General features: G+C 48.2%; 43 protein-coding genes, 1 pseudogene and 1 other annotated feature. Of the genes and pseudogenes, 35 read left to right on the top strand and 9 right to left on the bottom strand.

Features of this window, described 5'->3' with window-relative positions; genetic code table 11:
* The first annotated feature begins 199 nt into the window (after positions 1-199).
* From OCV62_RS15510 to OCV62_RS15540, 7 genes are all read left to right on the top strand, one after another.
* Positions 200-1,813 (top strand): response regulator, encoded by a 1,614-nt coding sequence (locus OCV62_RS15510; RefSeq protein ID WP_262587828.1) that lies wholly within the window; start codon positions 200-202, stop codon positions 1,811-1,813.
* Positions 1,814-1,859: 46 nt separating this feature from the next.
* Entirely contained in the window at positions 1,860-3,632 is a 1,773-nt protein-coding gene (locus OCV62_RS15515; RefSeq protein ID WP_262587830.1) for a cache domain-containing sensor histidine kinase, read from the top strand.
* A complete protein-coding gene (locus tag OCV62_RS15520) occupies positions 3,613-4,563 on the top strand; it encodes a substrate-binding domain-containing protein (RefSeq protein ID WP_262587832.1) in 951 nt (316 codons plus the stop codon). Before OCV62_RS15515 ends, OCV62_RS15520 begins: the two co-directional genes overlap by 20 nt.
* Before the next feature lie 106 nt (positions 4,564-4,669).
* Positions 4,670-5,635: a galactose ABC transporter substrate-binding protein gene (locus OCV62_RS15525; RefSeq protein ID WP_262587833.1), complete on the top strand. Its 966-nt coding sequence runs from the start codon at positions 4,670-4,672 to the stop codon at positions 5,633-5,635.
* A complete protein-coding gene (locus OCV62_RS15530; protein ID WP_262587835.1) occupies positions 5,613-6,182 on the top strand; it encodes a DUF6553 family protein in 570 nt (189 codons plus the stop codon). Before OCV62_RS15525 ends, OCV62_RS15530 begins: the two co-directional genes overlap by 23 nt.
* A gap of 41 nt (positions 6,183-6,223) precedes the next feature.
* Positions 6,224-6,379, top strand: coding sequence for a hypothetical protein (locus OCV62_RS15535; RefSeq protein ID WP_262587878.1), 156 nt, complete (start codon positions 6,224-6,226; stop codon positions 6,377-6,379).
* An 81-nt stretch (positions 6,380-6,460) separates the two neighbouring features.
* Complete coding sequence (locus OCV62_RS15540; protein WP_330667423.1) at positions 6,461-8,509, top strand: glycoside hydrolase family 127 protein; 2,049 nt, start codon at positions 6,461-6,463, stop codon at positions 8,507-8,509.
* Between the two features lie 75 nt (positions 8,510-8,584).
* Here OCV62_RS15540 and OCV62_RS15545 read toward each other — a convergent pair whose 3' ends face one another.
* From OCV62_RS15545 to OCV62_RS15570, 5 genes and pseudogenes are all read right to left on the bottom strand, one after another.
* Positions 8,585-9,490, bottom strand: coding sequence for an RluA family pseudouridine synthase (locus OCV62_RS15545; protein WP_262587837.1), 906 nt, complete (start codon positions 9,488-9,490; stop codon positions 8,585-8,587).
* A 3-nt stretch (positions 9,491-9,493) separates the two neighbouring features.
* A pseudogene (locus OCV62_RS18730) lies at positions 9,494-11,468 on the bottom strand (extracellular solute-binding protein).
* Positions 11,465-12,322, bottom strand: a complete 858-nt coding sequence (locus OCV62_RS15560; RefSeq protein ID WP_262587839.1) for an ABC transporter permease — start codon at positions 12,320-12,322, stop codon at positions 11,465-11,467. The pseudogene OCV62_RS18730 and the gene OCV62_RS15560 overlap by 4 nt, the downstream one beginning before the upstream one ends.
* Positions 12,315-13,388 carry a spermidine/putrescine ABC transporter ATP-binding protein gene (potA, locus tag OCV62_RS15565; protein WP_021914657.1) on the bottom strand — a complete coding sequence of 358 codons (1,074 nt, stop codon included), beginning with the start codon at positions 13,386-13,388 and terminating at the stop codon, positions 12,315-12,317. The genes OCV62_RS15560 and potA overlap by 8 nt, the downstream gene beginning before the upstream one ends.
* Positions 13,389-13,509: 121 nt before the next feature.
* Entirely contained in the window at positions 13,510-14,049 is a 540-nt protein-coding gene (locus tag OCV62_RS15570; protein WP_021914656.1) for a helix-turn-helix domain-containing protein, read from the bottom strand.
* Positions 14,050-14,328: 279 nt separating this feature from the next.
* Here OCV62_RS15570 and OCV62_RS15575 point away from each other — a divergent pair, with 279 nt between their 5' ends.
* Positions 14,329-15,390 carry a lactonase family protein gene (locus tag OCV62_RS15575; protein ID WP_021914655.1) on the top strand — a complete coding sequence of 354 codons (1,062 nt, stop codon included), beginning with the start codon at positions 14,329-14,331 and terminating at the stop codon, positions 15,388-15,390.
* 134 nt (positions 15,391-15,524) lie between these two features.
* Here the strand turns inward: OCV62_RS15575 and aroC are convergent, their stop codons facing one another.
* Entirely contained in the window at positions 15,525-16,625 is a 1,101-nt protein-coding gene (aroC, locus tag OCV62_RS15580; protein WP_262587842.1) for a chorismate synthase, read from the bottom strand.
* 139 nt (positions 16,626-16,764) lie between these two features.
* On the opposite strand from aroC, the gene OCV62_RS15585 reads away from it, so the two are divergent.
* The 12 genes from OCV62_RS15585 to asnB all read left to right on the top strand — a co-directional run bounded on the left by OCV62_RS15585 (position 16,765) and on the right by asnB (position 30,102).
* Entirely contained in the window at positions 16,765-17,883 is a 1,119-nt protein-coding gene (locus tag OCV62_RS15585) for an acyltransferase (protein ID WP_262587844.1), read from the top strand.
* Complete coding sequence (gene tgt, locus OCV62_RS15590; protein WP_330667427.1) at positions 17,873-19,042, top strand: tRNA guanosine(34) transglycosylase Tgt; 1,170 nt, start codon at positions 17,873-17,875, stop codon at positions 19,040-19,042. Before OCV62_RS15585 ends, tgt begins: the two co-directional genes overlap by 11 nt.
* Before the next feature lie 76 nt (positions 19,043-19,118).
* Positions 19,119-19,460, top strand: coding sequence for a preprotein translocase subunit YajC (yajC, locus tag OCV62_RS15595; protein WP_021914651.1), 342 nt, complete (start codon positions 19,119-19,121; stop codon positions 19,458-19,460).
* A 192-nt stretch (positions 19,461-19,652) separates the two neighbouring features.
* On the top strand, positions 19,653-20,633 hold the full coding sequence (locus OCV62_RS15600) for a dipeptidase (RefSeq protein ID WP_021914650.1): 981 nt from the start codon (positions 19,653-19,655) through the stop codon (positions 20,631-20,633).
* A gap of 99 nt (positions 20,634-20,732) precedes the next feature.
* Positions 20,733-21,710 carry a LacI family DNA-binding transcriptional regulator gene (locus OCV62_RS15605; protein ID WP_021914649.1) on the top strand — a complete coding sequence of 326 codons (978 nt, stop codon included), beginning with the start codon at positions 20,733-20,735 and terminating at the stop codon, positions 21,708-21,710.
* Between the two features lie 115 nt (positions 21,711-21,825).
* The gene (locus tag OCV62_RS15610; RefSeq protein WP_021914648.1) at positions 21,826-22,389 is read left to right on the top strand and encodes a hypothetical protein; all 564 of its coding nucleotides are present in this window, start codon (positions 21,826-21,828) and stop codon (positions 22,387-22,389) included.
* Entirely contained in the window at positions 22,379-23,413 is a 1,035-nt protein-coding gene (locus OCV62_RS15615) for a DUF4097 domain-containing protein (RefSeq protein WP_262587846.1), read from the top strand. The genes OCV62_RS15610 and OCV62_RS15615 overlap by 11 nt, the downstream gene beginning before the upstream one ends.
* Positions 23,414-23,564: 151 nt before the next feature.
* Positions 23,565-24,965, top strand: coding sequence for a PTS transporter subunit EIIC (locus OCV62_RS15620; RefSeq protein ID WP_317258855.1), 1,401 nt, complete (start codon positions 23,565-23,567; stop codon positions 24,963-24,965).
* Between the two features lie 171 nt (positions 24,966-25,136).
* Positions 25,137-26,219, top strand: a complete 1,083-nt coding sequence (leuB, locus tag OCV62_RS15625; protein WP_021914644.1) for a 3-isopropylmalate dehydrogenase — start codon at positions 25,137-25,139, stop codon at positions 26,217-26,219.
* Positions 26,220-26,395: 176 nt separating this feature from the next.
* On the top strand, positions 26,396-26,851 hold the full coding sequence (tnpA, locus tag OCV62_RS15630; protein WP_262585668.1) for an IS200/IS605 family transposase: 456 nt from the start codon (positions 26,396-26,398) through the stop codon (positions 26,849-26,851).
* Positions 26,852-27,094: 243 nt separating this feature from the next.
* Entirely contained in the window at positions 27,095-28,030 is a 936-nt protein-coding gene (cysK, locus tag OCV62_RS15635) for a cysteine synthase A (RefSeq protein ID WP_117962232.1), read from the top strand.
* A 91-nt stretch (positions 28,031-28,121) separates the two neighbouring features.
* Positions 28,122-28,373: a binding site (T-box leader), on the top strand.
* Positions 28,374-28,518: 145 nt separating this feature from the next.
* Positions 28,519-30,102, top strand: a complete 1,584-nt coding sequence (gene asnB, locus OCV62_RS15640; RefSeq protein ID WP_262587848.1) for an asparagine synthase B — start codon at positions 28,519-28,521, stop codon at positions 30,100-30,102.
* A gap of 161 nt (positions 30,103-30,263) precedes the next feature.
* Here the strand turns inward: asnB and OCV62_RS15645 are convergent, their stop codons facing one another.
* Positions 30,264-30,887 (bottom strand): hypothetical protein, encoded by a 624-nt coding sequence (locus tag OCV62_RS15645; protein WP_021916243.1) that lies wholly within the window; start codon positions 30,885-30,887, stop codon positions 30,264-30,266.
* A gap of 277 nt (positions 30,888-31,164) precedes the next feature.
* On the opposite strand from OCV62_RS15645, the gene OCV62_RS15650 reads away from it, so the two are divergent.
* The 7 genes from OCV62_RS15650 (at position 31,165) to OCV62_RS15680 (ending at position 39,197) form a co-directional block, all read left to right on the top strand.
* Positions 31,165-32,853, top strand: a complete 1,689-nt coding sequence (locus OCV62_RS15650) for an ABC transporter substrate-binding protein (protein ID WP_416822297.1) — start codon at positions 31,165-31,167, stop codon at positions 32,851-32,853.
* Between the two features lie 199 nt (positions 32,854-33,052).
* A complete protein-coding gene (locus OCV62_RS15655) occupies positions 33,053-34,027 on the top strand; it encodes an ABC transporter ATP-binding protein (RefSeq protein ID WP_118763178.1) in 975 nt (324 codons plus the stop codon).
* Between the two features lie 2 nt (positions 34,028-34,029).
* A complete protein-coding gene (locus OCV62_RS15660; protein WP_330667430.1) occupies positions 34,030-35,106 on the top strand; it encodes an ABC transporter ATP-binding protein in 1,077 nt (358 codons plus the stop codon).
* Between the two features lie 7 nt (positions 35,107-35,113).
* Positions 35,114-36,061 carry an ABC transporter permease gene (locus OCV62_RS15665; protein ID WP_021916247.1) on the top strand — a complete coding sequence of 316 codons (948 nt, stop codon included), beginning with the start codon at positions 35,114-35,116 and terminating at the stop codon, positions 36,059-36,061.
* 11 nt (positions 36,062-36,072) lie between these two features.
* The gene (locus OCV62_RS15670) at positions 36,073-36,954 is read left to right on the top strand and encodes an ABC transporter permease (RefSeq protein ID WP_117962228.1); all 882 of its coding nucleotides are present in this window, start codon (positions 36,073-36,075) and stop codon (positions 36,952-36,954) included.
* A 69-nt stretch (positions 36,955-37,023) separates the two neighbouring features.
* Positions 37,024-38,154, top strand: coding sequence for an amidohydrolase (locus OCV62_RS15675; RefSeq protein ID WP_262587855.1), 1,131 nt, complete (start codon positions 37,024-37,026; stop codon positions 38,152-38,154).
* 77 nt (positions 38,155-38,231) lie between these two features.
* On the top strand, positions 38,232-39,197 hold the full coding sequence (locus tag OCV62_RS15680) for a Gfo/Idh/MocA family protein (RefSeq protein WP_262587857.1): 966 nt from the start codon (positions 38,232-38,234) through the stop codon (positions 39,195-39,197).
* A gap of 112 nt (positions 39,198-39,309) precedes the next feature.
* On the opposite strand, the gene OCV62_RS15685 is transcribed toward OCV62_RS15680, so the two are convergent.
* Positions 39,310-40,554: a GNAT family N-acetyltransferase gene (locus OCV62_RS15685; RefSeq protein WP_262587859.1), complete on the bottom strand. Its 1,245-nt coding sequence runs from the start codon at positions 40,552-40,554 to the stop codon at positions 39,310-39,312.
* 179 nt (positions 40,555-40,733) lie between these two features.
* Between OCV62_RS15685 and OCV62_RS15690 the strand changes: the two genes are divergently transcribed.
* From OCV62_RS15690 to carB, 4 genes are all read left to right on the top strand, one after another.
* Positions 40,734-41,363, top strand: coding sequence for a DUF1653 domain-containing protein (locus tag OCV62_RS15690; protein WP_262587861.1), 630 nt, complete (start codon positions 40,734-40,736; stop codon positions 41,361-41,363).
* 28 nt (positions 41,364-41,391) lie between these two features.
* Positions 41,392-42,525 carry an A/G-specific adenine glycosylase gene (gene mutY, locus OCV62_RS15695; protein WP_262587864.1) on the top strand — a complete coding sequence of 378 codons (1,134 nt, stop codon included), beginning with the start codon at positions 41,392-41,394 and terminating at the stop codon, positions 42,523-42,525.
* Positions 42,522-43,547, top strand: a complete 1,026-nt coding sequence (locus OCV62_RS15700) for a glycosyltransferase family 2 protein (protein WP_262587865.1) — start codon at positions 42,522-42,524, stop codon at positions 43,545-43,547. The genes mutY and OCV62_RS15700 overlap by 4 nt, the downstream gene beginning before the upstream one ends.
* 95 nt (positions 43,548-43,642) lie before the next feature.
* Positions 43,643-46,867, top strand: a complete 3,225-nt coding sequence (gene carB, locus OCV62_RS15705) for a carbamoyl-phosphate synthase large subunit (RefSeq protein ID WP_262587867.1) — start codon at positions 43,643-43,645, stop codon at positions 46,865-46,867.
* Positions 46,868-47,231: 364 nt separating this feature from the next.
* Here carB and gpmA read toward each other — a convergent pair whose 3' ends face one another.
* Positions 47,232-47,981 carry a 2,3-diphosphoglycerate-dependent phosphoglycerate mutase gene (gpmA, locus tag OCV62_RS15710; RefSeq protein ID WP_021916105.1) on the bottom strand — a complete coding sequence of 250 codons (750 nt, stop codon included), beginning with the start codon at positions 47,979-47,981 and terminating at the stop codon, positions 47,232-47,234.
* Positions 47,982-48,392: 411 nt separating this feature from the next.
* Between gpmA and OCV62_RS15715 the strand changes: the two genes are divergently transcribed.
* From OCV62_RS15715 to OCV62_RS15730, 4 genes are all read left to right on the top strand, one after another.
* On the top strand, positions 48,393-49,736 hold the full coding sequence (locus OCV62_RS15715) for an MATE family efflux transporter (protein WP_262587869.1): 1,344 nt from the start codon (positions 48,393-48,395) through the stop codon (positions 49,734-49,736).
* Between the two features lie 202 nt (positions 49,737-49,938).
* Positions 49,939-51,267, top strand: coding sequence for a substrate-binding domain-containing protein (locus OCV62_RS15720; protein WP_021916103.1), 1,329 nt, complete (start codon positions 49,939-49,941; stop codon positions 51,265-51,267).
* An 87-nt stretch (positions 51,268-51,354) separates the two neighbouring features.
* Positions 51,355-52,863: a sugar ABC transporter ATP-binding protein gene (locus OCV62_RS15725; RefSeq protein WP_262587872.1), complete on the top strand. Its 1,509-nt coding sequence runs from the start codon at positions 51,355-51,357 to the stop codon at positions 52,861-52,863.
* Positions 52,864-52,880: 17 nt separating this feature from the next.
* Positions 52,881-54,533: a galactose/methyl galactoside ABC transporter permease MglC gene (locus tag OCV62_RS15730; RefSeq protein WP_262587873.1), complete on the top strand. Its 1,653-nt coding sequence runs from the start codon at positions 52,881-52,883 to the stop codon at positions 54,531-54,533.
* Positions 54,534-54,739 lie beyond the last annotated feature (206 nt).

Consider the following 54,739-nt stretch of genomic DNA (forward strand, 5'->3'; position numbering starts at 1 on the left):
ATAAAAACGCTCCGCGAGGATGCGCACTCGGCGCAAGGGTAGATGGTTGCTAAAGCAACCGCGCCTCGGCGCGAGAATGTGCCAAGGCACATTCTTATTTACTCTTTTGGTAAATTTTTTATATATTCCTTCAGAAGAAAGCAAATTCTGCTATAATAAGAAAGGGATAAAAAGAAGGGATAAAAAGAAGGGGATAAGCATGGAACAATATAAAGTGATTCTCGTCGATGATGAGGTGGAGGTCATCGATATCATGAAACAGAAGATCCGCTGGAATGATCTGGGCTTTGATGTGGTAGGCAGTGCCACCAATGGCGTGAAGGCCCTGGAGCTGGTGGAAAAGCTTCAGCCGGACGTGGTGCTGACGGATATTAAGATGCCTTACATGGATGGGCTGGAGCTGGCCAGAAAGCTGAACCAGGACTATCCGAATATTTACATTATGCTTTGTACAGGCTTTGACGAATTTGAATATGCAAAAGAAGCGGTTCATCTGGAAATCAAAGAATATATGCTGAAACCCATCAGCGCCACGGAGCTGTCAGACAGTCTGGTGAAGCTGAAAAATACCCTGGACAAGGAACGGGAAGAAAAATTAAATGTAAAAAAACTGGAGGATTATTTTCAGGAAGTGCTGCCAAAGCTGCAGTCCAATTTCTTTATTTCCCTGATCGAGGGAAGAGTTGGCGAAGAGGACTATGAACGATTTCTTCAGAACTATCGGGTAGATATGAAGGGACCTTTGTTTTGCTGCATTATCTTTCATACTTCGGAAAATGATGTGCCGGATGGCATGAATCCCTTATTGTTATCCATGTCCGTGGAACGAGAAGTGAAACAGCGGCTGACAGAGAACTGTAATTGTCAGGAATTTATCTATATGGGCAACACAATTTTGATCATGGAGCTTCATTCAGAAGAGGAGATGGCCCAATTGACGGATAGCTGTGACCGATTCTGTCGCTGGGCATGGAGAATTATGGGGGCGGCGGTTACTGCAGGAATCGGAACCGTATGCAATAGTCTGCATGATATCAGCATCTCTTACGAGGGAGCCAGAGAGGCAGTGTCCTACCGTGTCTTATATGGAACCAAACGAGCGATCAATATTGCAGAGATAGTACCGAAAGAGTCCAAAAAGACGGTTCCCCTGGAAGAAACAAGAATGCAGGATCTGTTCCGTGCCATTCACGTGGGAGATCAGGAGGAGATCCGGAAAGAAGCGATCAAGGAGATAGAAAAACTCCATAAGAATGCAGATACCATCAGTCAGTATAATCTGGCTACCATGGAGATTGTCAGCGGATTTTTCAAGTTTTGTGCCAATAATTCTATGGATTTTAATGATATCTCCGGAAATGTACAAAACCTTTACGAAAGAGTCACCCAGTTAGACGAAACCTCCATGACAAACTGGATCATCAATATGTCTGCAGCCATCAGCGAAAAACTGAAAAGTACCAGAAACAGTACCTCCAGACGTATGATCACTGACGCACAGAATATTGTAAAGCAAAGATATATGGAGCCTGACATTTCACTGGATGAGGTATGTGCAGATCTTGGGGTATCCAATTCCTACTTTTCTTCTATTTTTAAGAAGGAAACAGGGCAGCCCTTTGTCACTTATCTTACGGATTACCGAATGGACAGAGCAGAAGAACTGGTACTCAATACCGATGAAAAAAGCTATAAGATAGCAGAAAAAGTAGGATATCAGGATGCAAATTACTTCAGTTATGTGTTTAAAAAGAAATTCGGCGTTTCCCCATCCAAATACAGAGCCTCCGGGAAAAAAGAAAACGAAAAGTAAAAAAAGTACCGTATTTAACATACAGACGATCATTCTATCTGTCCTTATGGCAATCTCATTGGTCACGATCATTGTCATGGGACTGTTGCTGTACCATCGCTTCAAGCTGGCATTGGAAAAAACAGCAGTGGACAACACGGAAGCAACCGTGGAGGGAACTGTAGACCGGTTAAATGCAGATCTGCTGGATATTCGCCAGATCTTTAATGGAGCAAACTATAACGTGGTTCAGCAGTTTGATATATCCAGCCGGGAATTTGTGGAGCAATTCAGTCTTCTTTATGAGACCAACTCCGATAAGGTTCAGAGTGTGGCATTGTATGACCATGAAGGAAAACTGATCGCATCGGAGCCGGTGGCGTTAGAAAAGAAAAATGTGCAGGTGCAGACTCAGGAGTGGTATAAAAATGCAGAAAATGCAATTGAAAATGTACATTTTTCCACACCCCATATCCAGGAATTGTTTGAAGACGGAGCCTATCGGTACCAGTGGGTGGTTTCTCTGAGCAGCTATGTGGATGTCAATAAAGGAGAAATACCGGAAACCGGCGTTCTTTTACTGGATATGAAATATTCTGTGATCCGGGATGTCATGAAACAGATCAACGATTCTTCCGATGGGATCTATTATTATCTGAGCAGCCAGAGTGGAGAGATGATCTATCATCCCCGGGAAACGGAATTAAACCGCGGATTATTTAAAGAAAACAGTCTGGAAGCTACAAAGTATGAGAATGGAACCTACGAGATCCGTGCCGATGGTCAGAACGAGACCGTGATTGTCAGAAGTGTGGCTTATACCGGCTGGAAGATGATCGGTGTTGTGCCAGAGAGCGTGCAGAAGTCAAACTTTAAAAATTTCCGTTACTATGTATTTGCCACTATTTTAGTCCTGCTGGTCATGCTTTTGGAGGGAAACCAGCTGGTATCCCGGAAGATATCCAAACCGATCCGGGAGCTGGATGCTTCTGTTAAGACCTATGAAGCAGGAGGAAAGCCGGATATTTATATTGGAGGCTCCTCTGAGATCCGTCATCTGGGACATTCGGTACAGAAGTCTTATGAGCAGATCGAAGAACTGATGGATGAGATCATCCGACAGCAAAATGAACGGAGAAAAAGTGAACTGGATGCCCTGCAAAGCCAGATCAATCCTCATTTCCTGTATAATACACTGGAATCTATCACCTGGATGGTGGAAGCCCAGGAAAATGAAGGAGCAGTTCGTATGATCTCTGAACTGGCAAAACTGCTTCGTGTCAGCCTGTCCAGAGGAAAGACCATTATCTCTATCAAAGACGAGCTGCAGCACAGCAGAAGCTACATGAATATCCAGCTGGCACGGTACAAAGAACGATTTAAAACAGAATTCCGGATCGAGAAAGAGATCGAAAACTACTGCATCGTAAAGCTGGTGATCCAGCCCATTCTGGAAAATGCCATTTATTATGGTGTTGGAAATATGGATGAGGATGAGGACGGCAGGATTATCGTCAGTGGAGAAAAGAAAGAGGAGGACATCCTGATTACCATTGAAGACAACGGTATGGGTATGCCGGAAGAGGTTCTGGGAAAAATCCTGACGGACAACAGCAAAGTTCCGAAGCACGGCTCCGGCGTTGGGGTGATCAATGTGCATTCCAGAATCCGGCTGATGTTTGGAGAAAAATATGGTCTGTCTATAGAAAGTGAACCGGATGAAGGAACGAGGGTCACGATCCGTATTCCGGCAATTCCATATACACCGGAAAATGCAGAAAGACTGGAATCACAAAAATATATCCAGAGGAGATCGGCAGATGAAAAAGAATCGGATTAAATTTCTTATAATTGAGCTTTTTTTGCTGATGCTGGCGGTCTTCTTTGTATGGAAGATTTTTGATCAGAACGTTGCAGAGACCAGGATTGCCGTAGTCCTTCCGGAGTCCGGCGATAAGCGCTGGGATGCCCTGATCAAGGGGATGAAACAGTTTGCAGCAGAGAACAATGTCCACATGATCATCTGTAACACCGATGAGATCGACGGACCGGAGGCGGAAAGAGAATTTATCAGAGAACAGAAGGACAATGATATCGATGGCTTTATCCTGTATCCCGCACCCGGACGCGAGACCGAAAATATGCTGAAAAAAGAGTGTGGAAATAAACCCTATTTGCTGATGGCAGACAGCCTGGCGGTAAAAGAAGGAGAAGCTGCCAGTCCTGCGATCCAGCCGGATTATCGGGAGATCGGAAGAAGTCTGGGAGAACAGCTGAGAACGAAAGAGCGAAAGATTGGAATTATTGCCGACTGGAAGATGTCTGAGGCGGTACAGTCAGAGATCAGCGGATTGAATGAGGCACTGGAAGGCAGCGGTAGTGAGATCCGCTGGTGTATCTATCGGAGAAAAGAACAGAACATCGTGGAACGGATAGGGGCAGAAAAAAGGGCAGATACCCTTGTGGTGTTGGATGCCGGAGTTCTGGAAGAACTTGGAGAACAGGCAGAAAATGGAAAATACAGGGGCGCAGAGCTCTATGGTGTGGGCTACAGTCTGAGGACGATCGCACTTTTGGATCAGGGAAATATCCAGGGACTTATTGTGCCGGATGGATATGAAATCGGTTATAGAAGTGTGGAAGAGATGGTCAGAAGGATAGAGCATAAGTTCTATAAAATGCAGGGATATACAACAGAATATAAGGTGTTTCAGAAAGATAGTTTTTCTATGGACGATGATTTAGAAAGGTTTTTATATTCCTATGAATAAAAAGAAAAGAAGAATGGCAATAGTATTATCTGCTATAATAGGGAGTTTGGTCCTTGCGCTGTCCGGGTGTTCCGATCAGTCAGGCCAGACAGAGAAAACTCTGCGTGTGGGAGTAATCACCTACAGTCAGGATGACCCCTTTATCAACGCACTGACGGATGAATTGAAGGTGCATCTGAAAACCATGGAAAGCGAAGAACGGCGGATCATCGTATCGATAAAAAGCGGAAACGACGATCAGCAGGAACAGAACGAAAAGGTAGAGGAAATGATTGATGCGGGCTGTGATGTGCTCTGCGTCAATCTTGTAGACCGGACAGCACCGTACCGGATCATCCGGATGGCAAGAAACGAAAATATTCCGGTGATCTTCTTTAACAGGGAGCCGGTAAAGGAAGATCTGATGCAGTGGGATAAGCTGTATTATGTGGGCTGTGATGCGGAACAGTCCGGGATCATGCAGGGAGAGATCGCAGCAGAATATATCAACAGCCATCCGGAAGTGGACAAAAATGAGGATGGAAAGATCCAGTATGTACTTCTGGAAGGGGAAGCAGGACATCAGGATGCCATCAGCAGAACAGAGTATTCGGTAAAAACACTGATGAAGAACAATGTTTCACTGGAAAAATTAAGTTATCAGTTTGCGGACTGGAACCGGGGGCAGGCGGAGAATCGTATGAACCGTCTGATCAGCCAATATGGAACAGAGATCGAACTGGTCCTATCCAATAACGATGAGATGGCACTGGGGGCTGTGGAAGCCTACCGGAAAGTAGGCTATATCCGCAAAGACTGGCCGGTGATCTTTGGGATCGATGGCCTGGAAGACGCGCTGGAGGCCGTAAAGGTCGGAGAAATGCAGGGCAGCATTTACAATGACAGAGTGGACCAGGCAAAGGAAATGGCAAAAATGGCAGTGACGCTGTTTGAGGGAAAGGACCTCGACCAGGAAAGTCTGAAAGATGGACGGTACTATTTTTCGGAATACAAGAAGGTAGACGGCAGCAATATAGAGGAATATTTAAACGCAGAAGAGGAAGAAGCAGATGGAAAAAACATGGAGCCATGATTTTTACCGGGAGACAGATCCGGCAAAACGGCAGCAGATCTTAAAAGCGCATGCAGGAGAGGAAGAAGACTGGGCGGAAGAATACAGAAACCGGCTCTGGACAGCCCGATACGGAAAATACAGACTACAGAAGGATGAATTTGTCAAATGCCTGATGGAACTGAAATACCTGGCGGAAGGAAGCACTCTGGACCTTGGGGGAGACAGAAGAAGGATGGGAGCTCGGATTCTTTCTGCATTATGCCTGGCAGAAGCGATGCAGTCAGAGGAGTGTTATCAACAGATCCTTCTGGAGGAATTGTATAATGTATTTCTGAAGTTCATTCAGGTCAGCCGAGGGGGCAGAGGCTTCACCTCCATGGTATTTGGCATGGGACAATTATCAGAAGAAGGAATTGCAAAAAAAATCGCCGAACAGATCAGCGCAATTGCCTTTCAGGCGCCCCGCCTGCTGCGCATGGAAAAAGAATTTTCGCTGCTGCAGGAAGCCGCCCTCTGGGCATATCGCCAGGAGTATCCGAATAGGGAGCATTTTTTGAATAAATAGAAAAATGAACAGAAAGGAGTCTACAATGAACAAGAACAAGTTTGCCGCAACACCGCCGATGGGCTGGAACAGCTACGATTAAGAAGACGGTTTTGACGCTGTGGACATTTTTCCGTTCCCCGCTGATGGTCGGTGCAGAGCTGACAAAGCTGGATGACTGGACTCTGTCCATGCTTCAGAATAAGGGACTGGATTGAAAAATAAAATTTTTCAATCGCGAGATTTGTGTCTGCGCGCACTGGACACAAACTCGGCATGTGCAAAAAGCGTGCGCAGAAATGAGGAGAAACATGGATAAACACAATTATTCCGCACCCGTTTCGCTGAAAAACATTCAGGTGACGGACACCTTTTGGAAAGGGGAAATGGAGCTCGTACGCAAGGAGGTGATCCCGTATCAGTGGGATGCCTTAAACGACCGCGTGGAGGGCGCGGCACCGAGCTTCTGTATGCACAATTTCAAGGCTGCAGGAAAGCTGAACCGGGAAAAGAAAGAAAAAGGAAACACATTTATTGCGCCGAAGTATACCTTTCGCGGCTTTGAGGTGCTGCCGGAGGATCCGAAACAGTTAAAAGATGACGAATTTTACGGGTTTGTGTTCCAGGACAGCGATTTTTCGAAATGGATCGAGGCGGTTGGTTATTCTTTAACGCAGCATCCAGATCCGGAGCTGGAAAAAATCGCGGATGGCGCGATCGATATCGTCTGCGCCGCACAGCAGGACGACGGATATCTGGACACCTACTATATTTTAAGTGGTCGTGACGCGACCTTTACGAATCTGAAGGACCATCACGAGTTGTACTGCTTCGGACACCTGATTGAAGGGGCTGTGGCATATTTTCAGGCGACTGGCAAGGACAAGCTGTTGAAGGCGGCGGAACGATTTGCAGACTATGTGGCGGCAAATTTCGGTACGGAAGAGGGAAAGCTTCACGGTTATCCGGGACATGAAATCGCAGAGATGGCCCTTGTGCGGCTTTATGAACTGACCGGGAAGGAAAAATACTTAAACCTTGCCCGGTATTTCGTGGACGAGCGCGGAAAGCGTCCCTACTACTTTGATCAAGAGCATCCCGAAGAAGTAAAAAAGGGGCATGAGGACGAACTTCGTTATTTCTATAATCAGGCGCATCTGCCGGTGAGGGAGCAGGACGAGGCGTTCGGACATTCCGTGCGTGCGGTTTATCTATATTCCGGCATGGCGGATGTGGCGAGGCTGACAGGGGATGAAACGCTGTATGGGGCGTGCCGGAGGCTCTGGGACAACATCACGGAGAAAAAAATGTACGTTACAGGCGGAATCGGCAGCACCCATCTGGGCGAGGCGTTCACCTATGCCTACGATCTGCCGAACGACACGGCGTATGCGGAAACCTGTGCGTCGATCGGTCTTGTCTTTTTTGCGCGGAGAATGCTGGAAATCGCGCCGGAGGCAAGGTATGCAAACGTTATGGAACGCGCACTTTATAATGGCGTGCTCAGCGGCATGGCGCTGGATGGAAAGAGCTTTTTCTATGTCAATCCGCTGGAGGTACTGCCGGAGGCATGTCATAAGGATGAACGAAAATTTCATGTCAAGCCGGTTCGCCAGAAATGGTTCGGCTGCGCATGCTGCCCGCCAAACCTGGCGCGTCTGCTCAGCTCGATCGGTTCCTATGCATATACGGAAAACGAGGATACGCTGTTTTTACATCTTTATATGGGAAGCACCCTGGAAAAGAAGATCGGCGAAAAGACAGCAGATATCCGTGTGGAATCCAACTTCCCTTGGGAGGGGGATGTGAAAATCACAATCCGCGCAAAGGATACCGGATTAAAGCTTGCACTGCGGATACCGGACTGGTGCAGCAGATATGAGCTGGATGGTTTTACCGGTGGTACGGAAGAAAAGGACGGCTACCTGTATCTGCAAAAGGATTGGGGAGAGGAAGAAGAATTTACGCTTCATTTCCCGATGGAGGTTCGAATGATTGCGGCAAAGGAAGCCGTGCGAGAGGATATAGGGAAAGTGGCCGTGATGAGAGGGCCGGTTGTCTATTGTCTGGAAGAGACAGACAACGGAAAAGATCTGCAGAAGCTGCTGATTGACCCGGAGTTAAACGTAACGGTGTCGGACGGAAATATTTGCGGAACGCCGGTCAAAAAGCTGACTGCAGCAGGGTTTCGGCAGCTTGATACGCATATAGAAAAAGAAAGCGAAGCGCTGTATCATGTCTGGAAGAAGCCGGAGTTTGAAAAAGCGGAACTTTCGTATATTCCGTATTATACCTGGGCAAACCGCGGTGAAAACGAAATGCAGGTTTGGACGCGGGTCAGAGATTGACAGAAATAGACATAAGTGCTGCACTATAGTACGCTCAGTTGAAAGCAGAGGTATGTCGAAAGCAAAAGGAGGGCATCAGGCATCGGGCCGGATGCCCTCCAGTACGTTTTGCATGTCCTGCGGGAGTGGAACATGAAATTCCAGAGGTTCTTTGGTGATAGGATGATGAAAACGCAGACGGGTTGCGTGCAGCGCCTGTCTGGAAATCCATTCCATATCAGGATTATAGAGGGAATCTCCGATCAGCGGATAGCCCAGATATTTCATATGGATCCGAATCTGGTGAGTACGACCGGTTTCCAGTGTCAGGCGGATCAGGCTGTGCCCGTTTTTTTCTTCCAGCACTTCATAGTGAGTAATGGCAGATTCGCCATGTTCAAAGTCGATGGTACGCTCGATGATGGAGCCGTCCTTTCGTCCCAGTGGAGCGGTGATGGTTCCGGAGGAGGGAGTGACCCTGCCGCGAGAGATCCCGAGGTATTCCCGGTGGATTTCCCGGTTCCGGACCATGGTTGCGAGAATACTGCCGCTGACCAAATGCTTTGCGATGATTGTCAGACCGGAGGTGTTATGATCGAGCCGGTTGATACAGCGAAAGACGAAGGGACAGTCTTTCTGAGCAAAATACCAGGCGAGCCCGTTTGCAAGGGAATGGGTGTAGTTGCGCATCGACGGATGGATCGGAAGATCGGCTGGTTTGTTGATCACCATGAGGTCTTCATCCTCGTAAACGATGTCCAGAGGATGATAAACGGGGGGTATTTTTTCTGAGACCGCAGTTTCCTGAATATGTACGGTTAAGCGGTCGCCTCCCTGCAGGTGGCGGATCATATAGGAGGGAGTACCGTTTATGAGGATGCTTTCCGGCATCTTTTTTAAATCTGTTAAGTTGGCGGAGGAATACCCCTGCCGTTTTAAAAAGCAAGCGACGGTAGGAGAATCGTCGCTTGCTTTGATTTCATAATGTAAAATGCGTTCCATAAGTTAGTTGGATTTAACTTCCTTCCACATGTCATTATAGAGGGAATCCCCGTCTTCACCGAGATAGGTATAGGTTTCCAGACCGGAATACTGGCTTAAATCCGGGAAAGCAATTTTGGAATTTTTCAGGTCTTCGTCCTCGATCAGGTCGCGGGCTGCATCGTTGGGGGTGGAGTAGGTAATGTACTCGAAATTCTTTAAAGCAACGTCACCGCGGCACATAAAGTCAATGAACTTTTCTGCATTTTCCTTATTGGGAGCGTTCTTGGGAATTACCCAGGAATCGATCCAGACATTGGTACCCTCCTTCGGGATGACATATTCCAGATCCGGGTTTTCACGCTGAGTGAAAATCGCTTCGCCGGAGTAGATAACGCCGAGTGCTGCTTCGCCGCCGATCATCTTGTCACGCACCTGGTCGATAACGTATGCCTGTACAAGAGGCTTCTGTTTGATCAGCAGATCCCGTGCAGCTGCGAGCTCGGTTTCGTCAAGCGTATTCATGGAATTGCCGTTTAATTTGAGTGCAACCATAAATGCATCGCGTACGGAGTCCTGCATCAGAATGCTGTCGGCATATTTTTCATCCCAGAGGATCGACCAGCTGTCAACCGGCTCCTCTACCATGGTTTTGTTGTACAGAATGCCGACGGTTCCCCAGCAGTAAGGAACGGAATATTTGTTTTCCGGATCAAAGCCCTTGGACTGCTCCCAATACTGTTCGCCGATGTTTGCCTTGGCATTGGGCATGTTATCGAAGTTCAGCTCGGAGAGCAGATCGTTTTCAATCATCTTGCTGATCATGTAGTCGGAAGGACAGATGACATCATATTCGGAAGCACCGGTTTCTACCTTGGGATACATGATTTCGTTGGTTTCAAATTCATCATAAACCACCTTTATGCCGGTTTCTTCTTCAAACATGGTAATCGTATCGGGATCGATGTATTCCCCCCAGTTGTAGACGATGACCTGTCCGTTTTCGTCAGAAGCAGAGGAAGCGCTGCCGCAGCCGGTTGTCATGCCTGCAATCAGACCGGTGCACAGGGCAGCAGTAAGGAGCTTTGCAATGGTGTTCTTTTTCATGAATGGATTCCTTTCTGTAAGTAAAATAGTTTAGGAAGACAGTTGGCTGTCTGTGTATCACGGGAGAATCCCGGAGTGTTATTCATGACAATAAAATGCTCGCAGAGCGTGCATTCTATTGTTTTTCCTTTGGTTTCGGAGCCTTGTTGACAAGGATCAGAAGAACCAGAACGGTCATAAAAATAAGTGTGGAAAGTGCATACATTTCCGGCTTAATGCCCTTTTTAACCTCGGTGTAGATTTTTGTGGAAAGGGTATCTACGCCGGGTCCCTTCGTAAAGTGCGTGATGATAAAGTCATCCAGGGACATCGTAAAGGCCATTAAAAATCCGGACATGACACCGGGCAGCAGATCAGGAAATACGACCTTGAAAAATGCCTGCCAGGGGGATGCGCCCAGATCGAGAGCAGCTTCGTAAACACTTGGGTTTAATTGCTTTAAGCGCGGCATAACGCTCAGGATCACATAGGGAATATTGAAGGTTATGTGGGAGAGCAGGATGGTGATAAAACCAAAACGCGCTTTAAAGGTTAAAAACAGAAGCATCAGGGAAATACCGGTTACGATCTCGGCATTCAACATCGGGATATTGGTGATGCTCATCAACACAGCACGGCTCTTTTTTTTCATGCCCTGAATGGATAGCGCAGCAATGGTGCCGATCAGCGTTGCAAAAACAGCAGATAACAGCGCAATCAGGAGCGTGTTGTAAAGTGCCTGCATGATTTCTGAGTTGGAAAACAGCTGAGTGTACCATTTCGTTGTAAAGCCGCCCCATTTTGCCCGGGTTTTGCTGGCGTTAAAGGAAAGAACGACCAGCGTTGCGATGGGGGCATACATGAAGATAAAAATCAGGGCGATATAAATTTTGTGGGCAGTTGTTTTTATCATAAGGAAGTTCCCTCCCCGTTTTTATCAAAAATTGCAGTCATCAGCATGTTGATCAGGATAAATACCATCAAAACAATGGAAAGACCGCTGCCTAAATGCCAGTTGCTTGCCTGAGTGAATTCCTGCTCAATAACGTTTCCGATCAGCAGGATCTTGCTGCCACCCAGCAGATTCGAAATCACGAAGGTTGTCAGAGCAGGTACGAACACCATTGTGATGCCGCTGATGACACCAGGGAGGCTCAGCGGGAAAATAACGCGTAAAAAGGTCTGGAACCAGTTGGCACCGAGATCATGGGCGGCATTGATGACATTCGGGTCAATCTTTGTCAGCGCATTATACAGGGGCAATACCATAAACGGCAGGAAGTTATATACCATGCCGAGGATAATCGCGCCGGGGGTATTGATGATATTTAAAGTCGGCAGCCCGAAAAAGGACAGTACCGAGTTGATGACGCCTGTTTTTTCAAGGAGTGTCTGCCATGCAAGGGTGCGCAGAAGAAAGTTCATCCACATGGGAAGGATGAAAATCAGGACGATAAAGCTCTGCTGGCTGACATGCCTGCCTGCCAGGATCATGGCAAGGGGGTAGGCAAGCGCAAGACAGACAACTGTGCTGATTAAGGAAAGCACGAGTGCAGTAATCAGTGCCTTCATATGCTCCGGCGAGGAGATGGCAGCAACATTTTCAAAGGTAAATGCACCGCTTCTGTCTGTGAGCCCGTAGTAAAAGATCATGCACAGCGGGATGATGATAAATGCGGCAGACCAGAGCAGATATGGCGCAGCCATGAGCCTGTTGTGGGGCCACGGCGCCTTTGGCATCGTATTTTTTTTCACTGATTTACTCATCGATGGATACCGCCTCCTCATCTTCCGAAGCAGGCTTGTTCATGATCTGGATATCGAAGGGATCAACGCGGATGCCGACCTCTGTGCCCACCGGGAACATATCGGTGGAGTGTACCAGCCATTCAAAGCCGTTTGCGGTTACTTCCATTTCATAATGAACGCCCTTAAAGATCAGATGTGTTACCGTTCCGGTCAGCGTTCCTTCTTCCGGCTTGACCAGATCCACGTCTTCCGGACGGATTACAACATCGACGGGCTTGTTTGTGCCAAAGCCCTTATCCACGCAGGGAAACTTCTGTCCGAAGATGGAAACAAGCTCATCGCGGATCATGATGCCGTCGATGATGTTGGAGTCTCCGATGAAGTCTGCAACGAAAGCATTCTCCGGCTCATTGTAGATCTTTTCCGGCGTGCCGATCTGCTGAATGTAGCCCTGGTTCATAACAACGATGGTATCGGACATGGTCAGAGCTTCTTCCTGGTCATGGGTGACATAGATGAAGGTGATGCCGAGCTCATTTTTCAGACGGATCAGCTCATACTGCATGTCCTGGCGCAGCTTTAAGTCCAGGGCACCGAGGGGCTCATCGAGAAGCAGGAGCTTCGGCTCATTTACGATCGCCCGTGCAATGGCAATACGCTGCTGCTGACCGCCGCTTAGAGAATCAGGCATACGGTTTTCGTAGCCGTCAAGGTTGACCAGCTTGAGGGCATAACGGATTTTGTCCTGAATATAGCTTTTGGTCTTTCCTTTGATCTTTAAGCCGAAGGCGATATTTTCTGCGATCGTCATATGGGGAAAGAGGGCATATTTCTGGAAAACGGTGTTTAACTGACGTTTGTTGGGCGGCATGTTTGTGATGTCCTTGCCGTTGAATAAAACGCAGCCATTATCCGGCTTTTCAAAACCGCCGATAATGCGCAGAGTTGTTGTTTTTCCGCAGCCACTGGGGCCAAGGAGGGTTAAAAACTCGTTCTCCCGGATGTAGAGGTTCAGATCATCCAGTACGGTGTTGTCATCGTAAATTTTAGTGATGTGCTGTAAATCGATCAGCCGGTTGCTCATTGGTACTTCTCCCATGCGGTATCCGACAGCGGATACTGTCCCTTCCTTCAAATAATGAAATGTCAGCGCAAAAGACGACTTTTCCTGACGGTGTGTTTATCGCTTGCGTCAGCTTCAAGCATTAGAAGCTTGGCGGACTGGAAACCCAGATCAGGCTTGCTCCCGTCTTTTTACTTGCCGAAATATAATGTGTCGACTTAGGCGTAAAATAAAAGGATTCGCCCTTTTTGGCGCGGTAGCTCTTTTTGCCGATATGGATCGTGATGCTGCCGCTTAATATATAGCCGAACTCTTCCCCTTCGTGGGGGTTGTCTGGATAGGTGCTGCCGCCCGGTGCAAGCGTCAGGCGGATGGGCTCCATAATGTTTTTCTGGGCGTTTGGAATGATCCATTCGGTTTTGTTGCCGTATTCTTCGTCCAGCTTTTCAAAGTAGTCGCTTTCTTTAAAAACGATCTGCTCTTCCGGTTCTTCATTAAAGAAATCCTTTAAATCTGTTCCCAGTGCCTGCAGGATGTCCATCAGGGTTGCAATGGAAGGAGAGGTCAGATCTCGCTCCAGCTGAGAGATAAAGCCTTTGGAAAGCTCTGTCCGGTCAGCCAGCTCCTCCTGTGTCAGTCCCTTTTGCACTCGCAGTTCCTTTACCTTTGCTCCGATTTTCATGTCTGATCCTTCATAGTTATTTTAAACAAAAAGTTTAATGATACTAAACAAACGCACTGAGCTTTATTATACGTTTTTTGACGGGTCTGTCAATGGGGAAAATAATATTTTACATAGTTTTTTCGCGGGACCACCCCAAGGCGCCAAAAAACGGTTTTGGAGGGTTCGTTGTGAATGCAAGGATGGAACTGGAACGAAAAGTGAAAAAGGGATTAACAAAAACGGGACAGGTATGGTAAAATAAATGAGCAGAACATTTTTGCCGCAGGAGGTTTGAACATGACAAATCAGAAAAAGTACGTTGCCTATGTCTCTACCTATACAATGGGAGACAATCATGGTATTACGATTTATGATGTAGATGTAGAAAATGGAAGATTTACATTAAAGGATCGTGTCGAGATTACGAACTCATCCTATCTGACAATTTCGCACAACCGTAAATGGCTGTATTCCATTACAGACTTTGGTGTGGAATCCTATGAAATTTTAAAGGATGGACATTTAAAACCGATCAACATGGCGGGCATTAATGGCATGCGCGGCTGCTATCTTTCCACAGATTATGAAGATCGTTTCCTGTTCGTGGCAGGCTGGCATGACGGCAAGATCACAGCGCTGCGTTTAAAGGAGGATGGCAGCGTCGGAGAGATTACGGATGAGATTTTCCATCGTGGACTGGGCAGTATTGCAGAGCGGAATTTCCGTCCCCACGTCAGCTGTGTGAAGATGACGAGAGACAATCACTATCTGTGTGCAGCAGATCTTGGCATGGATCATGTCAAGGTATACCGCCTCGACCATCAGACCGGTAAGCTGACACTGGCAGATGTTATCCGCAGTGAAATGGAATCTGCACCCCGTCATATCAAATTCAGCAGGGACGGAAGGATTCTTTACATCGTCCATGAGCTGAAAAATATCATTGATGTTTATACCTATGAAGAAAAAAAGGGCAATCCGTTCTTTGAAAAGATACAGACGATCTCCACAGTCAACGATTATCATGCGAGTAATTCCGCAGCGAGTGCGCTGAATCTTTCGGAGGATTTCCAGTATCTGATCAGTTCCAATGCGGGGGATAACAGCGTTGTGATGTACAAGATTGATCAGGAGACCGGACTTTTGACGAAACTGTTCTGTCTGCCCATCAGTGGAGAATATCCGAAGGATGCGATGCTGTTCCCGGATAATAGACATCTGGTTTCCTTAAATCACGAATCGAATACAATGACGTTTTTTACAGTGCACCCGGATACCGGATTGATCGTTATGAACGGGCCGGAGATCAAGGTGGATCAGCCTAACTGCGTTATTTTCCACAGACTGGAAGAAGAATAGAATCAGAAAATTCCCCATCGGCAAAGGCCGGTGGGGAATTTTTATGGGTGCGCCTTGAAACGTGTGTTGATAGGAAAGAAAAATCATTGGCGTTGCAGCTGGTGCAGAGCTTCTGCCAAAGAAAACAAAAGTGCTTATTTCGTATAGATTTTTTCAAGATGATCCATTCGTGCCCCCATATTGGACAGCATCAGGTCCAGTATGGTCAGGGCTGTCATGCTTTCTACAACCACGACTGCGCGGGGAACGATGACGGGATCGTGGCGTCCCTTGATCTGCAGCATACGTTCAACATGGTCACGGCCGATGGTTTGCTGTGGCTGAAAGATGGATGGAGTTGGCTTGATATGAGCGCGCAGAAGGACGGGAGAGCCGTCGCTGATGCCGCCTAAAATACCGCCGGCGTGGTTGGTTTTCTTGGAAACCTGTCCATCCTTTATGCAAAAGGCATCGTTGTTTTCGGAGCCTTTGCGGGAAGAAACCTCGATGCCGTCACCGATTTCAACAGCTTTGACTGCACCGATGGACATGATCGCTGAAGCAAGCCTTGCATCAAGCTTGTCAAAGACCGGATCGCCGATCCCGGCAGGAAGACCGGTCACACAGCATTCGATCACGCCGCCGGAGGAATCCTGATTTTTGATACAGGTTTCGAGAAAGGCTTCTGCGCCGGCGGAAGCTTTTTTATCCGGCATACCAGTAGCGGTCTGAGTGATTGCTTCCCGGTCAAAGGTATCCGGATGAATGGAAACAGGACCGATCGAACGGGTATAGGCGCAGACATCGATACCGAGCCGGTTTAAGATCTTTATGGCGATTGCACCGGCGGCAACACGTCCGGTCGTTTCTCTTCCGGAGGAACGGCCGCCGCCGCGATAGTCACGAAAGCCGTATTTTTCATCAAAGGTGTAGTCTGCATGTCCGGGACGGTAGTTCTGGGCGATTTCCGTATAATCGGAGGATCGCTGAGAGGTATTATAGACGAGCAGAGAAATCGGAGTTCCTGTTGTTTTTCCGTCGAAAATGCCGGAGAGGATCTGAACCTCGTCAGCCTCCTTTCGTTGAGTGACATATTTGCCGGAGCCGGGCTTTCTCCTGTCGAGATAAGGCTGGATATCAGCCTCGCATAAGGGAAGGCCTGCCGGACAGCCATCTATGACAGCGCCGATCGCCTTGCCATGGGATTCTCCCCATGTGGAAACGCGGAAAATGGTGCCAAAAACAGAACCGGACATGAAACACACTCCTTTCGATAAGGGATTTTTCCCTATAGTATAAAACATTTTTTTGACGGATACAAGGGAATCTGTTATACTAATTTTTATCTATGCATGGTGAAAACGATTTTCTAGAGAAACGGGGTATATCTTATTTATGAAAAAAACGAGACAGGCGAATCTGGAGCTTCTCAGGCTTCTCGCCATGGTATTTGTTGTGACGGCACACCTGATGAACCATGGAAATCTGATCGGAGCTGCGAAGATGGGGACTGCTTCTTATTATCTGGTTTGGACGTTGTTTGGCGTTTCTTTTACCTGTATCAATCTGTATCTGTTGATCAGCAGCTACTTTCTGACGGAATCGAGATTCAGCCTTTGGAAGCTTGTAAAAATGGCAGTTCAGGTATTGTTTTATGCCTTGGGAATTACGGCGATTTTCTGGATTTTTACAGATGTACCCCATGACTTGGAATATCTGGTCTATTCGATTTTGCCGATTTCGTCGGATTTTTACTGGTTTGTTTCCATGTATGTAGGCATGTATGTGCTGGCACCGGTGATGAATAAGCTGATTCTGGCACTGACGAAGCGTCAGCTTGCCTGTGCGTGTGCCCTGGCGCTGGCTTTGGTGTCTGTGTGGCCAAATATTTTTTATTTTTCTTCGGCCCTCAATACCGCCGGCGGTGTGAGTATATCGTGGTTTCTGACGATTTATCTGTGCGGAGCCTATATCCGTCTGTATTATCAGCCGGATGGAAAATTCCTGAAATGGTTCCTGCCTGCAGTTGGAACATCTCTGTTGATTCCCCTCAGCCGGTTTGTGATCGAGGCACTGCTTTCCACTCCGTTTGGCGCGATCAGCTTTCTGGACGATCTGATGTGGGGGTATAGTGTGTTTTATGCCTATAGCTCGATTCTGGTGACGGCTGCATCGATTTTTTTATTTCTTGCATTTCTGAATCTGAGGATTGCGCCGGGAAGAGGCGCAGGCCTGATCAATCGGATTGCAGGTGCGTCCTTTGGCGTTTATCTGATCCATGATCACTACTATATCCGGGAGAGTCTCTGGACGAAAATCGACGGCGCTGCCTGGCTTGGACACTGGTATCTGCCCTTTGCCTGTATTGGGGTGATAGCAGCGATCTATCTGGTATGTACAGCGATCGAGCTGCTTCGGCAAAAACTGTTTGCACCCTTTGAAACAAGTATGGCGATCGCAGGCTTTTTCCAAAAAGCGGATGATAAATTAAAGAAAATCTGGAATGGAGATTAAGATGAGTGAAAAGATGACCTACAAGGTATTGAAACAGGAGGGACGTGCAAAACGTGCGGTAATGGAAACTGTGCATGGTACGATCCAGACACCGGTTTTTATGAATGTCGGAACTGTTGCAGCGATTAAGGGTGCGGTTTCTACGGAGGATCTGGAAGGGCTGGGCACACAGGTGGAGCTTTCCAACACCTATCATTTGCATGTGCGTCCCGGTGATGAAAAGATCAAGGCGATGGGCGGACTGCATCGCTTTATGAGCTGGAATAAGCCGATTTTGACTGATTCCGGCGGATTTCAGGTGTTTTCACTGGCTGGTCTGCGGAAGATCAAAGAGGAGGGGGTAACCTTCCGCTGCCATATCGACGGGCATAAGATCTTTATGGGACCGGAAGAGAGTATGCGGATTCAGTCAAACCTCGCATCTACCATCGCAATGGCATTCGATGAGTGTGCGCCTGCAAAAGCGGAGAGAAGCTACGTGCAGCCTTCCGTAGACCGGACAACAAGATGGCTGGAACGCTGCAAAAAAGAGATGGCTCACCTGAACAGCCTGGACGATACGATCAATAAGCAGCAGCTTTTGTTCGGCATTAACCAGGGTGCAATTTACTCGGATATCCGAATAGAGCATGCCAAACGGATTACAGACCTGGATCTGGACGGTTATGCGGTCGGCGGTCTTGCAGTCGGTGAGACCCATGAGGAAATGTATCATATTCTGGAAGAGACAGTTCCCTACTTGCCCGTGGACAAACCGACCTATCTGATGGGAGTCGGTACACCTGCAAATATTTTGGAGGCAGTGGAACGCGGTGTGGACTTTTTTGACTGCGTATATCCCACCAGAAACGGACGTCATGGACATCTATATACAAACTTCGGCAAGATCAATCTGTTCAATGCGCAGTATGAGCTGGATATGCAGCCCATCGAGCCAGGATGTCAATGCCCTGTCTGCAGACGGTATTCCAGAGCCTATATCCGTCACCTGTTAAAAGCAAAAGAGATGCTGGGCATGCGCCTGTGCGTCATGCACAACCTGTATTTCTATAATACGATGATGACAGAAATCCGGGATGCACTGGATAAGGGAGAATTTGCAGCGTATAAGAAGCGAAAACTTGACGGCATGCAAAGAATTGTGTATGATGGAAAATAGGCTACGGTAAAGAGACCGTGCGGGGAGAATCCTGCAGGGCAGGGTTTTACTTTATAAACCAGGAGGAATATAGAAAATGAGTATTTTACTGACAGCATCTGAGTCAGCAAGCGCAGGCAGCATGATTCCGCTTATTTTAATGTATGTGGTAGTTTTTGGTGTATTTTTCTACTTCGTACTGTATCGTCCGCAGAAGAAAGAGCAGAAGAAGACCAGCGCAATGCTTTCTACTCTGGAGATCGGAGATTGCGTTCTGACCACCAGCGGCTTCTACGGAATCATCATCGACATCACAGATGATACCGTTATCGTTGAGTTCGGCAACAACAAAAACTGCCGTATTCCGATGCAGAAGAGCGCGATCGTACAGGTGGAAAAGGCTGATACAGAAGCACCTGCAGATACAAAGAAGAAATAAGACGAATTTTAGAGACAGATAAAAGAACCGGAATATGCGCATGTGATAGGCTCACAGGACGTGTGTTCCGGTTTTTTCGTCACACAGCGATATGTAACGCAGGCATCACAAAGTAGCTGGGATCGCAGAGCCGAACTGGACGTTTTCCTCGCGACACCTTCGGCACAAAGCGCCTGCGGAATGGAGGATTTTATGAAAGTTGTTGATATGCACTGCGACACGATCGCAGCACTTTATGAAAACAAAGAAAAAGGGTGGACACTGCAGGACAACAGACTGCATATTCGTCTGGATAAGATGAAACAGGGGGATTACCTGCTTCAGAATTTTGCACTGTTCGTCTGTATAGAAAATTGTGAAGACCCATATCAGCAGGCGCTGACACTGGCGGACTGCTTTGATCGGCAGATGGCACTGTTTCCGGAGCAGATTGGTCAGGTCAGATGCTATAACGACATTTTGGAAAATCAGAAAAACGGGCGCATGAGCGCGCTTTTGACAATCGAAGAGGGTGCGGTGTGTCAGGGCAGCCTGGAAAAGCTGCGGGAATTTTATGACAGAGGTGTCCGAATGTTGACGCTGACCTGGAATTTTCCAAACGAGATCGGTTTTCCGAATTTTGGCATTTCCGGGGATGGCAAGCCGGATAGGACGGTTCCGAACACGAAGGATGGGCTGACAGAGTTTGGATTTTTATTTCTGGAAGAGATGGAGCGGCTCGGAATGATCGTGGATGTGTCCCATCTGTCGGACGCAGGCTTTTATGACGTGGCGTCCCATGCGAAGCGTCCCTTTGTCGCAAGCCATTCCGACGCCCGCGCAATCTGTCCGGCGGTGCGCAATTTAACGGACGACATGATCGGTTTGCTGGCAGAAAAAGGCGGTGTGACCGGACTGAACTTCTGTCCGTCCTTTTTAAATGCCCAAAAGGACTATCCGGGCACAGCTGCAGACGTGGCACGCCATGCGGCACATATCATAAAAGTCGGCGGAGAGGACTGCCTGGGACTGGGCAGCGATTTTGACGGAATTCGGACCCATGCAGAGCTCCCGGGCGCAGACGCAATGCCGGTTCTGGAGGATGCGCTTGCAAAGGCAGGGCTTACCGCCAGACAGCGTGATAAGGTCATGGGAGAAAATGTGCTGCGCGTATACCGGGAGGTGTTGGGATAAGGCGCTGTATTCTGCTTGCAGATTTTCAGACGGAATGTTATACTGAGATCAATCTCACAAAAGAAAAATGCTGCAGAGATTGAGGATGGATTTTTTGAAATGAACATAAATGAAATTGCAAAGTTGGCAAATGTCTCCCGGGCCACCGTTTCCCGTTACTTTAACGATGGCTATGTCAGTGCAGAAAAGCGGGAGCAGATCCGCAGGGTGATCGAGGAGACCGGTTATAAACCGTCTGCGCAGGCACAGATGCTGCGTACCAAAAAGACGAAGCAGATCGGTGTGATCATCCCGAAGATCAATTCCGAATCCATCAGTGGGATGATCTCCGGGATCAGCAAGGAGTTAAAGCAGGCGGGCTTCTGGCTGCTTTTGGCAAACACGGAAAACCAGGAACGCGAGGAAGTGGAGTATTTAAAGCTCTTTTCCGAAAATCAGGTGGACGGGATTATCCTGATCGGGACGATTTTCACACCGGCGCACAAGCGTGCACTGCGCGCGCTGCAGGTTCCGGTCGTGGTGCTGGGACAGAAGCTGGAAGGCTACAGCTGCGTCTATCAGGATGATTATCTTGCAGCAAAGGAATCCGCGCGTATGATGTTAAAGGATGCGAAGCATCCGGCGTGTCTTGGTGTGACGAAGCGAGATCATGCAGCCGGGGAAGAACGTTTCCGTGGATTTTTGGATGTTCTGGAAGAAAAGGGAATAGACTGGGACAACAGCTTTTATGAGGAAAGTGCTTTTTCTGTTGAGGACGGCTATGAGGCAATGGGACGCTTATGGGAGCGGCATCCGGAGATTGATGCAGTATTTGGGGCAACGGATTCTGTAGCGCTCGGCGCGCTTGGCTGGCTGCAGGAGCATCAGATCCGGATTCCGCAGCAGGTTGCGATTTCCGGCGTGGGCGACACGGTTTCCGGGCGGATCGTTGCGCCGAAGCTTTCCAGCGTGCACTTTTTTTACCAGACCAGCGGACAGGAGGCGGCGCGGCTTTTGCTGGAGCTGATGAATGGAAATCCTGCGGGAAAAGAAATTAAAATGGGTTTTCGTACAGAGGAGAGAGGGACGACGCGCTAAACTGCGATTTAGAAAAATTTAAGAATTGTTTTGGAAAAGCTTCCACAGTTTTTGCGGGAGCTTTTTTTGTTGTGTCGGTATGCTTGTACTCAGAAAGAGAAAGCGAGGAATAGCAATGAACGAAACAAAAACAAAACAATCTGTAACACAGCAAAAATCAAACTGGAAGCCCTGGCAGATCGTGCTGGTGATCCTCCTCGGATTATGTGCCCTGCCAGTGGTGGTCCCGGTAGGGCTCGGACTGCTTGCCGCTGCAGTCGGCATTGCAGTAGCACTGGGTGCCTGCGTGCTCGGTCTGTTGGCCTGCAGCGCAGCCTGCGGCATCGGAATGATCCTTGTGCTGGCAGCACTGCTTCTGGGCGGACTGTTTTTCATCGGGACAGGAATTGTTTCGATGTTTCATGCGGTTGGCAGCGGCTTTGCGATTCTGGGCAGCGGCTTTATGATGACAGGCTCAGCAATCCTGGGCACAGCATTGCTGATCGGACTGGTGTGGCTGATCTGGAAAGGAATTTTATGGATCCGCAGCAAGGTTGGCGGAAAGAAAAAAGCCGGCAGCGCAGAGCCGGAACCTGAGGCAGCGCCCGGCGAACAGATGACGGGCACATCTGCTGCTGAAACAGACAGCAACGGATTTCACCTGCTGGAGAAAAAGGAGGCGGACAGCGATGAAAAATAAAACATTGAAAAAGACGCTTCTGATTTCGACAGGTCTGTTGGCAGCAGGCGGTATCTGTATTGGCATTGGGATTGCGATGGGAGGAAGCCCGGTGTTTTATCTGGATAACGAAGGAATTCATTTGAAAGAGACAACAGCTTGCCCGGAGACGGTACAGGATTATGCCGGACAGAAGCAGCTGGCAGCGTTTGAAAAAATTGAGGTGGATCTGAAATACGGAGAGTTTTCTTTGGAGGAAGGCGATTCTTATAGTGTTGAATATCTTCTGGCAGGCGATCGGGAAGAACCGGTGTGCCAGGTGGAGAATGGAACACTCATAGTGAAAGAAGGCGATTTCGGGGAAACGCAGGAAGGAAATCGGTGGTATTTCCGGCTCTGGGGAGAAGAAGGAGAACGGCGGCAGGATGATCCTTATGTGAAAATCACAGTGCCGAAGGGTGCCAGGTTGAAAGAGGTTTCGGTCGATGCACCGTGGGATATCGATCTTGCAGCGAATCTTTTCGCAGAGAAGCTTTCTGTAAAGACGAGCTATGGTGAGATTAAAATGGAGGACTGGAACGGAATTGACCTGAGTATTTACGACGAAGACGGTGACATCAAGACTGGAAATCTGACCGGTAATAAGGTAGAAATCACCGGTTTGTATGGAGAGCTGAACATTGGCTGTATCGAAAGCGCACAGGCATCTTTGGAAGCGGAGAATGGTTCGGTAACTGTTTTTGCAGGAACGCAGGGCACGCTGGATGTAAAAAACAGTTACGGGGATACGAACATATACGGAATGCAGAAGGCGGATGCATATGGATATGATCTTCGCACAGAATATGGTGAAATTCATTTTTCGGGATATGAGATGATGGAAAATGAGAACGGAGACGCAGCAGAGTACAGAAAACAGGCACCCGGCAGTGCTGTCATCCGGGTATCCGCAGAAAACGGCGATATCAAAATCCGGGAGAATGTTGCGCGAAGCACTTTGGAAGAAACAGTTGCAGAAACAAAATCTGTAGACGAAGAGGAGTGATTTCAATTTCATAAAGACGTAGAGACAGCTCCGGCAATCTAAAAAAAGGATTGTCGGAGCTGCTTGTATAAGTTGCCTGAAAAGATGTATACTCTTTTTGGCGAAAACGTGAATTTACAAAATGTCGTGAAAACAGAGGGCGGGGGTTACCATGGATTACAGGAAAACAGCACAGCAGATCTGTGACAACATAGGAGGCAGGAAAAATATCATCAGCGCTGAGCACTGTGCGACGCGACTGCGTCTGGTCATCGGAGACAATGACAAGTGTAGCAAGGAAGCAATCGAAGCAATCGACGGTGTGAAGGGAGTCTTTTTCGCGTCCGGACAGCTGCAGATTATTTTCGGGACAGGAACGGTCAACAAGGTTTACGACGAATTTATCCAGATCGCGGGCATCAGCGCATCTTCCAGGGAAGAAGTCCGACAGGCAGCAAGCACAAAGACGAGCCTTTGGAGGCGTGCAGTAAAGACATTGGGAGATGTATTTATTCCGATCATTCCGGCGATCGTAGCGAGCGGTCTGCTGGTGGGGATTCTGGAAGGACTTTGTGAGGTTTATCCTGCAATGGAGCAGTCCGGTACATATACGATCCTTCACCTGTTTTCGAATGCGGCATTTGTTTTTCTGCCGATCCTGATCGCGATCAGCGCGGCAAAGGTATTTGGCGGAAATCTGTATCTTGGTGCAGTTATCGGTATGATCATGATTCATCCGGATTTGATGAATGCATGGAGTGTTGTAGATGCAGAAAGTATTCCTAAATTGAATGCATGGTTCGGGTTATATCAGATCGAGCTTGTCGGCTATCAGGGACATGTCATTCCGGTTGTGATCGCAGTATGGTTTATGAGCATGCTGGAAAAGAAACTGCACAAGATCGTTCCGGAAATTATCGACCTGTTTGTGACACCGCTTGTGACGGTGCTTGTAACGGGGTATTTGACCCTGACAATTTTCGGACCTGTTTTTTCCTGGGTGGAAAACGGCGTACTGGAAGGCGCTCAGTGGCTGATTACGCTTCCCTTTGGAATCGGTGCGGCACTGTGCGGCGCGGTCTATGCGCCGACGGTTGTAGCGGGTGTACATCATATGTATAGCGCGCTGGAAGCGGGACTGATTTCAAAAAGCGGATTAAATACGTGGATGCCAATTGCGACGGCAGCCAATGTCGGTCAGGGTGCAGCGGCGCTTGCTCTGGCATTAAAAACCAAAAACAGCAAGGTAAAGGCCCTTGCGCTGCCGTCTTCGCTGTCCGCATTTTTAGGCATCACCGAGCCTGCAATTTTTGGTGTCAATATCCGTTACATGAAACCGTTTGTGGCAGGAATGATCGGAGGGGCCTGCGGTGCACTGATTGCCGGATGGACAGGCATCGGAGCGACAGCTTATGGCGTAACCGGACTGTTCGGATATCTGATTACGACGGATGATACGCTGCAATATACCCTTGTGATTGCGGTAGCGTTTGTGGTCAGCTTCGTGATTTCATGGGTGCTGTATCATGATGAGAAAGCGCCTGGCGAGAAAACCGCCGCACGAAAGCAGTAAACCTATATCCGAAAAGAATGGAAAACACGAAATTCATTCCTTCAAGTTATAAAAGCCATATCAAACCGATATGGCTTTTTTCCTGTTTTTATTGAAAAATATACAGTGTTACGTTAAACTTAGAAAGAACAGCTCAATTACAATTGGGCGCAGTATTGGAGGAACAGCTCGATGAAATTACAGATTGCATGCATTCCGGGCGATGGAATCGGACCGGAAATTGTAGCACAGGCGAATAAAGTACTGGATCAGGTGGCAAAGAAATTCGGCCATGAAATAGAACGCAAGGAGATTTTGATGGGCGGTGCATCGATTGATGTGCACGGCGTACCGCTGACAGATGAGGCGATTGCGACAGCGAAGGCGGCAGATGCGGTTCTGATGGGTTCGATCGGCGGAGATACCAACACCTCCCCCTGGTACAAGCTCCCTCCGGAAAAGCGTCCGGAAGCAGGTCTGTTGAAGATCCGCAAAGCACTCAACTTATTTGCAAATTTAAGACCGGCTTATTTGTATCCGCAGCTTGCAGGCGCGTGCCCGTTAAAAGAAGAAATCAGCAAGGCAGGCTTTGACATGCTGATTATGAGAGAGCTGACCGGCGGTCTGTATTTTGGCGAGCGCCATACGACGACAGAAAACGGCGTGCGCAAGGCAGTCGATACCCTGACCTACACCGAAGAGGAAATCCGCCGAATCGCGATCAAGGCGTTTGATGTAGCGCGCAAGAGAAAAGGCAAAGTGACGAGCGTGGACAAGGCAAACGTGCTGGATTCCTCGAGACTGTGGAGAAGCGTGGTGGAAGAGGTGGCAAAGGATTATCCTGACGTGGAGTTGTCTCATATGCTTGTGGACAACTGTGCGATGCAGCTGGTCAAAGATCCGGCGCAGTTCGATGTGATCCTGACCGAAAATATGTTTGGCGATATTCTTTCGGATGAAGCGAGCATGGTGACCGGCTCGATCGGTATGCTGTCTTCCGCAAGCTTAAACGATACAAAGTTCGGCTTATATGAACCCAGTCACGGCAGTGCGCCGGATATCGCGGGCAAAGATCTCGCAAATCCCATTGCAACTGTGCTGAGCGCTGCCATGATGCTGCGTTATACCTTTGATCTGGATAAAGAGGCAGAAGCAGTGGAAGAAGCGGTTCGCAAGGTTCTGGCAGAAGGCTACCGCACCGGAGATATTATGGCCGTAGGGTGTACATTAGTTGGATGCAGCAAGATGGGCGATCTGCTTGCAGAGCGGATTTGATTTATGGGATTTATCCTGTTGAGGGTATTGGAGTTTTTCGTGTTCCGAAAAATGGAGATGCCCGAAACAAAAAACCACCTGCTTTGCGGGTGGAGACAAAGCGTTGTACAAAAAAATCACCTTTCCGTTACAATAGAGTTGTTCAGGCACTATTGTAAGAAAGGAAAGGTGATTTTATGGCGAATAAGAATTATGATTTAGCTCACACAAAATGGATGTGTAAGTATCACATCGTATTCACTCCAAAGTATAGACGAAAAGTTATTTATAATCAATTAAAAGCTGATATAAGAGATATTTTGAAACAGTTATGTTCTTACAAAGGAGTAGAAATCATCGAAGGGCATTTAATGCCAGATCACATTCATATGCTGGTAAGCATTCCGCCGAAGATGAGTGTGTCAAGTTTTATGGGATATTTGAAGGGCAAGTCCGCACTTATGATATTCGATAGACATGCAAATCTAAAGTACAAGTTTGGAAATCGACATTTTTGGTCAGAAGGATATTATGTCAGCACAGTAGGGTTAAACGAAGCGACCATCAAAAAGTATATCCAAGATCAGGAAAAGAACGATGTTATGCAAGATAAATTAGGTGTAAAAGAATATGAAAACCCTTTTAAGGGTTAAGTCGAAGTAGTACAAACGCCCCTTCAAGGGGCATAAGCAACGCGTCAAGTGCAATAGTGACTTGAACGAAGAGAAAGTCTGGGCGCCTTGAGACGCTGTCCGGTGTCAAGGGGTTATACCCAGCGAGCCGAGCCACCCCTTGAAGGGGTGGCGGCGACTGTTTAAAAAGGGTTGACAGATCCGAAAAGGCAGAATATAATCACATTAACATATAAAGTAAGTAGGTTTAAGGAGGAAGAGCAAATGAGCAACGTTTATACATCCGCAGATCAGTTAATCGGCAGAACTCCCCTGCTGGAGTTGACACATATTGAAAAGGCAGAGGGCTTAAAGGCGCACATCTATGGCAAGCTGGAATACTTTAATCCTGCAGGCTCTGTAAAGGACAGAATTGCAAAAGCGATGATCGATGATGCAGAGGCAAAGGGCGCATTAAAGGCAGGCTCTGTAATTATTGAACCTACCTCCGGCAACACCGGCATCGGCCTTGCGTCTGTTGCAGCGGCGAGAGGCTACCGGATCATTATCGTAATGCCGGAAACCATGAGCGTAGAGCGCAGACAGCTGATGAAGGCATACGGCGCAGAGCTTGTCCTGACAGAAGGTGCTAAGGGCATGAAGGGTGCGATCGCAAAGGCAGACGAGCTGGCAAAGGAAATTCCCAACAGCTTCATTCCAGGACAGTTTGTAAACCCTGCAAACCCGGAGGTACACAAAAAGACAACCGGTCCTGAGATCTGGGAAGATTTGGATGGCAAGGTTGATATCCTGGTGGCAGGCGTTGGTACGGGCGGAACCGTGACCGGTACAGGCCAGTACTTAAAGAGCAAAAAGGCTGATGTAAAGGTTGTTGCTGTAGAGCCTGCAGGCTCTCCGGTTTTGAGCAAAGGCACAGCCGGCGCACACAAGATCCAGGGAATCGGCGCAGGCTTCGTACCGGACGTTCTGGACACCGGGGTTTATGACGAAATTATCACCGTAGAGAATCAGGACGCGTTTGCAACCGGCAGAAAGATCGGTCATCAGGAAGGTGTGCTGGTAGGCATTTCCTCCGGTGCAGCAGTATGGGCAGCGATCGAGCTTGCAAAGCGTCCCGAAAACGAAGGCAAGAACATTGTTGTGATCCTGCCGGATACCGGTGATCGTTATCTGTCTACCCCTCTGTTTGCAGAAGAGTAAGAGGCAGAGTTTAAGCTCTGTTACAGTTCACCCGTGCCATTCGTGAAAATTTTCTTGACAGAGCGAAACGGGTATGCTATCTTGTAAAAAACAAAAAGCGATGACGAAGAAAAGTAGTACAGACAGACGGCACAGAGAGCAGGCGGCGGTGGGAGTCCTGCGCGGATATCTGTAGGAAAGAACACTTCCGAGCTGCAAGCTGAACGCAGGATCTGTAAGTAGGCGAGCCGGAGTCCCACGTTACAGGGATAGCGTTTCATGGGAACGCGAAAAAGGGGCCGTACAAGGAAGTGCGGCAAGTTAGGTGGCACCGCGGATATAGCAGCAGCTATTCGTCCTATCTCCAATAGGACAAATGGCTGCTGTTTTTGCGTTCTTACAGTTCCCTTCGCAGCTTTCCGTGCGCAGCTTCTCATGCGAGCATGGAATCTGCACCCGGAAAGCGAAAGAGAAACTGCAACGCAGCAAAAGAAAAGGAGGAAAAGCTTATGTGTTCCATTCTCTGCTACGCGGGAAAAGATGTCACCAAAGAAACGATGGAAGGATATCTGTTAAAGACAAAGATGAGAGGACCGGATGCCCAGCAGGTCGTTGAGACCGAATTCGGGTATCTCGGCTTTGCAAGACTTGCGATCATGGGGTTGACCACGGACGGCATGCAGCCGTTTCAACGGGACGGCAGCTGGGTGATCTGCAATGGTGAAATTTACGGCTTTCGCAAAATCAAAAAGGAGCTGGAAGAGCGCGGTTATCAGTTCCAGAGCGGTTCCGACTGTGAGGTTTTGCTTCCGCTATATGAAGAATATGGACTGGAAATGTTTTCCCATCTGGATGCGGAATATGCCTGTGTATTGTACGATCACAAAAGCGGCAAGCTGATCGCAGCCCGTGACCAGATCGGAATCCGTCCGTTGTTTTATGGTTATTCCAAGAGCGGAAAGATTGCATTTGCCAGTGAGGCAAAGAACCTGATCGGCTGGGTGGACGAGGTGCGTGCATTTCCGCCCGGAAGCTATTATTATGATGGGAAATTTGTCAAATATGAGGATATCGCAGCTGTCCATGGTTATGTGCACGAAGATATTGATGTGATTACAAAAAACATCCATGATAAGCTGACGGAGGGGGTAAAGAAACGTCTGGATGCAGACGCTCCGCTGGGCTTTTTGTTATCCGGCGGTCTGGACTCAAGCCTTGTATGTGCAATTGCAGCAGACATTTTGAAAAAACCGATCAGGACCTTTGCAATCGGCATGGACACAGATGCGATTGATTTAAAATATGCAAAAGAAGTTGCTGATTTTATCGGCGCAGAGCATACCGAAGTCATCATGACAAAGGAAGAAGTGCTGGAAAGCCTGGAAACCGTTATCGAAGCGCTTGCAACCTATGACATCACGACGATCCGTGCGAGCATGGGCATGTACCTTGTCTGCAAGGCAATCCATGAAAAAACAGACTTAAAGGTGCTGCTGACCGGTGAAATTTCCGACGAGCTGTTCGGCTATAAATATACGGACTTTGCACCGAGCGCGGCAGCCTTTCAGGAAGAGGCAGCAAAGAGAATCCGTGAGCTGTACTGCTATGATGTCCTGCGTGCCGACCGGTGTCTTGCGGCAAACAGCCTGGAAGCCCGTGTACCCTTCGGCGATCTCGACTTTGTCCGTTATGTGATGTCTATTGACCCGGCGAAGAAGTTAAACACCTACGGAAAAGGAAAATATCTGCTGCGCAAGGCATTTGAAGCAGATCATATTTTGCCGGAAAACATCCTGTGGAGAGAAAAAGCTGCATTCAGCGATGCAGTAGGACACAGCATGGTGGATGATTTAAAAGAATACGCAGAGAAGTATTACACCGACGAGGAATACGAAACGCTCCGCCAGAAATATGATTTTGCACAGCCCTTCACAAAAGAAAGCCTGCTGTATCGGGAAATCTTTGAAAAGTATTATCCCGGACAGGCAAGGATGGTGCCGGACTTCTGGATGCCCAACAAGAGCTGGGAGGGCTGTAATGTCAATGACCCCAGTGCCCGTGTGCTGGCAAACTACGGTGACAGCGGAAAATGAAAAAGAATCCTGCTCTACAGGATTCTCCGCCTGCGGCGGGTCGCGCAAGCGACATTCTACCATTCCGCCGCAGTGCGATCCTCGCGGAGCGTTTTTATCGTATGGAAACGAAGTTTCCTATATGATAAAAATAACGGGTGGGGCTTATAAGCCCCACCCGTTTACGCGTTCCATTCGCATTCGCCGGACGTGCGGAACATCAGCAGCGCCTCGCGGCAGGAAAATTCACCCAGCTCATAGTATCCGTGGGAAAGTCGGTTGATGCGTTCCAGAGAAACTGCGCGGTTGGCACATTTTGGCTGGTCATAAATAAAACGGATGCCCTTGGCGTAATATTCAGCGTCGAATTCGGGAGTCCCTTCTTCCTCATAATAAGGGTCGAAGAAAAACACCTCATCCCTGGAAATGCCGGTTAAAAGCACATAGTGCGGAACTTCAAGAAAAAGACGCAGCACGACAGCTGCGCCGTGCAAAAGCGCCTGACTGATTTCGCTGTCCGGGGACAGTGTAACATCGTTACCGAAAAGAAACTGCGTCTGGATCGGAAAAGAGCGGACAGCTGCCAGCTGATTTAACCAACTGCCGACAAAACGCATTGCGGCGGCGGAAGTGCCGTGACGGCATGGTTGTCCCTGTTCGTTATAAGTGTCCATTGTATAGAGCATAATACATTTGAGGATGTCAGGACTGATTTCTTCCCGATCAAACAGGTAGCGGATTCCGTTGGTAATAGAAACAGAACCGCAGTCATATTCTGAGGACTGATAATTTAAGTAATTTTTCATTGAAAAATCCTCCGGTAAAGCATATTATATAAGGTCAGTGGATTGTTCCGTACTGCGCACTCCCACAATCCTACCCACCTATGAGCAAGCTCCTGTGGGCTTAGACCTTTTGACCCTGGCATCCTTATAGGATAGAAAGAATCGTGCGCTCTGCTGTCGAATATAACGCGAACCCCGTATTTTGTCAAGAATATGGGAATAGAGTCTTGACAGATCGAAAAAAATAGAATACAATTCTCACTAACATACCGGATAGATAGGTATTGAGCGGCTGATGATTCGCCCAAAAGGAGGAGCAGTTATGAAAAAACGAAACAGGATCTTAAGCCTGCTTCTGGCAGGAGTGATGGCGCTGGGACTGACCGCGTGCGGCGCATCGAATGCAGGTGCTGCAGCAGATGAAACCGGAAGCGCAGCGGTGAGCACAGAGAGTGCATCCTCAGACACAGCAGCTTCGGGAGAGAAGATTATCAACGTCGGTGTGACCAATACCATCGGCAGTATCAATCCCCTTTTGTTAAACGGCGGCGAGATTAACAAATATGCGACCGGACTGATGTTTTTGCCGTTGATGGAGCTGGATGCTGACTTGAACTTCGAGGGCATGCTGGCAGATTCCATCACAACAGAAGATAACAAAAACTTTATCGTTCACATCGATGATGCTGCAACCTGGTCGGACGGAACGCCTGTTACAGCAGATGATGTGGTTTATACCGCGCTTCGCCTGGCGAGCCCGGTCATCGGCAATACTGCAATGATGTATTATGTATTTGAAGGTGTTGGCGACGACGGCTTTGTAGAGGAAGGTGCAGAGAGCATCGACGGCATTCAGAAGGTAGACGATAAAACGGTACAGTTTACGACCAAAGAAGAAATGCCGATTACTACCTTTGAAAACAGCTATGCGAGATATCTGCTGACTCTGCCCAAGCATGTGATCGAGCAGTATTCCGAGGAAGAGCTTTCCACAGCGGATTGGTTCAACCATCCCGATGTTGTCAGCGGACCGTTCATCGTAACGGATTTTGATGTGGATCATTATATTTCCTATGAAGCGAACAAGGATTATTGGAAGGGCGCGCCCAAGATCGACAAGCTAAACATCAAAATCGTAGACGGCAGTCAGCTGTATGCAGGTCTGCAATCCGGCGAAATCGATATCACCCAGCAGACGATGAGTGATATCCCGCAGGAGGACTATGAGAGCGTAGAAGCCCTGGACAACGTAGACGTTGTATACGGTTCCCCGGTTACCAACCAGTCCGTATTTATCCAGACAAAGAACGTTCCGGATGTAAAAGTTCGTCAGGCGATGCTGTATGCGATCGACCGTCAGCAGATTCTGGAGGAACTGTTAAACGGACATGGCGAAATTGTAGATGGATTCCTGTCCAGTGCAAGCCCGTTCTATGATGATTCCCTTACACCGGTTTCCTATGATCCGGAAAAGGCAAAAGCACTTCTGGAAGAAGCTGGATGGGACGGCTCCCAGACAATCCGTTTCTATGTAAATTCCGGCGATTCGACCTTTGTAAACGCAGCCTCCATCATCGCTGCAGAGTGGGCTGCAGTCGGCATCAAGGCGGAAATCCAGACCGTTGACTTCGCAACGCTGATGAGCGTTGCAGGCACAGAGGACTATGATGTACTGGCAGTACAGTACACCTATGCGCCGGTGGATCCCTATCCGGATGTAGCATGGCTGCTTGGCGGGGAAGGAAGCTGGACCGGCTACAGCGATGATACGTTAAACGACGCGTTGACCCAATCCCAGCTGACAAGTGATCCGGAGGAAACAAAAGAGCTGTTCTCCGTTGTGGATAAAAAGGTACAGGAAGATGTTCCGATGTTCTCCGCCTATGTTATCAGCGCACAGGGGGCAGTCAGCAAGCGGATTACAGGCGCAGCTCCCAGCGTATACGGCTTCTTCAACGATGTCCAGAACTGGGACGTAGTGGAATAAAGAAGAATCCTGTTTCACAGAATTCTATTCTGCCGCAGTGGGATCTTTGCGGAGCATTTTTATCAGAGAAAAATGTAGTTTTCCTCCGATAAAAAGTTTGTATTTCATATATTTTATGCTATGATAATAACTGCCGCACATCTCTTTTTTGGGAGGTGTGCGGCAGAATCTGATATATGAGTAAAGTGAGGAAAAGCAAATGCCGCATTTACTGGAAGTAGAGGGGCTGACAACCGTTTTTGACAGCGACTACGGACGCACTGTCAGCGTGGACCATGTAAATTTTCATGTAGATAAGGGAGAAGTTGTATGTATCGTCGGCGAATCCGGCTGTGGCAAGAGTGTGACCTCACTTTCTATTATGGGGCTGCTTGGAAGAGGCGGAACCGTGACGGAGGGAAGCGTCGTATTCGAGGATAAGAACCTTCTGACGATGACGGAAAAAGAGCTGGATAAAATCCGGGGCGACCGTCTGACGATGATTTTCCAGGACCCGCTGACCTCTCTCGATCCGGTCTTTACAGTCGGCAACCAGCTGATGGAGAGCATCCGAAAGCATATGAGACTGTCAAAAGAAGAGGCGCGAAAGCGGGCAGAGCAGATTTTAGGAAAAGTTGGTATGCCCGATCCTCACGGTGTCATGAAAAAATATCCCCATACGCTTTCCGGCGGCATGCGCCAGCGTGTGATGATCGCGATGGCTCTGTGCTGCAATCCGGGCCTGCTGATCGCAGATGAACCGACGACGGCACTGGATGTGACGATTCAGGCACAGATTATGGCGCTGTTGCGCAATCTGCAAAAAGAGAGCGGGATGTCGATGATCCTGATCACCCATGACATCGGGCTGGTAGCGAGCATGGCGGACCGCGTGATCGTTATGTACGCCGGACAGATGATCGAGGAAGCACCGGTAAAGGAGCTGTTTGCTGCACCGGCACATCCGTATACAAAGGCACTTTTGCAGACGGTTCCCGGAATTTATGACGAAAAGGACAGGGAGCTTGTCGCGATTCCCGGCATGGTTCCGGAAAACTATGATTCGATCCCCGGCTGTCGGTTTGCAGACCGCTGCGCCTTCCGGACAAAAGGCTGCGATCAGCCTCAGAGCTACAGACAGATCGGGGAAGGACATTTTGTCAGATGTATGCTCGCCAAAGAAGGAGAAACGTGAAGATGAGCATAAATATGGAAGAAAAAAACACGGAGAAGGAGCCGCTGATCCGGGTAGAAAACCTGAAAAAATATTATCCCATCCGGGGCGGCGTTATTACCCATACGACAGGCTATGTGCATTCGGTGGACGGCGTTTCCTTTTCGATTGCAGAGGGAGAAACCCTCGGTCTGGTGGGCGAATCCGGCTGCGGCAAATCGACGGTGGGCAGACAGCTGGTCGGCCTGGAAAAGCCGACGGGCGGCAGGCTGTTTTATCATGGAAAGGATATGGAGAAGCTTTCCGGAAAAGAGAAAAAGAGCGTGCGCACGCAGCTGCAGATGGTGTTCCAGGACCCATATTCTTCCCTGAATCCGAGAAAGCATATTTATGAAATTTTATCCCAGCCGATGCTCTATCATGGGATTTCCAATAAAGAAACTGTCCACAGGGATGTTGATCGACTGCTGGATATGGTAGGACTTCCCAAACATGTCCTCGGACGCTACCCGCATGAGTTCTCCGGCGGACAGCGGCAGAGAATTGGGATAGCGCGGGCACTGTCTTTAAATCCCCGGTTTTTGGTCTGCGATGAGCCGGTCAGTGCGCTGGACGTTTCGATTCAGGCACAGATTCTGAATTTGCTGCGCAGCCTGCAAAAGGACCTGGGGCTGACGTGCATGTTCGTTGGACATGGACTCGGCGCGGTCAACTATGTCAGCGACCGGATCGCAGTCATGTACCTTGGTAAAATTGTGGAGATCGGGCCGGCGCAGGAGGTGTTCCATCATCCGGTACACCCTTACACCCGTGCCCTGATCGATGCAGTGCCGATTGCAGATCCCAAAAAGCGGGAACAAAAACCGCTTCTGACCGGAGAAATCGGCTCCAGCACGAACCCGCCCTCCGGCTGCCGCTTCCATCCGAGATGTCCGTATGCGACGGAAAGCTGCAGACAGGAAGTGCCGGAGCTTTGCAGTGTTTTCCCAGGCAGCAGTCATCTTGCGGCGTGCCCATATGCAATTGCGCAGCTGACTGGCGGCGCACCCGCATACGATGCGAAGATGCAGCAGGTTGTCGTAGAGCAGAAATGGAGATAAAAGTGACATGGGAAAATATATGATCAAGCGCATCCTGATCGCCATCCCGGTTCTGATCGGGATCACGATCATCGACTATGCGATTATGTGTCTTGCGGGCAGCCCACTGCAGATGCTGCAGGGACCCCGAATTTCCCAGGCTGCGGTTGCGGCAAAGGAAATCGCCCTCGGTCTGGATAAACCGTTTTATGTGCAGTATTTTGTCTGGTTAAAACAGCTTTTACATGGAAATATGGGCTATTCGATCAAGTCCTATCAGGCAGTCAGCGAGATGATCGCAAGCCATTTGGGACCGACGCTTTTGCTGATGGGCGTATCGCTTCTGGTCAGCTTGCTGATGGCGGTGCCCGCCGGAATTTACAGTGCGATCAAGCAGTATTCCGCAGGAGATTATACGGTTGTTACACTTTCCTTCTTGGGAAGCAGCGTGCCCGGATTTTTCCTTTCTTTGCTGTTGATCTATCTGTTTACGGTAAAACTTGGCTGGCTTCCGTCCAGCGGAATGGCGACGCTCGGAACTGCAGGCGGCGCGGGTGATGTGGCAAAGCATATGGTGATGCCGGTGTTAGTCTTGGCTACCTCCATGGCGGGTACAAATATCCGTTATATTCGAAGCGCGATGCTGGAAATTTTGCAGCAGGATTACCTGCGCACGGCAAAGGCAAAGGGAATCGGAAGATTTCTTGTCATCAATAAGCATGCGCTGCGCAACGCACTGATCCCGATTATTACGGTAATCGGAATGGAGATTCCGGTGCTGTTCGGCGGTCAGGTTATCATTGAGCAGGTCTTTTCCTGGCCGGGACTCGGACTGATGACGATGAGCGCAATCACGAACCGGGATTATCCGGTTATTATGGGTGTCTGCCTGCTGTCTGCAATCGTTGTGCTGGCGGCAAACCTGATTACGGATATTTTATATGCGCTGGCAGACCCGACAATCCAGCTGAAATAGGAGCGGCGAAGATGGAGAAAAAAGATCGTATCAAAAAAGATATTTCAAGAGAAAGCTATTTGCAGACCGTCATCCGTCGTTTTAAACAACATCATCTGGCAACGGTCAGCCTTGTGATTTTAGCGGTTTTGGTGGTGGCAGCGCTTTTGGCCCCGATCATCGCACCGTACAATCCGGATGAAATCGTCGGAGGCTTTTCCAAAGCGCCCACAGCAGAGCATTGGCTGGGAACGGATCAGATCGGTCGTGACGTCTTGAGCCGGCTTTTGTATGCGACGCGGATTTCCCTGTTGGTCGGTGTGCTGGCGACGGCGATCTCTACTGTGATCGGTGTGATTCTAGGACTGATCGCCGGGTATTTTGGCGGCGCTGCGGATATGATTATCATGCGCTTTACGGATATGGTCATGTCGTTTCCCTATATTTTGCTGGTGCTGGTTGCGGCGTCGATTTTTAAGCCGGGGCTCTGGAGCATCATCCTGATTCTGGGCTTTGTAGACTGGCCGGGAATTGCCCGTCTGGTTCGCGGCAATGTGCTGAGCCTGCGGGAGAGTAATTTTATTAAAAGTGATCTCGTGGCAGGAATGCCGCTTCCGTATATTCTGTTTTCCGAGATTCTGCCAAATACCGCTGCGCCGATTCTGGTGTATGCAACGTCGGTTCTGGCGTTGTCGATGTTGGATGAGGCGGCACTTTCGTTCCTCGGAATGGGTGTGCAGCCGCCGACCGCGAGCCTTGGAAACATGTTAAACGGCGCGCAGTCGCTGACTGTACTGACGAAACAGCCGTGGCTCTGGATTCCGTCCGGGCTGATGATCGTGGTGCTGGTCATTGCGATTAACTTTATCGGTGACGCGCTGCGGGATGCGCTGGATCCCAATAGCGGAAAGTAAGACTGGAACACGCAAAAGCAGAAAGAACTGCAGCAGGAACACTGCAGGAGGACATCGGAGGGATTTGCGATGATACAGGAAATGGATTTAATGGAAATTTTTTACTGGTTTCACAGACATCCGGAGCTGTCTTATGAGGAATACGATACAACTGCACAGATTAAAAAGCTGTTGAAAGCAGCGGATGTAAAGATCCTGCCGATTCCGATGGAAACCGGTCTGATTGCGGAGGTAAAGGGAGAAAAGGATGGTCCGCTGCAGGCACTTCGCTGCGATATTGACGCGCTGCCGATTACTGAGCTGACGGATTTACCTTATGCGTCGAAATGTCCGGGAAAGATGCACGCCTGCGGACACGATTTTCACATCACGGCGGGAATCGGGACTGCGATCTGGCTGCAGGAACATAAGGACGAGCTCTGTGGGACAGTGCGGTTTTTCTTCCAGCCAGGAGAAGAGTCCTCCTTGGGGGCATGGAAAGTGTTGGAAACGACGGCACTCGATTCGGTTACGCGCGTCTGGGGCTTTCATTCTGATCCGACCAATTTGGTCAATGCCATCGGCATCCGGGAGGGCGCAGTTGCGGCGGCAGTAGATCGGTTTGTGATTACGATAACGGGCGTCGGCTGCCACGGCGCACACCCGGATGATGGAGTTGATCCAATTCCGGCGGCTGCAGCCATGGTTCAGGCATTTCAGACGATCGTGACCCGCAATATCAATCCGTTCCATCCTACACTCATCAGCGTTACGCGATTGGAAGCGGGCAATACCTGGAATGTGATTCCGCAGACAGCACAGCTGGAGGGAACTGTTCGGACCATGGATCGGCAGGATCGCTGCCTGTTTGAAAAACGCTTAAAAGCAATTGCAGAGCAGACCGCATCTGCCTATGGAGCGTCCGCAGAGGTAGAGTGGATTCCGGGTCCTCCGGTTGTTTGCAACGATGCAGAAATGGCGGCTTTTGCAAGGAAAACGGCAGAAGCGGAGGGCTTTCAGACTGTTCCGGAAGAACAGTCGCTCGGCGGAGATGATTTTTCTTTCTACATGGAGAAAGTGCCCGGCTGCTATATTAAAATCGGCATCGGAAAGGGGGCGACAATCCATCAGCCGACCTTTCAGGTGGACCCGGCGGCATTGATGCCTGCGGTACGGTATTTGAGTCGTCTGCTGCTGCGCTGGGGCGAGGAAAATGCCTGAGTGACGCAGCCGAGGAATATGTACAGCAATACGCAGCTTTTGCGTAAGAACACAATATAAGAAAAGGGGTAAAAAACATGAGCACATTTCGATTTGCCATTATGGGAGCAGGTAACATCGCACATCAGTTTTGCGATGCAGTGACGCTGGTGGAGGACTGTGAGGTGAGCGCGATCGCCAGTAAGGATCTGGGACGCGCACAAAAATTTGCGGAGGAATGCAGCGTAGCCCATGCGTATGACAACTATGAGCAGATGCTGATAGAGGAAAAGCCGGACTGTGTTTATATTGCAGTGACGCCAAACGACCATTTCCGTCTGACGATGCTTTGTCTGGAGCATCGCGTTCCGGTGTTGTGCGAAAAAGCGATGTTTACAAACAGTGCAGAGGCAAAAGCCGTTTTTGAAAAAGCAGAAAAAGACCAAACCTTTGTAATGGAAGCGATGTGGAGTCGTTTTCTGCCGGCGGTCAACCAGGCAAAAAAATGGGCGACAGAAGGAAAAATCGGCAGACTGGAAGCCTTACAGGGAAGAATCGGTTTTCTCGCGCCGGAGGGAGCAGACAATCGGTATCACAGCCCTCTGCTGTGCGGCGGAGCTGCGACGGATATCACGGTTTATGCCTATGAAATCGCGACCTGGCTGGTCAATGAGCCTGTCCGCAAAACCTATGCGGCTGCGAACCTTGATCAGACCGGTGTAGACTTAACCGATCAGGTTACGGTGAAGTTCGAACATGTGCTGGCAGATCTTGTGACGAGCTTTGCAGCGCCCATGGGCAACAACATGGTGATTTACGGTCGGGAAGGGCGCATTGAGCTGCCCGATCCCCATTATGCGTCCAAATGCTTTTTATATGGGGCGGATGGAATGCTGAAGGAAGAATTCACAGATACGACGACGCAGAAGGGCTTTACCTACGAGATCGAAGAGACGATCCGCTGCGTGCGCGCAAAGAAGACGGAAAGTCCGGTTGTTCCGCATGCGACGACAATTGCCTGCGCGGAGCTGTTTGATCAGATTCAGACGGCAAAGAAAGAGTGAACTATCGGAAACAACGTGCAGAAAAAGGCGGTACAGATTTTGAGCTCTGTACCGCTTTTGTGTTGGTGTACCCGGTGCGCATTCCTGCAGGGCGGGGTTTCTGTCGCGAAGTTTAGAAATAATCCGAAAAATACGGTTTCTTGACCGGAATCAGCCGCTCCAGCCAGGTTAGCATGTAGTATTCCGTTGAAATTTTTTCATGGTCGTAAAGATAGGTCGGGCGCTTGTAGCCCATCATCAAGGCAGTGAGCGTGTTAATGTCGAGTTCTACGACGTTAATGGACTGATTGTCCTCGACACGCTCACAGGTTGTTCCACCCTCGTGCCAGGAAACGAGAAAATCTCCCTGATTCCAGGAAGCAAGGCCGTCTGTAACCCGGAAATGGATTTTGAAATCCTCCGGTTGGATCTGCCAGGGATACTCCTGCAAAAAGCTTTCAACATCCACGATTCGTGCCATAATATAGGGAGCTATCGTTTCTTCAATCTCACTGTCTTCAAACAGATATGCCATGGGTTCGCCGGAATAATTATCCCCTCGTACCTGTGTGATCATAGAAAAATGCGCGCTGATGTAGTTCCATAGACCGTGTCTGGCCTCGCTGGTTAAATAAACCATTTCCTTAATATGAAAAATTTCATTTGCAATGTAATAAACCAGATAACCAAGGGGCTTGTGCTCTTCATTATAATAAAGGGCTACGATCATATCATCATTTTCCCAGCGCCAGTATTCATCCCAGGCCAGCTTGTCGCGAATGAGTGCACCGTGGTGCTGCATGGCGAAATAGGAATACACGTTATGAAAATCCTCGGAATCCAGGCTGACACGTTCGACCATGCCCCGGACGGGGAAGGCCTTTGGAAGCTGCGTATCCTTGACAGTGAAGGTGAGTTTGTCGGACACGATCTCCCAGCCCATTTTCCGATAAAATGGAATGGAATATGGATATAGAAAGGAAATGGGAAGCTTCTTTTTGTGCATATAGTCGATGACATAGCGCATCAGGGAATGAATCAGTCCGCGTCCGGTGTATTCCGGATAAGTAGTGACTCCGGTGATGCCGCCCATCGCCATAATGTTATCCTGAATGTTGATCTGCATGGAATAAACAACGATCATGGATGCCAGCTTTTCTTTATAAAACCAACCGAGTACATAAGCGTCCTCGAGAATCGGACGTTTGGCATATTTGATCTCCTCCTGCTCCCAGCCGGTCTGGAAGAGCTCGTAGGAGGTTACCTGAAAAGCATACTGTAAAAGTGCGTTGAACTGCTCCAGATCGTTGTGATCGAGCTCACGCATGCGGAAATCACCGTTGATTTCAAGGTAAGTGTGCGTGTCCTTGTCTGACATAGAAGATGCCTCTTTTCTGAATGATGCGGTCTTTAGATTTCAAAGACATCATACAACCAAATGAAAGGCTCGTAAAGAGGAAAACTTTTCGCATGACAGCTTTTGAAATTTAGAGTATACTGTGATATCAGAGAGTCGTATGGATGAAACGACTGCAGAAAGGGACAGGAGGCAAATTGATGAATCAGATTCCCCAGGCAGGAGAAATTTATCAGCATTTTAAAGGAAAGCTTTATCGGATTGTGGCACTGGCAACCCATACGGAAACCGGTGAGCAGCTTGTGATCTATCAGGCACTTTATGGAGAGTTCCAGGTTTTTGCAAGACCGCTTTCCATGTTTTTGGAAAAGGTGGATGCAAAGAAATATCCTGATGCAGCGGGAAAAGACCGTTTTATGAGAATCCCGATGGCAGAAGCAGCGGCAGTGCCCCAGCCCGTTCCAGCGCCGTCAGAAAACCCTGTTGAGCCCCGGCCCGCTGCAATGTCGTCAGAGAACCCTGTTGAGCCCCGGCCCGCTGCAATGCCGTCAGAGAGCACTGTTGAGTCCCGGGCCGTTGCAGCATCCTCAGAGAACTCTGTTGAGCCCCAGCCCGATCCCGGTCTGCTCGCTTTTTTAGATGCGGACAGCTACGAAGAAAAGCTGGAAGTATTTGCATCGCTGGAGGGCAAAGTCGATCTTCATATGTTGAATGCCATTGCTGCTTCCCTGGATCTGGAGCTTTCGGAGGGCAGCTTGGAGGAGCAGTACGACACGCTGAAAAGCTGCCTGATGACACTGGAGCGTTATGAGTGCAATCGCCTGCGGTGAGCAAAAAAGAAAAAAACGGAGAACTGGATTGAAGCAACAAACCTCAAGGAATATTGAAGTACAGAGAAAACAGGAACTGTTAAACCGGATTGCGCCGGGGCTATTAACATGGTATGATAAAAGCAGACGGAGCTTACCCTGGCGGGAAGAACCGACGCCGTATCGGGTCTGGGTATCGGAGATCATGCTGCAGCAGACGCGGGTCGAGGCGGTAAAACCGTATTTTGCGCGCTTTATGGAACGACTGCCGGATATCGAAGCGCTCGCCGAAGTGGATGATGATGAATTATTAAAACTTTGGGAAGGGCTCGGCTATTACAGCAGGGCACGGAATTTAAAGGCTGCGGCACAGCAGATTGTGACAGAATACGGCGGAGAGATGCCGTCGGATTACAGGGAGCTTTTAAAGCTAAAAGGAATCGGAAGCTACACAGCTGGCGCGGTTTCTTCGATTGCCTTTAAACAGCCCAATCCCGCAGTGGACGGAAACGTGCTGCGCGTCATTGCCCGGCTTTTGGAGGATAACAGCGATATTTCCGATCAGTCGGTAAAAAAAAGAGTAGAGGATGATCTGCGTCCTGTCATGCCAAAGGATCGCCCCGGTGACTTTAATCAGGCGTTGATGGAGCTTGGCGCAACCGTCTGTCTGCCAAACGGTGCACCGAAGTGCAGCAACTGTCCGTGGCAGGAATTCTGTCTTGTAGGATTGCATGGCACCTGGCAGCAGTATCCGCAAAAGGCAGCCAAAAAGGCAAGGACGATCGAAGATAAGACGATTCTCGTGATTCGGACGAGTAGACAGGTCGTTTTGCGTAAGCGTCCGAAAAAGGGACTGCTGGCGGGACTGTATGAATTTCCGGCGATGGACAAAAAGGCATCGTTGGAAGAGGTCAGGGAATGGCTGAAAAAACAGGGTGTGGAAGCTGTCCGGATAGAGACGCTTCCGGAATCAAAGCATATTTTCACCCATAAGGAGTGGCACATGACCGGCTATCAGGTTCTGGTGGATGAACTGGAGCCCATGGGTCAGGATGAATCCCTCCTTTTTGTTGAGACACAGGAAATCGAAGGAAATTACCCGATTCCGTCCGCATTTGCAGCCTACAGCGCCTATCTGAAAATTCAGACAGGTATCCAGAAGATGAAAGGAACAACACTATGAAACTGCTTTCTATTGCAATTCCCTGCTATAATTCGCAGGATTATATGGCACATTGCATCGAATCTCTGCTTCCGGGGGGAGAGGATGTTGAAATTTTGATTGTCAACGACGGTTCGAAGGATGACACCGCTAAAATCGCAGACGAATATGCGGCAAAATATCCTACGATCGTAAAGGCGATCCATAAGGAAAACGGCGGACACGGCTCTGCGGTCAACACCGGAATTGAAAATGCGACCGGAATTTATTTTAAAGTGGTAGACAGTGACGACTGGGTAAAAGAAGATGCCTATCTCGCCATTCTGGAAAAGCTGAGAGAGCTGACCGGCGGTGTGGATACACTTGATCTTCTGATCAGCAACTTTGTTTACGAAAAAGAGGGTGAACGCCGCAAAAAGGTGATGCGTTATAAACATGTCCTGCCGGAATACCGTATGTTTGGCTGGGAAGATGTCGGACGTTTCCATGTTGGTCAGTATATCCTGATGCATTCCGTTATTTACCGGACGAAGCTTTTGCGGGAATGCGGTTTAAAGCTTCCGGAGCATACGTTTTATGTGGACAATATTTATGTCTTTGAGCCTCTGCCGTATGTCCGCAACATGTACTATCTGGATGTGAATTTCTACCGCTATTTTATCGGCAGGTCAGATCAGTCCGTCAACGAAAAGGTCATGACCGGACGAATCGACCAGCAGATCAAGGTCAACCAGATCATGACAGACTACTTTGTGGAAAAGAAGAGCGAGATCATGGGCAATAAGCCCCTTGCAAAGTATATGCTAAGCTATCTGGACATCATTACGACGATCTCCTCCATCCTGCTGATCCGCATCAACACACCGGAATCTCTCGAGAAAAAGCGTGAGCTGTTAAACTACATCAGCCAAAAGGACAAGAAGGTTTACAGAAAGCTGCGTTACGGCCTTTTAGGAAACTGTATGAATCTGCCTGGAAAAACCGGAAGATGGATTTCCGTGGAAGGCTACAAAATCTGCCAGAAGTTTTTTGGCTTCAACTAATCGAAAAAAATCTTGTTGTCCTTTGCAAATTGTGCTAGAATATACAATGGGTTTTTAGGGAATACGTTTACAGAAAGGATAATATGGGTGGATTTATGAAAAGACAAGACATTCATAAGGTACTGATTATTGGCTCAGGACCGATCATTATCGGACAGGCATGTGAGTTCGATTACTCCGGCACACAGGCTTGTAAGGCACTGAAAAAGCTGGGCTACGAAATCGTACTGGTAAACTCGAATCCGGCAACGATCATGACAGATCCGGACACAGCGGATATCACATATATTGAACCGCTGAATGTGGAACGTCTCGAGCAAATTATTGAGAAGGAACGCCCGGATGCACTGCTTCCGAACCTGGGCGGACAGTCCGGACTCAATCTTTGCTCCGAACTGCAGGCAGCAGGCGTGCTGGACAAATACAATGTAAAGGTAATCGGCGTTCAGGTAGATGCAATTGAGCGCGGCGAAGATCGTATTGAGTTTAAGAATACCATGAATGCGCTTGGTGTTGAGATGGCAAGAAGCGACGTCGCCTACTCCGTAGACGAGGCACTTGCGATTGCGGACAAGCTGGGATATCCGGTTGTTCTGCGTCCTGCATACACCATGGGCGGCGCCGGCGGCGGTCTTGTTTATAATAAGGAAGAATTAAAGACAGTCTGCGCAAGAGGTCTGCAGGCGAGCCTCGTGGGTCAGGTTCTGGTAGAAGAGTCCATTCTTGGATGGGAAGAGCTGGAGCTGGAAGTTGTCCGCGATGCAAAAGGAAATATGATTACCGTATGCTTTATTGAAAACATCGATCCCGTTGGCGTGCATACCGGTGATTCCTTCTGTTCCGCTCCAATGCTGACGATTTCCGAGGAGGTACAGAAGAAGCTGCAGGATCAGGCATATCGTATCGTAGACGCAATTGAGGTGATCGGCGGTACGAATGTACAGTTTGCACATGATCCGATTTCCGGTCGTGTTGTTGTTATTGAAATCAACCCCAGAACTTCCAGATCTTCTGCACTTGCAAGTAAGGCAACCGGTTTCCCGATCGCTCTTGTTTCTGCAATGCTGGCAAGCGGTCTGACTCTGGATGAAATTCCTTGCGGTAAATATGGCACACTGGATAAATACGTTCCGGACGGCGATTATATCGTTCTGAAATTCGCGCGCTGGGCATTTGAAAAGTTCAAGGGCGTAGAGGATAAACTCGGAACTCAGATGAGAGCAGTCGGCGAAGTTATGAGCATCGGCAAGACTTATAAGGAAGCATTCCAGAAAGCGATCCGTTCTCTGGAAAAGAGCCGTTATGGTCTTGGTCATGTAAAGGATTTTGATCAGAAGTCCAAAAAGGAGCTTCTGACCATGCTTGCAACTCCCAGCAGCGAGCGCTATTTCATCATGTATGAAGCACTGCGTAAGGGTGCATCTGTAGAAGAAATCAACAAACTGACCAAAGTTAAGGATTACTTTATCGAGCAGATGAAGGAGCTGGTTGAGGAAGAAGAGAAGCTCGTTGCTGCTTATCACGGACAGGTTCCTGCAGATGCTGATTTGAAACAGGCGAAGCTGGATGGCTTCTCTGATAAATATTTAAGCCAGATCCTGGGTGTATCCGAGGAAGCAATTCGGACACGCAGAACAGAGCTTGGTGTTGTGGAAGGCTGGGAAGGTGTTCATGTAAGTGGTACTGAGGATTCCGCATACTATTACTCCAGCTATCATATCAAGGACGAAAGCCCGGTAGACAACAGCAAACAGAAGGTAATGATCCTCGGCGGCGGTCCTAACAGAATCGGTCAGGGTATCGAATTCGATTACTGCTGCGTACATGCTGCAAAAGCACTGCGTAAGCTCGGATTCTCCACGATCATTGTAAACTGTAACCCTGAGACGGTATCCACAGACTACGACACTTCCGACAAGCTGTATTTCGAGCCTCTGACTCTGGAAGATGTCCTTGCAATTTATGAAAAAGAACAGCCGGTTGGCGTTATCGCACAGTTCGGTGGACAGACTCCGCTGAATCTGGCAGCAGACCTGAAGAAATACGGTGTCAATATTCTCGGAACCACTCCGGAAGCCATCGACCTTGCAGAAGACCGTGACCAGTTCCGTGAAATGATGGAGAAGCTGGAGATTCCGATGCCGGAAGCAGGCATGGCTGTCAATGTGGAAGAAGCATTGGAAACTGCTCACAGAATCGGCTATCCGGTTATGGTACGTCCTTCCTACGTCCTTGGTGGACGCGGCATGGAGGTCGTTTATGACGATGAAGCGCTGACCTTCTACATGCAGCAGGCAGTGGGTGTAACACCGGACAGACCGATCCTGATTGACCGATTCCTGCATCATGCAACCGAGTGTGAAGCGGACGCAATCAGCGATGGCGAGCATGTATTCGTTCCTTCTGTTATGGAGCATATCGAGCTGGCTGGTATTCACTCCGGTGACTCTGCTTGTATCATTCCCCCGAGAGGACTGACAGAAGAGCAGATCGAAACTCTGAAAGACTACACCAGAAAGATCGCAAAGGAGCTGCATGTTGTTGGCCTGATGAATATGCAGTATGCGATTGAGGACGGCAAGGTATTTGTCATCGAGGCAAATCCCCGTGCATCTAGAACCGTTCCGCTTGTATCCAAGGTCTGCGGCATCAACATGGTTCAGATTGCAACGGATATCGTTACCCTGCCTTATACCGGACGCAAGAGCCCGGTACCGGAGCTGAAAGAAAAGAAATTCGCTCACTACGGTGTAAAAGAAGCGGTATTCCCCTTCAATATGTTCCCGGAGGTTGACCCGGTACTCGGACCTGAAATGCGTTCCACCGGTGAGGTTCTTGGACTGTCTACAGACTTTGGTGATGCATTCTTCAAGGCAGAAGAAGCGACAAAGACCAAGCTGCCCACTTCCGGCTGCGTGCTGATTTCTGTTAATGACAGAGATAAGGCAGAGGTAGTTGACGTTGCAAGAGGCTTCTATCAGCTTGGCTTTGAAATTATGGCAACCGGCAGAACCTGTGACCTGATCGAACAGGCCGGTATTCCTGCCCTGAAGGTATGCAAGCTCAACGAGGGACGTCCGAACATCCTGGATAAGATCACGAATGACCAGATCCAGCTGATTGTCAATACTCCCCGCGGCAAGAAGGGTACAACCGACGACAGCTACATTCGTAAGGCTGCCATTAAGAACCGTATTCCGTATATTACAACCATGGCTGCTGCAAAGGCAACTGTAGAAGGCATCCGTTCCGCAAAACGTGACGGCAAGCTTCCGGTGCAGTCTCTGCAGGAGTTCCATGCAAGCATTATCGATAAATAAAATATCAGATAGCGATAATAAAAACAGCTGCCGTGTTTGTACGGCGGCTGTTTTTGCTACGGTGCGCCCGGCAGCATACAACGCGAATGGAAAATGAGGCTTCTTATATAAAAAAGAATGTGCCTTGGCACATTCTCGCGCCAAGGCGCGGTTGCTTTAGCAACCATCTACCCTTGCGCCGAGTGCGCATCCTCGCGGAGCGTTTATTATCGTATGAAAACGAAGTTTTCTATACGATAATAAAAAAAGGACATGCAGCTCATCCGGAGATGAAAAGCATGTCCTTCTTTTTATTCAAAGAAATTTATTTCAAAGAAATTTATTTCTAAGAAATTTATTTCTAAGAAATTTATTTCTAAGAAATTTATTTCTTTGCGCCCTGTTTTGCAACTGCGTTCATCTTAGCTTCGATAGCAGCCTGGTCGCCAAGGTAATGATGACCGGTTACGTTGAAGTTATCGTCAAACTCGTAAACAAGCGGAACGCCGGTAGGGATGTTCAGCTCTGTGATTTCATTCTCAGAGATGTTGTCCAGATATTTAACCAGAGCACGCAGAGAGTTGCCGTGAGCTGCGATCAGAACCTGCTTGCCAGCCAGCATGTCCTTCTTGATGTTCTCTTCATAGAAAGGAATTACTCTTGCGATGGTGTCCTTTAAGCTCTCTGTCAGAGGCAGCTCCTTCGGATCTACGTTCTTGTAAGGAGCCTGCAGAGCAGGATTACGCTCGTCGGTAGGCTCAAGAGCGGGGGGCTGAACGTCGAAAGAACGACGCCATACCTTAACCTGAGCTTCGCCGTATTTTTCAGCAGTTTCGGATTTGTTGAGACCCTGCAGAGCACCGTAATGACGCTCGTTTAATTTCCAGGTTTTGATAACAGGAATCCATTCTTCATTTAACTCCTGCAGAACATGGTTAGCGGTGTGGATTGCACGCTGCAGATAAGAAGTATAGCAAACATCAAAGGAGAAGCCTGCTTCCTTTAACAGAACGCCGCCCTGTGCAGCCTCCTTGTGTCCGGTTTCGGACAGATCTACGTCAGTCCAGCCGGTGAACAGGTTTTTCTGATTCCATACGCTTTCGCCATGGCGGATCATAACTAACTGATAACCCATAGTGATTGTTCCTCCTGATTGTGATTTAAGGCATTTAAGCCTGCTTGATTCCAAACAAGCATACACGATTTGAACGGAAAAATCAAGACTTTAGCTTGCCTTTTTAGACAGGATATGGTAATATCCTAACAGTTTGGTCATAGGGTTTGTCTGATACAGGGCTATAGATTTTGCAGTTTCTGAGATTAAAACTGCAGGGTTTATAGCTCTTTTTTATCGTATAGGAAACTTCGTTTCCATACGATAAAAATGCTCCGCGAGGATGCGTACTCGGCGCAAGGATAGATGGTTGCCGAGGCAACCGCGCCTCGGCGCGAGAATGTGCCAAGGCATATTTTTTTTATTTATGACAATAGAATGCTCGTAGAGCGTGCATTCTATTGTTGCCGTAGAGGAAAGGAAGGAGTCAAAATGGATCAGAATTTTATGAAAGAAAAGAAGGTGCTGCCGCTGGTATTGTCAATGTCTTTGCCGATGATGCTGTCGATGCTGATAAATTCGCTTTATAACATTATTGACAGTATGTTTGTGGCAAGGGTCGGAGAGAAGGCGCTGACGGCAATTTCTCTTGTCTATCCGCTGCAGACACTGGTCACGAGCATCAGCGTAGGCTTTGGGGTCGGAATCAGTGCAGCAGTCGCATTTTTCCTGGGAATGGGAGAACATAAAAAAGCGGATCAGAGCGCCTCTGAGGGGTTGTTTTTGAGCATTGTGCACGGTGTACTGATGTCGGTGCTTTTGACAGCAATTCTTCCGTCTTTTCTGAGACTTTTTACGACAGACGAAGAAATCTATCAGATGGGTATTACCTATGGAACCTGGGTACTGAGCTTTTCCCTTGTGATCTCCGTCTATATTGCTTATGAAAAAATTTATCAGTCACTGGGAAATATGATCGTTCCGACCTTATGTCTGGCAGCGGGCTGTCTGACGAATATTGTGTTGGATCCGATCCTCATTTTTGGAATTGGTCCCATTCCGCGGATGGAAGTAAAGGGTGCTGCGATTGCTACCGTGATCGGACAGATCGTGCCGCTTGTCATGTATATTGTATGGCATAGGAAAAAAGGGCTGGGCGTCTCCATCCATATAAAAGATATGAAGCCGGATCCTGCGATCTGTGGCAGGCTCTATGCGGTTGGAATCCCGTCTTCCCTGACTCTGGGCATGCCGTCCCTTTTGATTACTTTGCTGAACAAAATCGCAGGCGCGTTTTCTTCGGTTTATGTGTTGGTGCTGGGTGTTTATTTCAAGCTGCAGACCTTCCTTTATCTGCCTGCCAGCGGTATTGTGCAGGGCATGCGTCCGATATTGAGCTTTAATTACGGGGCAGGAGAAAAAAAGCGGATGAAGCAGATTCTATCCGTGTGTACCGGACTGATCTTTGGAATCCTGATGGTCGGTACGGCGCTGTTTTTGCTGCTTCCGGAACCGATCATGGGTATGTTTTCCAAGGACGGTGTAACGATCCGGGAAGGGGCGGCTGCACTTCGGATCATCAGCCTCGGATTTGTGGTTTCCGGAATCAGCGTTGTGGCTTCCGGTGCACTGGAGGCACTTGGGGAGGGAATCCCATCCTTTATCATTTCCTTGCTGCGCTATCTGGTGCTTATCGTTCCGGTTGCTTCCATTGGAAGCAGGATATTCGGTATTACAGGTGTCTGGGGTGCGTTCCCGGTGGCAGAAGTGCTGACTGCAGCTGTCTCAGCCGGAATTTTTACAGCAAGATACCGGGCGTGTTTGAAGAGACTGTGAAATCTTTTACATACCTGACCTCCTGAAATGAAAGAAACTATACAGGATTACTGTAAAAATCTTAAAAAAACTATGAAATAGCTAAAAATTTCAATAACTAATCAAAAAATATTCTATTTTTAATAAATCATCTTGTGATTATAATAGGTTTATCAGCTGAGAACGAAAGAAATTTAGCAAAACAACCAAATGGGAGGAAAAAATGAAAAGAAAAGCATTAGCAACAATGATGGCAGCAGCTATGGTATTATCCATGGTTGGCTGCGGCGGAGCCAAAACAGATTCTACAGCATCTACAACCACAACAGAAAAAACAGAAGCAGCGGCAACAGAAGCTGCAGATTCTGCTGCATCAGCAGATGCAACTGTAGAAAATAAAGACAAGCCTCTGTGCTGGTTTAACCGTCAGCCCTCCAGCAGTGCTACCGGCGAGCTGGACAAAGAAGCTCTGAACTTCAACGGCAATACTTACTATGTAGGGTTTGATGCTAATCAGGGTGCTGAACTGCAGGGACAGATGGTTCTGGATTACATCAAAAAGAATGCAGAAACCATTGACAGAAATGGTGATGGCGTGATCGGATATGTTCTGGCAATCGGTGATATCGGACACAACGATTCTATCGCTCGTACCCGTGGTGTTCGTTCTACACTGGGAACCGGCGTAGAAGCAGACGGCACAGTAGATTCCACACCGGCTGGAACAAACGTAGATGGAAAAGCAAAGGTTGTACAGGATGCAACTCTGGAAGTAGATGGAAAAACATATACGATCCGTGAGCTGGCTTCTCAGGAAATGAAGAACTCAGCAGGTGCAACATGGGATGCTGCAACAGCTGGTAATGCGATCGGAATCTGGACAGCTTCCTTCGGCGATCAGATTGATGTTGTTGTTTCCAATAACGATGGTATGGGAATGTCCATGTTCAACGCATGGGCAAAAGACAACAAGGTTCCTACCTTCGGTTACGATGCAAACAGCGATGCTGTAGCAGCGATCGGTGAAGGCTACGGCGGAACAATTTCTCAGCATGCAGACGTGCAGGCTTACCTGACACTGAGAGTCCTGCGTAACGCACTGGACGGTGTAGATATTGATACCGGTATCGGTACAGCAGATGATGCCGGAAACTGCCTGGTAGAAGGTGAAGACTACAGATACAGCGAAGAAGATAGATCCTACTATGCGTTAAATATTGCTGTAACAGCTGAAAACTACAACGATTTCACAGATTCGACAAGAGTTTATGACAAGGTTGCCAACCAGCTGGATGAAAGCAAGAGCCCGTCTAAAAAAGTATGGCTGAACATCTACAACGCATCGGATAACTTCCTGAGCTCTACCTATCAGCCGCTGCTGGAGAAGTATGATGATCTGCTGAACCTGAAAGTAGATTACATCGGTGGAGATGGACAGACAGAATCCAATATCACAAACCGTCTTGGAAACCCGAGCGAGTATGATGCTTTCGCAATTAACATGGTTAAGACCGATAATGCAGCAGCATACACATCTCTTCTTTCCAAATAATTAGAGATCGAAAAAGCGTAAATGGATGAATTTATAGAGGGGTGTCAGCAATGATGCCCTTCTTTACTAAGAAAAGGAAGCACAGCTATGACAGAAGATAAGAACAAATATATCTTATCGATTAACGGCATGAGCAAATCATTCGGTAGAAATAAGGTTCTGAAGCATATTAGCATGAATGTCAAACCTGGAACCATTATGGGACTGATGGGTGAAAACGGCGCCGGGAAATCGACAATGATGAAATGTCTTTTTGGAACCTATCAGAAAGATGAAGGAACCATCGTACTGGATGGAAAAGAAGTGAACTTTTCCGGACCAAAGGATGCACTGGAAAACGGGGTGGCAATGGTACACCAGGAGTTGAACCAGTGTCTTGAAAGAAGTGTTGTAGATAACATGTTCCTTGGAAGATACCCAAAGAATTCCCTTGGGGTTGTCGACGAAGGAAGAATGAAAAAAGAAACCTCAGATCTGTTCAGAAAACTGGGAATTACAGTGGATCTGACCCAACCAATGAAAAAAATGTCTGTATCTCAGAGGCAGATGTGTGAGATCGCAAAAGCGATTTCCTATCATTCCAAAGTTATCGTACTGGATGAGCCTACCTCATCTCTGACTGCACCGGAGGTTGAAAAACTCTTTAAGATGATGCGTCAGTTGAAGGCTCAGGGAATTTCTCTGATTTACATTTCACATAAAATGGATGAAATATTTGAAATCTGTGATGAAATATCGGTGCTGCGGGACGGAAGCCTGGTTATGACCAAGGCGAGCACAGAAACAGATATGAATGAACTGATCGCCGCCATGGTTGGTCGTTCTCTGGATAACAGATTTCCACCTGTAGACAATACACCGGGAGAAACCATTCTCTCCGTACAAAATATATCAACAAAATATGCACCAAAACTGCAGAACATTTCTTTTGATATCAGAAAAGGAGAAATCTTTGGATTTTATGGTCTGGTTGGTGCCGGTCGTACCGAGCTTCTGGAGACGATCTTCGGAATTCGTACAAAAGCAGAAGGAACGGTCGTGTATGACGGAAAACTGATGAACTTCTCCTCTCCGAAGGATGCTATGGATCATGGATTTGCACTGATTACAGAGGAAAGAAAAGCCAATGGTCTGTTCTTAAAGGGTGATATCACATTCAATACTACCATTGCAAATATGAATCATTATAAAAGCGGGATCGCATTATCCAATGATAAGATGGTACGTGCAACAGCCGATGAGATCAAGGTCATGCATACAAAATGTATGGGACCGGATGATATGATCTCCAACCTTTCCGGCGGTAACCAGCAGAAGGCCATCTTCGGTAAGTGGCTGGAGCGTTCTCCAAACGTATTCATGATGGATGATCCGACACGAGGAATCGACGTTGGAGCAAAATATGAAATCTATGAACTGATCATCAATATGGCAAAACAGGGAAAAACGATCATCGTTGTTTCTTCCGAAATGCCGGAAATTCTTGGTATTACCAACCGGATCGGTGTTATGTCCAACGGACGCCTGGCTGGAATTGTAAATACAAAAGAAACAAACCAGGAAGAATTACTGAGACTCAGTGCGAAATATCTGTAACAGGAGGAAAAGTGGAAATGGCAGAAAACAGCGTTATTATTTCGGCTGAAGAAGAAGCAAAGCTTTTGAAGCCCATCGATGAATATGTGGAAAAGATCCAAAAGAAAATTGACGCATTACGCGTAGACGGATCGGACAAGGTGAATGATCTGAAAAACCAGATCGCTATCGCAAAGGAAAATAAGAACTTATCCAAAGCACAGAGAGATAAGATCATTGAAAACAGCAAAAAAGAGCTGGAAAATGCGAAAAAGGTAGAAGCAGACAACAAGGAAGAAATTAAAAAGCTGATCGCAGAGGCAGAGGATTATCTGGCGAAGCATTACAAGAAGGATTACTACGATGTAGTAAACAATAGCTGTAAGGCTGCAAAGGCAGAAGAAAACAGCAGATATGAGAAGGTCAAAGCAGATTTAAAGAGCGAGCATCAGAAAAAGATCGCTTCTCTGAAGGATGCAGAGGAGATCAAGGCTGAAAAATATGTGTTGAAAAACAAATTGTTTGATGCACAGATGGCTCACGAATCCAGAATGCAGGAGATCAAAGACAGAAGACATGAAGCATTCATGCATAAATATCATCTGATCGATCTGCTGAGAACCTCCAAGTTCACATTCCCTCAGCAGAGAGCACAGAAACTGGAAAATTACAGATACTCCTTCAATTTATCCCAGTTTTTGTACAAAAATGGCCTGTACATCGTAATCATCCTGATTTTTATTGCATTGTGTATCATCACACCGATTGTTAAAAATACACAGCTGCTGACCGTTACCAACATCCTGAACATTTTGCAGCAGGCATCCCCGCGTATGTTCCTTGCACTTGGTGTTGCCGGCCTGATCCTGTTGACAGGTACGGACCTTTCGGTAGGACGTATGGTTGGTCTGGGTATGGTTACAGCAACCATTATCATGCATAATGGAATCAATACAGGTGCCGTATTCGGGCATATATTTGACTTCTCTGCTATGGCTCCTACTGCGAAAGCATTGCTTGCATTGTTAATGTGTGTGATCTTTACAACGGTATTTTCCATGATTGCCGGCTTCTTCATGGCAAGATTCAAAATGCATCCGTTTATTTCTACAATGGCGAATATGCTGATCATTTTTGGCCTGGTAACCTATGCTACCAAGGGTGTATCCTTCGGTGCCATCGATTTTGCGATCCCTAACACCTTCATTCCGCAGATCGGCAAATTCCCGACGATCATCCTGTGGGCAGTTGCAGCAGTTATCATTGTATGGTTTATCTGGAATAAAACAACATTTGGTAAAAACCTGTATGCGGTAGGCGGAAATCCGGAAGCAGCAGCAGTATCTGGTATTTCTGTATTCAAAGTAACGATGGGAGCATTTATCCTGGCAGGTATCCTGTATGGCTTCGGCTCCTGGCTGGAATGTAACCGTATGGTTGGTTCCGGAAGTGCAGCTTATGGACAGGGATGGGATATGGATGCCATCGCAGCCTGCGTAGTTGGCGGTGTTTCCTTTACCGGTGGTATCGGTAAGATTTCCGGAGTTGTAACGGGTGTATTGATCTTTACCTCTCTGACCTACTCTCTGACGATTCTGGGTATTGATACAAACCTTCAGTTCATCTTTGAAGGTATCATTATCCTGGCAGCCGTAACCCTTGACTGTCTGAAATATGTACAGAAAAAATAAGGATATCAACGTTGGAGGCTTTTGATTCCGACAACGTTTTTACAGGAAAATAGGAAAGCAGGACCGCCCGGCCGTCCGATGGATGGCGAGGGCGGTCTTTTGTCGTATAGGAAACTTCGTTTCTATACGATAAAAACGCTCCGCGAGGATGCGCACTCGGCGCAAGGGTAGATGGTTGCTAAAGCAACCGCGCCTCGGCGCGAGAA

This window comes from Gallintestinimicrobium propionicum, from assembly GCF_025567525.1.
GTDB lineage: Bacteria > Bacillota > Clostridia > Lachnospirales > Lachnospiraceae > Gallintestinimicrobium > Gallintestinimicrobium propionicum.

Bases quoted from the DNA above. Each gene is read 5' to 3' on its own strand.
- OCV62_RS15510 (WP_262587828.1), top strand. From the start codon at position 200: ATGGAACAATATAAAGTGATTCTCGTCGATGATGAGGTGGAGGTCATC.
- OCV62_RS15515 (WP_262587830.1), top strand. From the start codon at position 1,860: ATGGCAATCTCATTGGTCACGATCATTGTCATGGGACTGTTGCTGTAC.
- OCV62_RS15520 (WP_262587832.1), top strand. From the start codon at position 3,613: ATGAAAAAGAATCGGATTAAATTTCTTATAATTGAGCTTTTTTTGCTG.
- OCV62_RS15530 (WP_262587835.1), top strand. From the start codon at position 5,613: ATGGAAAAAACATGGAGCCATGATTTTTACCGGGAGACAGATCCGGCA.
- OCV62_RS15540 (WP_330667423.1), top strand. From the start codon at position 6,461: ATGAGGAGAAACATGGATAAACACAATTATTCCGCACCCGTTTCGCTG.
- OCV62_RS15545 (WP_262587837.1), bottom strand. From the start codon at position 9,490: ATGGAACGCATTTTACATTATGAAATCAAAGCAAGCGACGATTCTCCT.
- OCV62_RS15560 (WP_262587839.1), bottom strand. From the start codon at position 12,322: ATGAGTAAATCAGTGAAAAAAAATACGATGCCAAAGGCGCCGTGGCCC.
- potA (WP_021914657.1), bottom strand. From the start codon at position 13,388: ATGAGCAACCGGCTGATCGATTTACAGCACATCACTAAAATTTACGAT.
- OCV62_RS15570 (WP_021914656.1), bottom strand. From the start codon at position 14,049: ATGAAAATCGGAGCAAAGGTAAAGGAACTGCGAGTGCAAAAGGGACTG.
- OCV62_RS15575 (WP_021914655.1), top strand. From the start codon at position 14,329: ATGACAAATCAGAAAAAGTACGTTGCCTATGTCTCTACCTATACAATG.
- aroC (WP_262587842.1), bottom strand. From the start codon at position 16,625: ATGTCCGGTTCTGTTTTTGGCACCATTTTCCGCGTTTCCACATGGGGA.
- OCV62_RS15585 (WP_262587844.1), top strand. From the start codon at position 16,765: ATGAAAAAAACGAGACAGGCGAATCTGGAGCTTCTCAGGCTTCTCGCC.
- tgt (WP_330667427.1), top strand. From the start codon at position 17,873: ATGGAGATTAAGATGAGTGAAAAGATGACCTACAAGGTATTGAAACAG.
- yajC (WP_021914651.1), top strand. From the start codon at position 19,119: ATGAGTATTTTACTGACAGCATCTGAGTCAGCAAGCGCAGGCAGCATG.
- OCV62_RS15600 (WP_021914650.1), top strand. From the start codon at position 19,653: ATGAAAGTTGTTGATATGCACTGCGACACGATCGCAGCACTTTATGAA.
- OCV62_RS15605 (WP_021914649.1), top strand. From the start codon at position 20,733: ATGAACATAAATGAAATTGCAAAGTTGGCAAATGTCTCCCGGGCCACC.
- OCV62_RS15610 (WP_021914648.1), top strand. From the start codon at position 21,826: ATGAACGAAACAAAAACAAAACAATCTGTAACACAGCAAAAATCAAAC.
- OCV62_RS15615 (WP_262587846.1), top strand. From the start codon at position 22,379: ATGAAAAATAAAACATTGAAAAAGACGCTTCTGATTTCGACAGGTCTG.
- OCV62_RS15620 (WP_317258855.1), top strand. From the start codon at position 23,565: ATGGATTACAGGAAAACAGCACAGCAGATCTGTGACAACATAGGAGGC.
- leuB (WP_021914644.1), top strand. From the start codon at position 25,137: ATGAAATTACAGATTGCATGCATTCCGGGCGATGGAATCGGACCGGAA.
- tnpA (WP_262585668.1), top strand. From the start codon at position 26,396: ATGGCGAATAAGAATTATGATTTAGCTCACACAAAATGGATGTGTAAG.
- cysK (WP_117962232.1), top strand. From the start codon at position 27,095: ATGAGCAACGTTTATACATCCGCAGATCAGTTAATCGGCAGAACTCCC.
- asnB (WP_262587848.1), top strand. From the start codon at position 28,519: ATGTGTTCCATTCTCTGCTACGCGGGAAAAGATGTCACCAAAGAAACG.
- OCV62_RS15645 (WP_021916243.1), bottom strand. From the start codon at position 30,887: ATGAAAAATTACTTAAATTATCAGTCCTCAGAATATGACTGCGGTTCT.
- OCV62_RS15655 (WP_118763178.1), top strand. From the start codon at position 33,053: ATGCCGCATTTACTGGAAGTAGAGGGGCTGACAACCGTTTTTGACAGC.
- OCV62_RS15660 (WP_330667430.1), top strand. From the start codon at position 34,030: ATGAGCATAAATATGGAAGAAAAAAACACGGAGAAGGAGCCGCTGATC.
- OCV62_RS15665 (WP_021916247.1), top strand. From the start codon at position 35,114: ATGGGAAAATATATGATCAAGCGCATCCTGATCGCCATCCCGGTTCTG.
- OCV62_RS15670 (WP_117962228.1), top strand. From the start codon at position 36,073: ATGGAGAAAAAAGATCGTATCAAAAAAGATATTTCAAGAGAAAGCTAT.
- OCV62_RS15675 (WP_262587855.1), top strand. From the start codon at position 37,024: ATGATACAGGAAATGGATTTAATGGAAATTTTTTACTGGTTTCACAGA.
- OCV62_RS15680 (WP_262587857.1), top strand. From the start codon at position 38,232: ATGAGCACATTTCGATTTGCCATTATGGGAGCAGGTAACATCGCACAT.
- OCV62_RS15685 (WP_262587859.1), bottom strand. From the start codon at position 40,554: ATGTCAGACAAGGACACGCACACTTACCTTGAAATCAACGGTGATTTC.
- OCV62_RS15690 (WP_262587861.1), top strand. From the start codon at position 40,734: ATGAATCAGATTCCCCAGGCAGGAGAAATTTATCAGCATTTTAAAGGA.
- OCV62_RS15700 (WP_262587865.1), top strand. From the start codon at position 42,522: ATGAAACTGCTTTCTATTGCAATTCCCTGCTATAATTCGCAGGATTAT.
- carB (WP_262587867.1), top strand. From the start codon at position 43,643: ATGAAAAGACAAGACATTCATAAGGTACTGATTATTGGCTCAGGACCG.
- gpmA (WP_021916105.1), bottom strand. From the start codon at position 47,981: ATGGGTTATCAGTTAGTTATGATCCGCCATGGCGAAAGCGTATGGAAT.
- OCV62_RS15715 (WP_262587869.1), top strand. From the start codon at position 48,393: ATGGATCAGAATTTTATGAAAGAAAAGAAGGTGCTGCCGCTGGTATTG.
- OCV62_RS15720 (WP_021916103.1), top strand. From the start codon at position 49,939: ATGAAAAGAAAAGCATTAGCAACAATGATGGCAGCAGCTATGGTATTA.
- OCV62_RS15725 (WP_262587872.1), top strand. From the start codon at position 51,355: ATGACAGAAGATAAGAACAAATATATCTTATCGATTAACGGCATGAGC.
- OCV62_RS15730 (WP_262587873.1), top strand. From the start codon at position 52,881: ATGGCAGAAAACAGCGTTATTATTTCGGCTGAAGAAGAAGCAAAGCTT.